The 57,406-nt window shown below is 38.8% G+C and carries 68 protein-coding genes, 2 pseudogenes and 2 other annotated features (2 of these 72 only partly in view); of the genes and pseudogenes, 2 read left to right on the forward strand and 68 right to left on the reverse strand.

Annotated features, from left to right (window positions below; genetic code table 11):
• Window positions 1-216, forward strand: the 3' portion of a protein-coding gene (gerD, locus tag NYE73_RS23395; protein ID WP_004233763.1) for a spore germination lipoprotein GerD. It extends 393 nt beyond the left edge of the window; 216 of the gene's 609 nt are visible here — the last part of the coding sequence; the start codon falls outside the window, past its left edge; its stop codon occupies window positions 214-216.
• 55 nt (window positions 217-271) lie between these two features.
• Here the strand turns inward: gerD and NYE73_RS23400 are convergent, their stop codons facing one another.
• The 3 genes and pseudogenes from NYE73_RS23400 to NYE73_RS23410 form a co-directional block, all read right to left on the reverse strand.
• Window positions 272-1,327 carry a P-loop NTPase gene (locus NYE73_RS23400; RefSeq protein WP_004233758.1) on the reverse strand — a complete coding sequence of 352 codons (1,056 nt, stop codon included), beginning with the start codon at window positions 1,325-1,327 and terminating at the stop codon, window positions 272-274.
• Between the two features lie 72 nt (window positions 1,328-1,399).
• Complete coding sequence (locus NYE73_RS23405) at window positions 1,400-2,113, reverse strand: N-acetylmuramoyl-L-alanine amidase (RefSeq protein ID WP_004233756.1); 714 nt, start codon at window positions 2,111-2,113, stop codon at window positions 1,400-1,402.
• Window positions 2,114-2,240: 127 nt separating this feature from the next.
• Window positions 2,241-3,068, reverse strand: a pseudogene (locus tag NYE73_RS23410) (DUF4822 domain-containing protein); the annotation flags it as partial.
• A 585-nt stretch (window positions 3,069-3,653) separates the two neighbouring features.
• Here NYE73_RS23410 and NYE73_RS23415 point away from each other — a divergent pair.
• Window positions 3,654-4,259 carry an ankyrin repeat domain-containing protein gene (locus NYE73_RS23415; RefSeq protein ID WP_259950973.1) on the forward strand — a complete coding sequence of 202 codons (606 nt, stop codon included), beginning with the start codon at window positions 3,654-3,656 and terminating at the stop codon, window positions 4,257-4,259.
• Window positions 4,260-4,517: 258 nt separating this feature from the next.
• On the opposite strand, the gene NYE73_RS23420 is transcribed toward NYE73_RS23415, so the two are convergent.
• From NYE73_RS23420 to epsC, 65 genes and pseudogenes are all read right to left on the reverse strand, one after another.
• Window positions 4,518-7,574, reverse strand: a complete 3,057-nt coding sequence (locus NYE73_RS23420; protein WP_259950972.1) for an ATP-binding protein — start codon at window positions 7,572-7,574, stop codon at window positions 4,518-4,520.
• Window positions 7,575-7,811: 237 nt separating this feature from the next.
• Window positions 7,812-8,204, reverse strand: coding sequence for a 30S ribosomal protein S9 (rpsI, locus tag NYE73_RS23425; protein WP_004233744.1), 393 nt, complete (start codon window positions 8,202-8,204; stop codon window positions 7,812-7,814).
• 25 nt (window positions 8,205-8,229) lie between these two features.
• Entirely contained in the window at window positions 8,230-8,667 is a 438-nt protein-coding gene (gene rplM / locus NYE73_RS23430; protein ID WP_004233742.1) for a 50S ribosomal protein L13, read from the reverse strand.
• A gap of 178 nt (window positions 8,668-8,845) precedes the next feature.
• The gene (gene truA / locus NYE73_RS23435; RefSeq protein WP_066038306.1) at window positions 8,846-9,586 is read right to left on the reverse strand and encodes a tRNA pseudouridine(38-40) synthase TruA; all 741 of its coding nucleotides are present in this window, start codon (window positions 9,584-9,586) and stop codon (window positions 8,846-8,848) included.
• 13 nt (window positions 9,587-9,599) lie between these two features.
• Window positions 9,600-10,397 (reverse strand): energy-coupling factor transporter transmembrane component T family protein, encoded by a 798-nt coding sequence (locus NYE73_RS23440; protein ID WP_004233739.1) that lies wholly within the window; start codon window positions 10,395-10,397, stop codon window positions 9,600-9,602.
• A complete protein-coding gene (locus NYE73_RS23445) occupies window positions 10,394-11,266 on the reverse strand; it encodes an energy-coupling factor ABC transporter ATP-binding protein (protein ID WP_259950971.1) in 873 nt (290 codons plus the stop codon). The genes NYE73_RS23440 and NYE73_RS23445 overlap by 4 nt, the downstream gene beginning before the upstream one ends.
• On the reverse strand, window positions 11,242-12,087 hold the full coding sequence (locus tag NYE73_RS23450) for an energy-coupling factor ABC transporter ATP-binding protein (RefSeq protein ID WP_115673256.1): 846 nt from the start codon (window positions 12,085-12,087) through the stop codon (window positions 11,242-11,244). The genes NYE73_RS23445 and NYE73_RS23450 overlap by 25 nt, the downstream gene beginning before the upstream one ends.
• A 426-nt stretch (window positions 12,088-12,513) precedes the next feature.
• Complete coding sequence (gene rplQ / locus NYE73_RS23455; protein WP_008181938.1) at window positions 12,514-12,894, reverse strand: 50S ribosomal protein L17; 381 nt, start codon at window positions 12,892-12,894, stop codon at window positions 12,514-12,516.
• A gap of 57 nt (window positions 12,895-12,951) precedes the next feature.
• Window positions 12,952-13,896, reverse strand: a complete 945-nt coding sequence (locus NYE73_RS23460) for a DNA-directed RNA polymerase subunit alpha (RefSeq protein WP_004233733.1) — start codon at window positions 13,894-13,896, stop codon at window positions 12,952-12,954.
• Window positions 13,897-14,035: 139 nt separating this feature from the next.
• A complete protein-coding gene (gene rpsK / locus NYE73_RS23465; RefSeq protein ID WP_004233731.1) occupies window positions 14,036-14,425 on the reverse strand; it encodes a 30S ribosomal protein S11 in 390 nt (129 codons plus the stop codon).
• Between the two features lie 25 nt (window positions 14,426-14,450).
• Window positions 14,451-14,816, reverse strand: coding sequence for a 30S ribosomal protein S13 (gene rpsM / locus NYE73_RS23470; protein WP_004233729.1), 366 nt, complete (start codon window positions 14,814-14,816; stop codon window positions 14,451-14,453).
• Window positions 14,817-14,840: 24 nt separating this feature from the next.
• Window positions 14,841-14,954: a 50S ribosomal protein L36 gene (rpmJ, locus tag NYE73_RS23475; protein WP_000868344.1), complete on the reverse strand. Its 114-nt coding sequence runs from the start codon at window positions 14,952-14,954 to the stop codon at window positions 14,841-14,843.
• A 37-nt stretch (window positions 14,955-14,991) separates the two neighbouring features.
• Window positions 14,992-15,210 (reverse strand): translation initiation factor IF-1, encoded by a 219-nt coding sequence (gene infA, locus NYE73_RS23480; protein WP_004233690.1) that lies wholly within the window; start codon window positions 15,208-15,210, stop codon window positions 14,992-14,994.
• 86 nt (window positions 15,211-15,296) lie between these two features.
• A pseudogene (locus NYE73_RS23485) lies at window positions 15,297-15,374 on the reverse strand (type I methionyl aminopeptidase); the annotation flags it as partial.
• Between the two features lie 249 nt (window positions 15,375-15,623).
• A complete protein-coding gene (locus tag NYE73_RS23490; protein WP_004233689.1) occupies window positions 15,624-16,277 on the reverse strand; it encodes an adenylate kinase in 654 nt (217 codons plus the stop codon).
• Between the two features lie 70 nt (window positions 16,278-16,347).
• Entirely contained in the window at window positions 16,348-17,643 is a 1,296-nt protein-coding gene (secY, locus tag NYE73_RS23495; RefSeq protein ID WP_004233672.1) for a preprotein translocase subunit SecY, read from the reverse strand.
• Window positions 17,643-18,083: a 50S ribosomal protein L15 gene (rplO, locus tag NYE73_RS23500; RefSeq protein ID WP_004233670.1), complete on the reverse strand. Its 441-nt coding sequence runs from the start codon at window positions 18,081-18,083 to the stop codon at window positions 17,643-17,645. Before rplO ends, secY begins: the two co-directional genes overlap by 1 nt.
• 34 nt (window positions 18,084-18,117) lie before the next feature.
• On the reverse strand, window positions 18,118-18,300 hold the full coding sequence (rpmD, locus tag NYE73_RS23505) for a 50S ribosomal protein L30 (protein ID WP_004233668.1): 183 nt from the start codon (window positions 18,298-18,300) through the stop codon (window positions 18,118-18,120).
• 13 nt (window positions 18,301-18,313) lie between these two features.
• Window positions 18,314-18,817: a 30S ribosomal protein S5 gene (rpsE, locus tag NYE73_RS23510; protein ID WP_004233664.1), complete on the reverse strand. Its 504-nt coding sequence runs from the start codon at window positions 18,815-18,817 to the stop codon at window positions 18,314-18,316.
• A 21-nt stretch (window positions 18,818-18,838) separates the two neighbouring features.
• Complete coding sequence (gene rplR, locus NYE73_RS23515) at window positions 18,839-19,198, reverse strand: 50S ribosomal protein L18 (protein ID WP_004233662.1); 360 nt, start codon at window positions 19,196-19,198, stop codon at window positions 18,839-18,841.
• Window positions 19,199-19,230: 32 nt separating this feature from the next.
• Window positions 19,231-19,770, reverse strand: coding sequence for a 50S ribosomal protein L6 (gene rplF, locus NYE73_RS23520; protein WP_048395570.1), 540 nt, complete (start codon window positions 19,768-19,770; stop codon window positions 19,231-19,233).
• 30 nt (window positions 19,771-19,800) lie between these two features.
• On the reverse strand, window positions 19,801-20,199 hold the full coding sequence (gene rpsH / locus NYE73_RS23525; protein WP_008181717.1) for a 30S ribosomal protein S8: 399 nt from the start codon (window positions 20,197-20,199) through the stop codon (window positions 19,801-19,803).
• A gap of 29 nt (window positions 20,200-20,228) precedes the next feature.
• Entirely contained in the window at window positions 20,229-20,414 is a 186-nt protein-coding gene (locus NYE73_RS23530) for a type Z 30S ribosomal protein S14 (protein ID WP_004233656.1), read from the reverse strand.
• Window positions 20,415-20,435: 21 nt separating this feature from the next.
• Complete coding sequence (rplE, locus tag NYE73_RS23535) at window positions 20,436-20,975, reverse strand: 50S ribosomal protein L5 (protein ID WP_004233654.1); 540 nt, start codon at window positions 20,973-20,975, stop codon at window positions 20,436-20,438.
• Window positions 20,976-21,003: 28 nt separating this feature from the next.
• Window positions 21,004-21,312, reverse strand: coding sequence for a 50S ribosomal protein L24 (rplX, locus tag NYE73_RS23540; protein ID WP_004233652.1), 309 nt, complete (start codon window positions 21,310-21,312; stop codon window positions 21,004-21,006).
• A 35-nt stretch (window positions 21,313-21,347) separates the two neighbouring features.
• Window positions 21,348-21,716: a 50S ribosomal protein L14 gene (rplN, locus tag NYE73_RS23545; RefSeq protein WP_004233650.1), complete on the reverse strand. Its 369-nt coding sequence runs from the start codon at window positions 21,714-21,716 to the stop codon at window positions 21,348-21,350.
• 43 nt (window positions 21,717-21,759) lie between these two features.
• Window positions 21,760-22,023 carry a 30S ribosomal protein S17 gene (gene rpsQ / locus NYE73_RS23550; protein WP_004233648.1) on the reverse strand — a complete coding sequence of 88 codons (264 nt, stop codon included), beginning with the start codon at window positions 22,021-22,023 and terminating at the stop codon, window positions 21,760-21,762.
• Between the two features lie 18 nt (window positions 22,024-22,041).
• A complete protein-coding gene (gene rpmC / locus NYE73_RS23555) occupies window positions 22,042-22,242 on the reverse strand; it encodes a 50S ribosomal protein L29 (protein WP_004233646.1) in 201 nt (66 codons plus the stop codon).
• Window positions 22,232-22,666 (reverse strand): 50S ribosomal protein L16, encoded by a 435-nt coding sequence (gene rplP, locus NYE73_RS23560; RefSeq protein ID WP_004233644.1) that lies wholly within the window; start codon window positions 22,664-22,666, stop codon window positions 22,232-22,234. Before rplP ends, rpmC begins: the two co-directional genes overlap by 11 nt.
• 1 nt (window position 22,667) lies before the next feature.
• Entirely contained in the window at window positions 22,668-23,321 is a 654-nt protein-coding gene (gene rpsC / locus NYE73_RS23565) for a 30S ribosomal protein S3 (RefSeq protein WP_004233642.1), read from the reverse strand.
• 3 nt (window positions 23,322-23,324) lie between these two features.
• Window positions 23,325-23,669 (reverse strand): 50S ribosomal protein L22, encoded by a 345-nt coding sequence (gene rplV, locus NYE73_RS23570; protein WP_004233639.1) that lies wholly within the window; start codon window positions 23,667-23,669, stop codon window positions 23,325-23,327.
• A gap of 22 nt (window positions 23,670-23,691) precedes the next feature.
• Window positions 23,692-23,970, reverse strand: a complete 279-nt coding sequence (gene rpsS, locus NYE73_RS23575) for a 30S ribosomal protein S19 (RefSeq protein WP_004233637.1) — start codon at window positions 23,968-23,970, stop codon at window positions 23,692-23,694.
• Window positions 23,971-24,030: 60 nt separating this feature from the next.
• Window positions 24,031-24,861, reverse strand: a complete 831-nt coding sequence (gene rplB / locus NYE73_RS23580; RefSeq protein WP_009373990.1) for a 50S ribosomal protein L2 — start codon at window positions 24,859-24,861, stop codon at window positions 24,031-24,033.
• A gap of 47 nt (window positions 24,862-24,908) precedes the next feature.
• The gene (gene rplW / locus NYE73_RS23585; protein WP_004233628.1) at window positions 24,909-25,193 is read right to left on the reverse strand and encodes a 50S ribosomal protein L23; all 285 of its coding nucleotides are present in this window, start codon (window positions 25,191-25,193) and stop codon (window positions 24,909-24,911) included.
• Window positions 25,193-25,816, reverse strand: coding sequence for a 50S ribosomal protein L4 (gene rplD / locus NYE73_RS23590; protein WP_004233626.1), 624 nt, complete (start codon window positions 25,814-25,816; stop codon window positions 25,193-25,195). Before rplD ends, rplW begins: the two co-directional genes overlap by 1 nt.
• Window positions 25,817-25,842: 26 nt before the next feature.
• Window positions 25,843-26,472, reverse strand: a complete 630-nt coding sequence (gene rplC / locus NYE73_RS23595) for a 50S ribosomal protein L3 (protein ID WP_004233625.1) — start codon at window positions 26,470-26,472, stop codon at window positions 25,843-25,845.
• Window positions 26,473-26,517: 45 nt separating this feature from the next.
• Window positions 26,518-26,826 (reverse strand): 30S ribosomal protein S10, encoded by a 309-nt coding sequence (gene rpsJ, locus NYE73_RS23600; protein WP_004233624.1) that lies wholly within the window; start codon window positions 26,824-26,826, stop codon window positions 26,518-26,520.
• A gap of 357 nt (window positions 26,827-27,183) precedes the next feature.
• Window positions 27,184-28,494, reverse strand: a complete 1,311-nt coding sequence (locus tag NYE73_RS23605) for a Na+/H+ antiporter family protein (RefSeq protein ID WP_259420055.1) — start codon at window positions 28,492-28,494, stop codon at window positions 27,184-27,186.
• 159 nt (window positions 28,495-28,653) lie between these two features.
• On the reverse strand, window positions 28,654-30,633 hold the full coding sequence (locus NYE73_RS23610; protein ID WP_259950970.1) for an FtsX-like permease family protein: 1,980 nt from the start codon (window positions 30,631-30,633) through the stop codon (window positions 28,654-28,656).
• Window positions 30,623-31,384: an ABC transporter ATP-binding protein gene (locus NYE73_RS23615; protein ID WP_048395566.1), complete on the reverse strand. Its 762-nt coding sequence runs from the start codon at window positions 31,382-31,384 to the stop codon at window positions 30,623-30,625. Before NYE73_RS23615 ends, NYE73_RS23610 begins: the two co-directional genes overlap by 11 nt.
• Window positions 31,385-31,480: 96 nt before the next feature.
• Entirely contained in the window at window positions 31,481-32,497 is a 1,017-nt protein-coding gene (locus NYE73_RS23620; RefSeq protein ID WP_054548960.1) for a sensor histidine kinase, read from the reverse strand.
• Between the two features lie 15 nt (window positions 32,498-32,512).
• Entirely contained in the window at window positions 32,513-33,193 is a 681-nt protein-coding gene (locus NYE73_RS23625) for a response regulator transcription factor (protein ID WP_081010943.1), read from the reverse strand.
• Window positions 33,194-33,351: 158 nt separating this feature from the next.
• Complete coding sequence (gene tuf, locus NYE73_RS23630) at window positions 33,352-34,539, reverse strand: elongation factor Tu (protein ID WP_004233614.1); 1,188 nt, start codon at window positions 34,537-34,539, stop codon at window positions 33,352-33,354.
• 136 nt (window positions 34,540-34,675) lie between these two features.
• Window positions 34,676-36,754, reverse strand: coding sequence for an elongation factor G (gene fusA, locus NYE73_RS23635; protein ID WP_048395562.1), 2,079 nt, complete (start codon window positions 36,752-36,754; stop codon window positions 34,676-34,678).
• Between the two features lie 42 nt (window positions 36,755-36,796).
• Window positions 36,797-37,267, reverse strand: coding sequence for a 30S ribosomal protein S7 (gene rpsG, locus NYE73_RS23640; protein WP_004233610.1), 471 nt, complete (start codon window positions 37,265-37,267; stop codon window positions 36,797-36,799).
• Between the two features lie 44 nt (window positions 37,268-37,311).
• Window positions 37,312-37,731: a 30S ribosomal protein S12 gene (rpsL, locus tag NYE73_RS23645; RefSeq protein WP_004233609.1), complete on the reverse strand. Its 420-nt coding sequence runs from the start codon at window positions 37,729-37,731 to the stop codon at window positions 37,312-37,314.
• 99 nt (window positions 37,732-37,830) lie between these two features.
• Entirely contained in the window at window positions 37,831-38,079 is a 249-nt protein-coding gene (locus NYE73_RS23650) for a ribosomal L7Ae/L30e/S12e/Gadd45 family protein (protein ID WP_004233607.1), read from the reverse strand.
• A 138-nt stretch (window positions 38,080-38,217) separates the two neighbouring features.
• Window positions 38,218-41,901, reverse strand: coding sequence for a DNA-directed RNA polymerase subunit beta' (gene rpoC / locus NYE73_RS23655; protein WP_048395560.1), 3,684 nt, complete (start codon window positions 41,899-41,901; stop codon window positions 38,218-38,220).
• A 202-nt stretch (window positions 41,902-42,103) separates the two neighbouring features.
• Complete coding sequence (rpoB, locus tag NYE73_RS23660) at window positions 42,104-45,679, reverse strand: DNA-directed RNA polymerase subunit beta (protein WP_175400790.1); 3,576 nt, start codon at window positions 45,677-45,679, stop codon at window positions 42,104-42,106.
• A gap of 242 nt (window positions 45,680-45,921) precedes the next feature.
• Window positions 45,922-46,524, reverse strand: a complete 603-nt coding sequence (locus NYE73_RS23665; RefSeq protein ID WP_036077767.1) for a class I SAM-dependent methyltransferase — start codon at window positions 46,522-46,524, stop codon at window positions 45,922-45,924.
• A 76-nt stretch (window positions 46,525-46,600) separates the two neighbouring features.
• Complete coding sequence (rplL, locus tag NYE73_RS23670) at window positions 46,601-46,960, reverse strand: 50S ribosomal protein L7/L12 (protein ID WP_004233598.1); 360 nt, start codon at window positions 46,958-46,960, stop codon at window positions 46,601-46,603.
• A gap of 73 nt (window positions 46,961-47,033) precedes the next feature.
• A complete protein-coding gene (rplJ, locus tag NYE73_RS23675; RefSeq protein ID WP_004233596.1) occupies window positions 47,034-47,534 on the reverse strand; it encodes a 50S ribosomal protein L10 in 501 nt (166 codons plus the stop codon).
• Window positions 47,535-47,566: 32 nt separating this feature from the next.
• Window positions 47,567-47,712 (reverse strand) — a sequence feature (ribosomal protein L10 leader region).
• A gap of 53 nt (window positions 47,713-47,765) precedes the next feature.
• Window positions 47,766-48,464, reverse strand: a complete 699-nt coding sequence (gene rplA / locus NYE73_RS23680) for a 50S ribosomal protein L1 (RefSeq protein WP_004233594.1) — start codon at window positions 48,462-48,464, stop codon at window positions 47,766-47,768.
• A gap of 116 nt (window positions 48,465-48,580) precedes the next feature.
• Window positions 48,581-49,006 (reverse strand): 50S ribosomal protein L11, encoded by a 426-nt coding sequence (gene rplK / locus NYE73_RS23685; RefSeq protein ID WP_004233593.1) that lies wholly within the window; start codon window positions 49,004-49,006, stop codon window positions 48,581-48,583.
• Between the two features lie 229 nt (window positions 49,007-49,235).
• Window positions 49,236-49,769, reverse strand: a complete 534-nt coding sequence (nusG, locus tag NYE73_RS23690) for a transcription termination/antitermination protein NusG (protein ID WP_004233590.1) — start codon at window positions 49,767-49,769, stop codon at window positions 49,236-49,238.
• Window positions 49,770-50,127: 358 nt separating this feature from the next.
• A complete protein-coding gene (gene secE / locus NYE73_RS23695) occupies window positions 50,128-50,313 on the reverse strand; it encodes a preprotein translocase subunit SecE (protein ID WP_004233589.1) in 186 nt (61 codons plus the stop codon).
• A gap of 48 nt (window positions 50,314-50,361) precedes the next feature.
• Window positions 50,362-50,508 carry a 50S ribosomal protein L33 gene (gene rpmG, locus NYE73_RS23700; protein WP_004233588.1) on the reverse strand — a complete coding sequence of 49 codons (147 nt, stop codon included), beginning with the start codon at window positions 50,506-50,508 and terminating at the stop codon, window positions 50,362-50,364.
• A gap of 77 nt (window positions 50,509-50,585) precedes the next feature.
• Window positions 50,586-51,233 (reverse strand): RNA polymerase sporulation sigma factor SigH, encoded by a 648-nt coding sequence (sigH, locus tag NYE73_RS23705; protein ID WP_004233587.1) that lies wholly within the window; start codon window positions 51,231-51,233, stop codon window positions 50,586-50,588.
• A 68-nt stretch (window positions 51,234-51,301) separates the two neighbouring features.
• Complete coding sequence (locus NYE73_RS23710; RefSeq protein WP_054548958.1) at window positions 51,302-51,814, reverse strand: NYN domain-containing protein; 513 nt, start codon at window positions 51,812-51,814, stop codon at window positions 51,302-51,304.
• Window positions 51,815-51,816: 2 nt separating this feature from the next.
• The gene (gene rlmB, locus NYE73_RS23715) at window positions 51,817-52,569 is read right to left on the reverse strand and encodes a 23S rRNA (guanosine(2251)-2'-O)-methyltransferase RlmB (protein WP_259950969.1); all 753 of its coding nucleotides are present in this window, start codon (window positions 52,567-52,569) and stop codon (window positions 51,817-51,819) included.
• Complete coding sequence (locus NYE73_RS23720) at window positions 52,569-53,009, reverse strand: Mini-ribonuclease 3 (protein WP_175400791.1); 441 nt, start codon at window positions 53,007-53,009, stop codon at window positions 52,569-52,571. The genes rlmB and NYE73_RS23720 overlap by 1 nt, the downstream gene beginning before the upstream one ends.
• Window positions 52,994-54,394 carry a cysteine--tRNA ligase gene (gene cysS, locus NYE73_RS23725; RefSeq protein WP_048395551.1) on the reverse strand — a complete coding sequence of 467 codons (1,401 nt, stop codon included), beginning with the start codon at window positions 54,392-54,394 and terminating at the stop codon, window positions 52,994-52,996. Before cysS ends, NYE73_RS23720 begins: the two co-directional genes overlap by 16 nt.
• Before the next feature lie 61 nt (window positions 54,395-54,455).
• Window positions 54,456-54,674 (reverse strand) — a binding site (T-box leader).
• Between the two features lie 50 nt (window positions 54,675-54,724).
• Window positions 54,725-56,185 carry a glutamate--tRNA ligase gene (gltX, locus tag NYE73_RS23730; RefSeq protein ID WP_066038313.1) on the reverse strand — a complete coding sequence of 487 codons (1,461 nt, stop codon included), beginning with the start codon at window positions 56,183-56,185 and terminating at the stop codon, window positions 54,725-54,727.
• Window positions 56,186-56,275: 90 nt separating this feature from the next.
• Window positions 56,276-56,752 carry a 2-C-methyl-D-erythritol 2,4-cyclodiphosphate synthase gene (gene ispF / locus NYE73_RS23735; RefSeq protein ID WP_004233581.1) on the reverse strand — a complete coding sequence of 159 codons (477 nt, stop codon included), beginning with the start codon at window positions 56,750-56,752 and terminating at the stop codon, window positions 56,276-56,278.
• Window positions 56,753-56,893: 141 nt separating this feature from the next.
• Window positions 56,894-57,406, reverse strand: partial view of a serine O-acetyltransferase EpsC gene (epsC, locus tag NYE73_RS23740; RefSeq protein WP_004233580.1) — the 3' portion only. 429 nt of this gene lie beyond the right edge of the window; only the last 513 of its 942 coding nucleotides appear in the window; its start codon lies off the right edge, out of view; its stop codon occupies window positions 56,894-56,896.

Consider the following 57,406-nt stretch of genomic DNA (forward strand, 5'->3'; position numbering starts at 1 on the left):
CAAAAGCAGTTGGAGACTATCCTTAAATCATCCAATATGCGCAAGCAAATGGAGGAAGTTGTAAAGGAAACGATCGAAAGCCCTTTAATGCAATCTAAATGGCAGGAACTTATTAAGAAAAGTGGCGAAACAGGTTCATCAGGAAGTGGCGATAAGAAAGAAGCGAGTGGCGATAGTGGTGGCGGATCGGATAAGGGACAAAAAAGTACCGAGTAACCTTGGTAATGTAAAAACGGATTTCCCCATAAAACTGGTGGAAATCCGTTTTTTATTATTTATTTAATTTATCGATGATTTTCGTCGCGATGTCTAAATAAATTTGTCCTGTTGTATGTTTTTCAGCGTATACAGAAGGAGCAAAATCTTCATCTGTCCAATCTGGTTGCCCAAGCGGGATTTGTCCAAGCAACTCTGTACGTAGTTCGTCAGCTAGCTTTGGTCCTCCTCCTTGCCCAAAGACAAATTCTCGGTCACCTGATTTAGATTCAAACCAAGCCATGTTTTCGATAACTCCTAAAATTTCATGGTCTGTTTGAAGCGCCATTGCCCCTGCACGAGCTGCAACAAATGCTGCTGTTGGGTGTGGAGTTGTTACAACAATTTCTTTTGATGATGGCAACATTTGATGGATATCTAATGCAACGTCACCTGTGCCAGGAGGTAAATCTAATAATAGATAATCTAATTCACCCCACTCAACATCACGGAAGAATTGATCTAATACTTTACCAAGCATTGGTCCGCGCCATACGATCGGTGCGTTATTTTCTACAAAGAAGCCCATTGAAATCATTTTTACCCCAAAGCGATCTACTGGGAAAATACGATTATCGACTACCTTAGGCATATCCGTTACACCCATCATATCAGGTACACTAAATCCATAAATATCTGCGTCAATTAAGCCGACTTTCTTTCCTAGACGAGCTAAAGCAACAGCTAAGTTTACTGATACTGTCGATTTACCAACTCCACCTTTACCAGAAGCAATTGAAATTACTTGGACTGTGCTTAATGGAGATAAAATATCTTGTGCTTCCGACTCTGTTGCTGTGCCACGGAAGCTTTGCAATTTTTCTGTTGATAGTTCTTCAAAACGAATACCAACAGTGTTTACACCTGCTTCTTTCAACACCTCAACAACTTTCATTTGTAGTTGTAATTGTTCCGGTGTATTCAGTTTAGCAATGGCAATTTTTACACTGACATGATTTTTTTCTTCTTTTATTGCTACGTTCGTAATACCATCTGTTTCTGCAAGCGATTTATGTAAAAATGGATCTTGTAGTTGTCCCAGTATTTCTCGTACTTGTTGTTCAGTAATCACGACGAACACTCCCCTTATATTGTCTCAATATTAGTATATCATAATGATTTGATTTACGTTGTAGATGTTGCTCTACTCAATTTTGGCTAATAAATAGTCTTCTATACCTTCAACTATGGCATCTGCCATTTTTTCTTGATAGTTTTTGTCCACTAATAATGCTCGTTCCTCATCATTACTAATAAAACCAGTCTCCACTAAAGCTGCAGGTACTTCCGCTTTCTTCAATAAATAGATTTGCTTAATAGACAATGCTTCACGGTCTGTATTTTTTAAATTAGTGCGAATGGATTGTTGAATACTCTTGGCAAGAATCTCTCCATCAGCATGTCCTTCCTTATGGTAAAATACCTGTGCGCCACGCCATTTTGTTTCAGGAATGGCATTTGCATGAATAGTTATAAATACATCAGGCTTTTCCTTTTCCACGATATCCTTTCTTAGGAAGATATCTTGCTTTTTCCGTTCTCTCATTGTTCCATATTTTTCCGATGGCGCATGCTCATCGATTACATCACCATTTTTTGTTCGTGTCATTATAACCGTTGCGCCTTTTTTCTTTAATTGCTTCTCTACATGCTGAGCAATTGCAAGTGTAATATCCTTTTCAATCACTTCGCCCTTTGAAGCTCCTCCGTCCTCACCACCATGCCCTGCATCAATGACAATTTTTATGCCACCAAGTGGGTCCGGTAAGAAGAAGTTACGGTCCGAAGCATTTGTTTCATATGCCACGACCACTATACTCATAAGCATAATTACTCCTAGTGCAAGCCAGCGCTTCACCCATATACACCACCCTTTTACATTTAGTGTACGAAATTAGTAGATGAACTATGCCAGAAAGTAAAAAAAACTCCCAAGTCACAAACTTGAGAGTTTTAATTTCTTCTACATTAAGGGAGGAAGAATTTTATTGGTTTGTAAAAGTAGGTTTGAATTCACCTGTATATGGCTCATGCTCTACAAATACAGTTATATCATTGCCATCTTTGTCTTTACCTGTTCGTTTATACGTGAACTTCTTATCGTTGATTTCTGTAATTTCAAGAGCTACACCATACTTATTATCACCGACAGAAACATGCGCTCTTATTTTATTATCATGAATGACATTAAAGTAACCATAGTCTCCACGACTTTCACCTGTTTCAGGATTAAAGAACTCATATTTATTTGTATTTGCATCATACTTTGCAATGCTAATGAAATTTGAATTGAATTCTGTTACATCATTACCCGCTTCATCTAACACAACTGTTCCATGCCATAGTGTATTAGCGAGAATTTTATCTCCGTCAACGTCTGTAACAATTTGACCTGTAGAAGCATCTAACGTTTTATCGGAATCAGTAAATGCCAGTTCTTTTTCTTTATATGGAATATGTTCCACGAATATTTCTACATCATTGCCCGCAGCATCTTTACCCATTCTCTTATAAGTAAAGATACTATCGTTTAGCTCAGTGATCTCGACAACTGCTTGGTAGTTTTTTGATTCGGAAATTAATATTCTTTGTTTCCCATCATTTGTGATAAAGAATGTCCCTTTATCCTCACGGCTTTTACCTGTAGCCGCGTCAAAGAATTCATAATGACCTGTCTGGGCATCATATTTTGCTAAGCCAATGAAGTTTGCGTTCTCCGCTGTTAAATCATTGTGATCTTGATCATAAACCTTTGTACCTTGCCAATTTGTACCACTTAGAACATTAGCCATTTCTTGTCCCTTTGTTAATTGCTCTTTGGCAGTATTTTCTGTTACTGTACTTTCTGTTTTAACTTCCTCACTATTTGTCTTATTACCTTTTGCAGGCTCCTTATCTTGACATGCTGCCAGTAATGCAATAGCAGCAACAGATACTATTAATATTTTTTTCATACCTACTTACCTCCATTGGTTAGTTTATATTTTGAGTTACATCAAACCCATAATGACAATTTTTAAAAATGAAAGGTTTGTTGTACCTTCTAAAAACTATATTAAAGTGGAATGTTAAACTCCCCCTAAATAATTTCTTAAAAAAACATAAACTTATACGAAAATATTTTTAATATATATTAAATCTGTACACTAATAGTGAGGTTTATGTAAAAAGCTATTTATTTTTTTCTACATATACTTAATTTATGGGTGATCGACATTTCTCACAAACGAGTACTTCAACATTATTTATTATAGGAAAAAGCTAAGCCTAGCATATCTTTTTAATATTACTCGTATAATTCGCAACATGTTACCATATTTTTATAAACGGAAAAGTAGGCTACAGTGATATACCATTAGTCATTTGGCTGTTTTAACCAAAGAAAAGAGGGTGGAAAAATGAATGATCAATTAATACTTTCAGCAGCGAACGGTGATACTGATAAAGTATTAGCACTTCTGCAAAAAGGCATCAATATTAATACAAAGGATCAGAATGGAAGAACCCCTGTCTTAGCTGCCACTTATAATAACCAGGTGGATACTGTGAAGGTGCTCATTCAACATGGTGCTGATATTAATATTAGAGATAATAACCTTGAGAACGTACTTTTACATGCAGGGGCATCAGGCTATTTAGAAATCGTTAAACTTGCCATATCTGCAGGGGCAGATACAAAGCTAACTAATCGCTTTGGTGGAATTGCCATCATCCCTGCATCCGAACGTGGACATGTTGAGGTGGTCCGAGAGCTACTTAATCACTCGGACATTCATGTCAATCACATTAATAATTTGCATTGGACAGCTCTATTGGAGGCAGTCATATTAGGCAATGGTGGGGAGAAACATCAAGAAATTGTGCAATTATTGGTGGATCATGGTGCTGATATAACTATTGGAGATCAAGATGGTGTCACACCATTGCAGCATGCAAAAAAACTAGGCTTTTATGAGATTGAGCAAATTTTAAAAGAAGCTGTACCCGAACGAAATAACAGTTAACACTATAGGAGATATTTTCATATACTTTTCTAGATGGCCTCACTTCGGAATTAGCTTACCTGTTGCATCAATTTCACCTGCAATTTCAAAAGAAATAACGTTAAGCAATCTTTGGGTTACTTCACAGATTGCTTTTTATGATGGAATGACAAAAAGACTCTTTCCTCGAAAGTAGAAAGAGTCTTAGGATAGATGTTTCGTCTGCCTCTGACTCCGTAAAGACCAAATCATCTTTAAACGGTACGCCATTTGTAAAGGTTACGAATTCTCTTCTGGTAATAGAATAATAACAGTAGTTCCTTTTCCTTCTTCACTATATATACGAAAACTGGCATTTCTCATAAGCTTAAATTTTTTCAAAGGATTCGTAAATCCAATACGTGAGTTTTCTTCATTTACTAATCGTTGCAACTTTTCTTCTGAGATACCGACCCCATTATCATAAATTTTAATACGTATAAATTGACCTTCTCGTTGCACACTCACCTCAATAGTACCACCTTCTTTTTTCTTCGAAATCCCGTGAAAAACTGCATTTTCAACTATAGGCTGAATTGATAATGCTGGAATCAAAGATTGAATGGACTCATCAATATCATACGCAACTGTAAGACGATCACCAAAGCGCATTTTTTCAATATAGAGATATGCTTTTACAAGATCTATTTCATCTTCTATTGAAACCATGCTGTTACGATAATGGACATTCAGCTTGGCACGGAAATAGGTGGCTAAACTGTATAACGCCTCTCGTGTATTTTCTATATTTGTATAGCTTAAGCCGATAATAGTATTAAGTGTATTGTAGACAAAATGAGGAGTTACTTGCGCATATAAATAATTCATTTCATCTTCAATCGCATCAATGGAAGATTGTCGAACTGCTAGAAATGATTGAATACGCACTAGTAATTCATCCATCGCAATCGGTTTTTGCAGATAATCATTTGCCCCAACTTGTAAAGATAACACTAAATCCGAATGCTGCATAATTGCTGTTAAAACTATAATCGGTAATTCCAACATATCGTATTGCTTTCGTACTTGTTTGCATAATTCATAGCCTGACATACCATTCATCATTAAATCTACTAACATACAATCTACTTTATGTTTCTTTATATAATCTATCGCATCAAACCCATTATCTACTCCAATAACGGTATAGCCTTTTTGAATTAATGCGTCCACTAGTACTTTTATATTCACATGATCATCATCAACAATGAGTATGGCTTTGTCATTACCTTTATGCAGTAATGGTAAATCTAGCTGTAGTATAGTATTATCTGCTCGATTGCCTATCTGTTGTTGTGTTTCAATATCTAGTTTTTCGAGTGTGGCAAGTGGCACCGTAAAAGTAAAAATTGTTCCAACACCTAATGTACTTGTTACATGAATTTCCCCATTTAACTGTTCTACTATATTTTTTGAGATACTTAATCCTAACCCAAGTCCCCCACTTTTTTTACCTTTCTTTACTTGATAAAAGGAATTAAAAATTCGATCTAAGTCTTGTGATGGTATACCAATTCCAGTATCGCTTACTTGTATTTCCATATAATCATTACGTACACTAGCTAAGACTGTAATTTGCCCATGTTTTGTATGTTGCAGAGCATTATAGAGTAAATTATAAAGCACTTGTTTCAATCGTAATTCATCTGTATACATATGGGGTAAATTAGAATCTACTGCACTCATTAACCTTATGGATGTATCACTCGACATTAAACTACGAATTTCCTCAATTACTTCATCAATTACGCTTATCGGAACAACACGAGGGATAACACGAACTTCTCCGGTCATATGATTCGAAGAAATCAATAAATCCTCTACTAAATAACCTAAACGTTGCGCGACATTATGTATTAAAATGACATTTTCTTGTTGCTCACGCTTTAAAGGTCCTTGTACACCTTCCATTAATGATTTGGATATATTTAAAATACCATTTAAAGGCGTACGTAATTCATGAGACGTTTTCAATAAAAACTCATCCTTCATTTGATTATGCATCAAAAGCTCTTCCGATAACGCTTGAACTTCCTTAAAAGAAGTATTTGCTCGGAAGCTAAGCAGAGATGCAAAACTATAGAGTGTAAAAATAAACAATAATTGTTCACTATAAACCATAGGTATATCAAAAATGTAATACATTACCATTAAAAAAGTATAACAAGTAAGAGATACTAAAAGAATTAGAATATAACGTGAGCCATCTACACCTTTCATAAGCACACGTAATAGCACAAACACATTATAAAGCCCAACTGGAATAAAAATTACTGCAAAGATTATTTGGGAAAGAACTAGATTTTCTATTGGTATAATCATACTATTTTTTGTCATCGGGTTGTAAATCCCATAGATAAAAAAAAGTAAACCTAACAAAATACTAATAATATAAATCGCTTTTTTCCTCATAAACTCCGGATACAAATAATAGAGAAATAATGCTAAACAAACATCAACAAGTGGTAAAATCCCTAATTGTAAACGTACTTGTTCATTTATAGTTAAATGTGGAAAAATAAGGAAAAATATTTTTTCATTTGTAAACGACATGTACAGTCCGAATAATATAGTGAATAACCCCAAAAACAATTCTTCTTTACGCTTCCGATTTTGACTATACGATATAATATAAATTGCACCGAATACAATATAACCAATACATACAAACGATTCTGCTAAAATTTTCATGCTAAAATCTCTTTGAATAGCTTCCTTTGTTCCAAACTCAATAGGAAAAGTAATACCAGCTTTTGGATAATTATAATTCCCCACATGAATTACTATATCAAGCATTAGATTCTCACTTGGTGCAAACACCGTATATTTATCATCATTTTCGAACTTAAAGTCCTTTAAGGTTTCACTCGGATTCCCCTTACTACCTACATCTTTTCCATTTATGAAAACACGGTTAGATTGACGAATTGAACGAATGTATAATCCATATTCCCCTTCAACTGGTACATTTATCTTAACATGATACGTTCCTACAGTAAGCCCTTCCTCATTTGGTTCTACAAAGCTATTCCAAGTAGCTGGTACCTCAATTGGTATTTTCTCGCTCTCGTACGCGTCGAATGAATCGCTTGATGCTATTAAGATATTTGGATAGAAAGACCATTCTCCATCTAGTTTTAAAATAGTCTTTTCTTGTAGTTCTTTTTCTTCAATCGTAACGATCCCATTCTGCGCAATCGGCTGACTACTACTAACAAAATACTCTCCATTGCCAATAAAGTATACGATAATAAATAGCATGATAATGGCCAAAGTAATGCTAATATTTTTTTTCACTATCACCCCTCCCCTACTTGAACACAATTATATATAACATCAAACTATCAGTTAGTTAGAATGAAATCCATTATGCAATATGACTTTCACCTGTATTTCATTAGTCCTCTTAGGCATCCTATCATAGGGCTGTTAAACAAATTCTGAACAAATCATATTGTTTTTGTTATCGACGTAAAAAAAGCTCCTCTCAGGTAAACCTGAGAAGAGCTTGAAATCGTTGATATAACAACGATATTAACGTTTTGAGAACTGAGGTGCACGACGAGCGCCGCGTAGACCTGGTTTTTTACGTTCTTTCATGCGTGAATCACGAGTAAGTAATCCAGCTGATTTTAATGCAGCACGGAAATCTGGGTCTACTTGAAGTAGAGCACGAGCGATACCGTGACGAACAGCACCAGCTTGACCAGTGTATCCACCACCGTTAACGTTTACGTGGATATCATAGCTTCCTGTAGTTTCAGTAGCTACTAATGGTTGTTTAATTACTTCGCGTAATGCAGCGAATGGTACGTATTCTTCGATTTCACGTTTGTTGATAACAATTTTACCTGTACCTGGTACTAAACGTACGCGAGCTACAGAGCTTTTACGGCGACCAGTGCCGATGTATTGAACTTGTGCCAAAGTAATATCCTCCTCTTAATTTATATTATCCGCGAAGCTCGTATGCTTCTGGTTTTTGTGCAGCATGTGGATGCTCTGTTCCAGTGTAAACATTAAGTTTAGTGAACATTTTGCGACCTAAAGAGTTTTTAGGAAGCATTCCTTTAACTGCTAATTCGATCATTCTTGTTGGGTACTTATCTAGCATTTCACCAGCAGTACGTGTTTTTAAACCACCCGCAAATTGAGTGTGGTGACGGTATAATTTACCCTCTAATTTGTTACCAGTTAAATGGATTTTGTCAGCGTTGATGATGATTACGTGATCACCTGTGTCAACGTTTGGTGTGAATGTTGGTTTATGTTTACCACGTAAGATTGCAGCTACTTCAGAAGCTAAACGTCCAAGAGTTTGGCCTTCTGCATCAACTACTAACCATTTACGGTCTACTTCGTGACCTTTAGCCATGAATGTTGTACGCATGTATATATCCTCCTAATCGATTCGATTACCGTTATTTTTCATTAGACTACACTATAAGTTTCGGGGCTTATTTGTGGTGGTAATGAAAATACCATCTGTTATCATATAATGAATGACTTTTAAAGTCAAGCAATTTCATTAAACACCTGGTGAAGTTGTTCAGAATTGTAGAACGCCACTAATAGAACACTTTTTCTAAGTATAGCCCTTGTGGTGGAGCGGTTTTCCCCGCCTTATCACGATTACCTGAAGCAACTACATGGGACACATTGTCAATCTTACGTCGACCTATCCCAACCTCCCAAAGAGTACCTGCAATAATACGTACCATATTATATAAGAAGCCATTCCCTTCAATCACCATATGTAGCTCTTCACCATGCCATTCAAATTGTAACAATGTTACTGTGCGTACTTTATCTTTCACGCTTGTATTCGCCGCGCAAAAACAAGAAAAGTCATGTGTACCAATAATAGCCTTAGCTGCCTCTTGCATCGCCTCTACGTTAGGTTTGACCCCATTTGTCTCCACAGTATAATATCTGCGGAATGGACTTTGGATAGGCTCACAAGACCAAATATAGCGATATCTTTTTCCAGCCACATCGTAACGCGCATGAAAGTCATGTGCCACTTCCTCAACCGATAATACACGAATATCTCTTGGCAGTTGCACATTCAAAGCCTTACTATATTTTTCTGCTGGAATGGCAAGTGGTGTGTCGAAATGCAATGTTTGCCCTGTCGCATGTACTTTAGCATCTGTACGACCACTTGCGGTTACCTTAACCTGTTCTCCCTTATGCATAATAGCTAGAACACGCTCAAGCTCAGCCTGCACTGTGCGTTCACCTGGCTGTACCTGATAGCCCGAAAAAAGTGTGCCATCATAGCTTATAATTACTTTTAATCGTCGCATATAGCCTACTCCTTTAACTTCTATAGAAGAATAGCAATACGCCTATTGCTACTAATAACACAATCGCAAATGTGTCCCCCATATCCCATTTTAACCTACGGTACCTAGTGCGTCCTTCACCACCGCGATAGCCTCTTACTTCCATCGCTGTTGCTAAATCCTCAGCCCGTTTAAATGCACTGACAAAGAGAGGCACAAGCAATGGTACCACTGCCTTTATACGGTCCTTAATTGGCCCAGATGATAAATCAGAGCCTCTTGCCATTTGTGCCTTCATAATTTTATCCGTCTCATCCATTAAGGTTGGAATAAAGCGTAATGAGATGGACATCATTAAAGCCAATTCATGTACGGGTACTTTTATTGCTTTTAAGGGATTCAATAGAACCTCGATACCATCTGTAATGGAAATCGGTGATGTAGTTAACGTTAAGATTGACGTCATAAATACTAATACTAGAAAACGAATTGAGATAAATATTCCCCGCCTAATCCCTTCGTCATAAATTGTAATGAATTTTGATTCAAACACAGGGACGCCTTCCTTCGTCATGAAAATATGGAGAAGGAATGTGAAGGCCATCAAAAAGAGTACTGGTTTGAGTCCATTTATTAAAAAGTATAGACGAATGCGCGATACTAATACAATCAGTAGCGTGAATGCGAGTAACATAGCATATGTCACGGTATTATTGGCTAAAAACACAATAATAATAAAGGCGAACACAAAGATCAGCTTTGACCGTGGATCAAGTTTGTGTACAGGTGAATCACCAGGTAAGAAGCGACCAAAGATCATTTTTTCCATCATGACTCTGCACGCTCCTCTCTAAGGGCTTGAGCAATTTCAGTAGCAAGCTCTTCCTCTGTTAAGCAAACCTTAGACAAGGAATGCCCCATCATGTGCTCAATCTTTTGCTGAAAGCGGACAATACGTGGTGGCTCTAAACGGAATTCCTTTAATGTTGCAACATCTTTAAAAATAACTCGTGGTGATCCACTTAAGACATTCTTCCCTTCATGCATAATCACAATATTATCTGCATATCGAGCTGCATCCTCCATACTATGGGTTACTAGAATGGTTGTGAGATGACGTTCTTGATGGAGCTGATAAAACATATCCATAATTTCCTTTTGACCACGTGGATCAAGACCTGCTGTTGGTTCATCTAAGACAATAACCTCAGGGTCCATCGCCAAAACGCCTGCAATCGCTACTCGACGCATTTGACCACCTGATAAATCAAACGGTGATTTATCCAAAACGTTATCTGGCAAACCGACTAAGCTGACAAGTTCTCTTGCACGAGCTTCAGCCTCCTCCTCTGATATACCAAAGTTCATTGGGCCAAACATAATGTCCTTCAACACGGTTTCTTCAAATAGTTGATGCTCTGGAAATTGAAAGACAATGCCGACCTTTTGTCTTACAGCTTTTAAATCCTTTGCTTTTTTCCCAGCTACAATAAGACGATCCCCTATATGTACTTCTCCTGAAGTAGGTCTTAGAAGTGCGTTAAAATGCTGCAAAATCGTTGATTTCCCAGAACCGGTATGGCCAATTATCGCTTGATAAGTATGAGATGGAATGTCAAAATCCACATCGAATAATGCCCGTTTTTCAAAGGGCGTTCCTTGTGCATAGGCATAGCTTACTTGTTGAAGTTTGATGTCCATAAATCATTCACCAACTCTTCTTCTGTCATATGTTGCCCCATTAATGGAACACCTTCCTTTTGCAATAGCTTTGATAACTTCAAGGCAAATGGCAAATCTAGTCCAAATTCAACTAGCTTGTCCCCAAGTGCAAAGATTTCAGCAGGTGTACCTTCTGCAAATTTCTTACCATCATTCATAAAAAGAACACGATCCGCTAACATTGCCTCTTCTAAATCATGGGTAATAGATAAAACTGTTAATCCTGTTTCTGCACGTAATGTTTGAACCGTTTGTAACACCTCTGCACGCCCCTGAGGATCTAACATGGATGTAGCCTCATCTAAAATTAAAAGCTTCGGCTTTAATGCAAGTGCCCCAGCAATGGCTACACGCTGTTTTTGTCCACCAGATAAATGATGTGGCTCATGGTCTAAAAACTGACTCATTTTTACCTGTTCGAGTGCCGCATGTACACGTTTTACCATTTCTTCAAAGGGGATACCGTTGTTTTCCAAGGCAAATGCTACATCATCCTGTACCGTTGCTCCAACGAATTGATTGTCAGGGTTTTGAAAGACCATTCCCATTAAAGAGCGAGATTCCCAAAGATTTTCTTCATTCAAGGGTTCTCGCAATATTCGTACATCTCCCTGTTGAGGAAACAATAAACCATTCATCAGCTTGGCAATAGTGGACTTACCAGAACCATTATGTCCTACTATAGCAATCCACTCACCTTCTTCCACAGCAAAGCTAACATTTTCAACAGCATTACGACTATTTGGATTTTCTGGTGTATATGAAAAAGTTACATTATTTAAAGATAAAATTTCAGGCATATCTAGAACTCCTCTCCCTACGCTCAGCTCTACTAATTAACTTACACTTTTTTATGTATGAATTCTACTACAATCCGTATGTCGATAAAAGAAAAATACTACAATAACAACTCAAATTGATATTGGTTTAATAAATAACAAAATAACACCCATATATTAAAAAAAGCACCACAAATTGGCGCCATCTAATCTAATAAAAAAGCGCGCACCTCATTCGATAGAAATGCGCTAGTCGTTACATTTACAAGAAATATGGGTGCTCAAGCCCTTATTTCTCCTGAATGAGGTGCGGAGAGCTAAACGAGACGCCACACTAATAAGTGTCCGCTCATCATAACGCTCAGCTTAATTATTTGTCGTATAAATCATTTATAAAGAAAGAGGGTGGTGATTCCCACCCTCTTCACCACAAGTTTTCTCTTATGATTAAACTAGTTCAATCACAACAACAGGTGCACCGTCGCCACGACGAGGACCTACTTTAAGAATACGAGTGTAACCACCTTGACGCTCAGCATAACGTGGTGCAACATCATCAAATAACTTTTGAAGTGCAAATGATGTTGATTCGTTACCTTCTGCATCAGTCGTTGTTACTAGTTCACGACGGATAAATGCAGCAGCTTGACGGCGTGCATGTAAATCTCCGCGTTTACCTAAAGTAATCATTTTTTCAACAGCTTTACGTACTTCTTTAGCGCGAGCCTCAGTAGTTTCGATACGCTCGTTGATGATTAAATCAGTAGCTAAGTCACGTAACATCGCTTTACGTTGAGAACTTGTACGACCAAGTTTTCTGTAACCCATGGATGTTTCCCTCCTTTATAGAAAAAAATCTGATCTTGTTAGTTGTGTTTAAATCGCTTAGTCTTCTTTGCGTAATCCTAAACCAAGCTCTTCTAACTTCGCTTTTACTTCTTCTAATGACTTGCGTCCAAGGTTACGAACTTTCATCATGTCGTCTTCTGATTTATTCGCAAGTTCTAGTACTGTATTAATACCAGCGCGTTTTAAACAGTTATAAGAACGAACAGAAAGATCAAGCTCTTCGATAGTCATCTCTAAAACTTTTTCTTTTTGATCTTCTTCTTTTTCGACCATGATTTCAGCAGTTTGTGCCTCATCTGTCATGCCAACGAAGATGTTAAGATGCTCGGTTAAAATTTTTGCTCCGAGCGAAATCGCCTCTTTCGGACCGATGCTGCCATCTGTCCACACATCAAGAGAAAGTTTGTCGTAGTCAGAAGACTGACCAACACGAGTATTTTCCACTTGGAAATTGACGCGTGATACTGGAGTGTAAATAGAGTCGATCGGGATCACGCCGATAGGAAGATCCTCACGTTTGTTTTGATCAGCAGGAGTGTAACCACGGCCGCGTTGTGCATACATACGCATACGTAAATGACCGTTTTTAGCGATTGTTGCAATATATAGATCTGGGTTTAAAATTTCTACGTCACTGTCATGTGTAATGTCAGCAGCCGTAACTGTACCATCGCCTTTAACATCAATCTCAATAACTTTTTCTTCGTCAGAGTAGATTTTAAGAGCTAGTTTTTTCACGTTCAAAATGATTGAAGCTACATCTTCTACTACGCCTTCTACAGTTGAGAATTCGTGAAGAACACCATCAATTTGAATTGAAGTGACAGCAGCTCCTGGTAATGAAGACAGAAGGATACGACGTAAAGAATTACCCAAAGTGTTTCCATATCCGCGTTCAAGCGGTTCTACAACAAACTTTCCATATTTGGAATCTTCGCTGATCTCCACCGTTTCAATCTTTGGTTTTTCAATTTCGATCATTTTATTTACCCTCCTTCAAAACATCGAATGTATAGGTTCTTTCCATCATAGATTCGATCGTCAATGACGTATCGTTTATTATCTGCACAAGACAGTCTGTACAAAAAATGATGTTCTCATACAATATGAGACGCACCCATTACACGCGACGACGTTTTGGCGGACGGCAACCATTATGAGGAACTGGAGTAACGTCTTTAATAGCAGTTACTTCTAAACCAGCAGCTTGAAGTGCACGAATAGCAGCTTCACGACCAGCACCAGGACCTTTAACAGTTACTTCCAACGTTTTCAGACCATGTTCAAGGGATGTTTTAGCAGCAGTTTCTGCAGCCATTTGAGCAGCGAATGGTGTAGATTTACGTGAACCACGGAAACCAAGAGCACCAGCACTTGACCAAGATACAGCGTTACCTTGCATATCTGTAATCGTTACGATTGTATTGTTAAATGTAGAACGAATGTGTGCGATACCAGATTCGATATTCTTTTTCACACGACGTTTACGAGTTTGTTGTTTACGAGCCATGTTAAGAAGGAACCTCCTTTACCAATTATTTTTTCTTGTTCGCAACTGTTTTACGAGGACCTTTACGCGTACGCGCATTGTTCTTCGTATTTTGACCACGAACAGGTAAGCCACGACGGTGACGGATACCACGGAATGAACCGATTTCCATCAGACGTTTAATATTTAATGAAGTTTCGCGACGTAAGTCACCTTCAAGTTTGTATGAATCTAATTGTTCACGGATTTTGTTTAACTCATCTTCAGTTAAGTCGCGTACGCGTGTATCTTCTGAAATACCTGCATCAGCTAGTACTTTCTGAGCTGTAGTTTTACCAATACCGAAAATGTACGTTAATGAAATTACCACGCGTTTGTCGCGAGGAATATCAACACCAGCAATACGTGCCATGTACGTTGTGCACCTCCTTTAGAATTAACCTTGTTTTTGTTTATGTTTAGGATTTTCACAGATTACCATTACTTTACCGCGTCGGCGAATTACTTTACATTTTTCGCAGATCGGTTTCACAGATGGTCTCACTTTCATCTAACCTAACCTCCTTAGTAGTCCGGAGCGCAAAAGATTATTTAAAACGGTATGTGATACGACCGCGAGTTAAATCATAAGGAGATAACTCAATAGTAACCTTATCTCCAGGTAGAATACGGATAAAGTGCATACGAATCTTACCAGATACGTGTGCTAGAATCACATGTCCATTTTCTAATTCTACCTTAAACATCGCGTTTGGCAAAGTCTCAACAACTGTCCCTTCGACTTCAATTACATCATCTTTCGCCATCTACTCTGTCTCCTCTCTATATGCAAATTAAAGTTCTCATCGTTACATCAAACGGATATCTGCTGCAACTTTAGAAGCAACCTCGTTTCAACATATGTTTGGATTGTATGAGAGATGTTTGAAAGACGCTCGTCTGGTTTCGCTTCACACAATCCACGGAATATACAGAACCAGTAAGGGCACTGAATCTCCCATGTTTACACGAATACCGGAATGTCTTGGATGAGATATTCATACCCGTTACACAGATGCTTCCACGAAACCCATTATACTCCTCCAAAAGGTATGTTGCACTTTTAAGAAGAAATATATACCGGGCACAATATGCTTTTGCAACTCTCAAAAAAATTATGTTTCGTTGTTGCTCCCGCATGCCTCCCGCGGAAGCAGTACTCTGCGCCCGGAGCCGGGTATCAGCTGCGGCTGCTCTGTAATAGAGCATCAAGATCAGCAAACACTTTGTTAATATCTTGCTGTCCATCTATATTAGTTAACACGCCTTTAGCTTGATAGAAATCAAGTAGAGGTTGTGCTTGTTTCATATTTACTTCCAGACGGTTCGCAACCGTTTCAGGATTATCATCTGCACGTGTATAAAGCTCGCCACCATCTTTATCACATTTCCCTTCCTCAGCAGGAGGATTGAAAATTAAATGATAGGATGTACCACAAGTTTTACAAATACGTCTACCTGAAAGACGAGCAATTAACTCATCCTTTTCAACTTGAATGTTTAATGTATGCTCAATAGCTTTACCTAGGTCAGCAAGAATGCTATCTAAGGCTTCAGCTTGAGGAACAGTACGTGGGAAACCATCTAATAAGAATCCTTTTTCACAATCAGGTTTAGCCAGTCGCTCACGAACAATACCAATCGTTACTTCATCAGGTACAAGTGCACCTTGATCCATAAACGACTTAGCTTGTAAGCCTAGTTCAGTACCTTCTTTAATTGCAGCACGGAACATATCGCCTGTAGAAATATGAGGAATTGCGTACTTCTCAACAATTTTATCTGCCTGCGTACCTTTACCAGCACCTGGCAGACCCATTAAAACGATATTCATTAGGAAATATTCCTCCCACAAAAGGTTTGCTGATTAAAGGAAACGATGGAACGTTCCCTAAAAACCAACATTATTTCATAAAGCCTTTGTAGTGACGTTTAACAAGTTGAGATTCTAGCTGCTTCATCGTTTCGAGCGCTACGCCGACTACGATAATAATACTAGTACCACCGATCTGCACTGAGGCAGGTAGATTCATAAAGTTTATGAATATAACCGGCATTACTGAAATAACAGTTAAGAAAATCGCGCCGACAAATGTCAGACGATATAACACGCTTGTTAAATACGTTTGAGTGTTTTCACCAGGACGAATACCTGGAATATAAGCACCTTGCTTTTTCAAGTTATCTGCCACATTTTCTGGATTCACTTGTACGAATGCATAGAAATATGTGAATGCGATGATTAATGCCACATAAATAATCATTCCAACAGGTTTTGTATGATCAAACGTGTTATTAATGAAAGTAGTAACATTATTTTCACCGAAGAACGGAACTAACGTACGAGGTGTCATCAGAAACGCTGAAGCAAAGATTACAGGAATAACCCCTGCAGCATTTACTTTTAACGGTAAATGAGTTTGTTGACCACCAGTTTGTTGATTTCGCCCAGTAACTCGTTTTGCATATTGAATTGGAATTTTACGTAGTGCTTGTTGCACGTAGATAACTCCAATAACAACCGCAAGCAAGATTAAAACAAGTAGACCAAGGATAATTAGGTTGATAAATAGCTTATCACCCGCACCCTCTATTTGTTGTGCATAGATTTGGTTGATACCTGTAGGTAATGCCGCAACGATACCTGCGAAGATTACAACAGAAATACCATTACCAACGCCATGCGCAGTAATTTGATCAGCAAGCCATACTAGGAATGCTGTACCCGCTGTTAATACAATAGAGATTATAACATATGTTAAAACTCCTTCTTCCTTAATCAATGACCCGCCATACATTCTATTAAAACCAAATGACATCGCGAATGATTGAATAAAAGCAAGAATAATAGTAAAGTAGCGTGTAAATTGCGCAAGTTTACGTCTTCCGACTTCACCTTGCTTTGCCCACTCAGCAAACTTCGGTACTACGTCCATTTGCAATAACTGAACAATAATTGAGGCTGTGATGTAAGGCATAATCCCCATTGCAAAGATGGAGAAGTTCTTTAAAGCACCACCGCCAAAAGTATTCAGGAAACCAACGAGGTTAAACTCATCAGTTGCCTTTAATACATTAGCGTCAACGTTAGGTACTGGAATGAAAGTTCCAATACGAAAAACGATTAACATTAAAAGTGTGAAAATGATTTTATTTCTTATATCTCGAACACGCATAAAGTTAGAGATTGTCTGAAACATTAAATCACCTCAGTAGTTCCGCCGGCATTCTCGATTGCTTCTTTCGCTGAAGCTGAGAATTTATGAGCTTTGACAGTAAGCTTTTTATTAAGAGTTCCGTTGCCTAGAACTTTAATTCCAGCTTTTTCATTGCTCACTAGACCAGTTTCAAGTAATAATGCAGCAGTTACCTCTGCACCGTCTTCGAAACGGTTTAAAGCATCAAGGTTAACGATCGCGTATTCTTTACGGTTAATGTTCGTAAAGCCACGTTTTGGTAAACGACGGAATAATGGGTTCTGACCGCCTTCAAAGCCTGGGCGTACACCGCCACCAGAACGAGCGTTTTGACCTTTATGACCTTTACCTGCTGTTTTACCGTTACCAGAACCGATACCACGACCAACGCGGTTGCGTTGCTTACGAGAACCTTCTGCTGGTTTTAACTCATGCAGTTTCATAGTGGGTGGCACCTCCTTGTTCAATAATTGGAAATTAAATTTCTTTTACAGTAACTAAGTGAGCTACTTTATCAAGCATACCGCGAGTAGCTGCGTTATCAGCTTTCTCTACAGTTTGGTGTAATTTACGTAAACCTAAAGCTTCAACAGTTTTGCGTTGTGCAGGTTTAGTACCAATCACAGATTTAGTAAGGGTGATTTCTAATTTGTTAGCCATTATCTTTCCCCCCTTATCCTAATAGTTCTTCCACTGATTTACCACGTAATTTAGCTACGTCCTCTACGCGTTTTAATTCAGTTAAACCTTGAATTGTTGCACGCACCATGTTGATTGGTGTGTTAGATCCAAGTGATTTTGAAAGAATATCAGTAATACCAGCAAGTTCTAGTACAGCACGTACTGGACCACCAGCGATAACCCCTGTACCAGGAGCAGCAGGTTTGATTAGGATTTCTCCTGCACCAAAGCGACCTTGCACTAAGTGTGGAGTTGTTCCACCTACGCGTGGCACTTCGATTAAGTTTTTCTTCGCATCTTCAACAGCTTTGCGGATAGCATCTGGCACCTCTTGAGCTTTACCAGTACCGAAACCTACATGACCGTTTCTATCGCCAACTACAACTAATGCTGTGAAGCGGAAGCGACGTCCACCTTTAACAACTTTAGCAACGCGGTTAATAGTAACTACGCGTTCTTCAAGTTCTCCAAGTTTGTTTGCGTCAATACGACTCATGAAATGTGTCCCTCCTTCTTATTAAAATTCTAAACCGTTCTCACGTGCAGCTTCAGCTAAAGCTTTAACACGTCCATGATATAAGTAACCACCACGGTCAAATACTACAGCAGTAATATTTTTTTCCGCAGCGCGTTTTGCGATTGTTTCACCGACTTTAGTTGCTGCGTCAACATTGCTACCAGCACCTTCGAAACCATTTTCTTGAGAAGATGCGCTAACAATTGTTACGCCTGCTACGTCATCGATAAGTTGCGCGTAAATGTTCTTGTTAGAACGGAATACGTTTAAGCGTGGACGCTGAGCAGTACCCGAAATTTTAGAACGAACGCGAGCATGACGTTTTTTACGAACCTGATTTTTATCTTGTTTCGTAATCACAAGGGTCACTCCTTTCTAATGCTTAAGCTGCATTATTTACCTGTTTTACCTTCTTTACGACGAACATATTCGCCTTCATAACGAATACCTTTACCTTTATAAGGCTCTGGTGGACGAACGTCACGGATGTTAGATGCAAGAGCACCAACGCGTTCTTTGCTGATACCTTTAACGATGATCTTTGTGTTTGAAGGAACTTCAATTTGTAGACCATCTTCAGGTGTGAACTCTACTGGATGAGAGTAACCTACGTTAAGTACAAGTTTATTACCTTGTAATTGCGCACGGTAACCAACACCGATAAGTTCTAAAGCTTTTTCGAAACCTGCAGAAACACCAGTAACCATGTTCGCAAGAAGCGCACGAGTAGTACCGTGGTTTGTGCGGTGTTCTTTTGAATCAGAAGGACGTACTACAGTGATTACGTTACCCTCTTGCTCAATTTTCATATCTTGGTGGAAAGAACGAACAAGTTCGCCTTTAGGACCTTTAACAGTAACAGTGTTGTCAGCTGCAACAGTAACAGTTACGTTAGCTGGTACCTCGATAATTTTTTTACCTACACGAGACATTTAGTTGCACCTCCATTCATTTATTGCTAATTACCAAACGTATGCTAGAACTTCGCCGCCAACTTGTTTAGCGCGAGCTTCTTTATCTGTTAATAAACCTTGTGAAGTTGACACTAAAGCGATACCAAGACCGTTCAATACTTTAGGTACTTCATTTGTTTTAGCATATACACGTAAACCAGGTTTAGAAATACGTTTTAAGCCAGTGATAACGCGCTCGTTATCTTTTCCATATTTTAAGAAAATACGGATGATACCTTGTTTGTTGTCTTCCACGTATTCTACGTCACGTACGAAACCTTCACGCTTTAAAATTTCAGCGATTTCTTTTTTCACGTTGGAAGCTGGTACTTCTAACTTCTCGTGACGAACCATGTTCGCATTACGAATGCGAGTAAGCATATCTGCAATCGGATCAGTCATTGTCATTACATTTACCTCCTTCCCAAATTAGGGGATTACCAGCTGGCTTTTTTCACGCCAGGAATTTGTCCCTTATATGCAAGTTCTCGGAAACAAATACGGCAAAGTTTGAATTTGCGATATACTGAATGTGGACGACCACAGCGTTCACAACGTGTATACTCTTGCACTTTAAACTTTTGCTTACGTTGTTGTTTAACGATCATAGATTTTTTAGCCACGTTTTCGCCCTCCTTGTTTGATTACTTTTGGAACGGCATACCGAATTGTGTCAATAACTCGCGAGCTTCTTCGTCAGAGTTCGCTGTCGTTACGATCACGATGTCCATACCGCGTACTTTTGAAACTTTATCGTAATCGATTTCTGGGAAAATTAATTGTTCTTTAACACCTAGAGTGTAGTTACCGCGACCATCGAATGCTTTCTTAGAAACACCACGGAAGTCACGTACACGAGGTAGTGAGATAGAAATTAATTTGTCCAAGAATTCATACATACGCTCACCGCGTAATGTAACTTTAGCACCGATAGGCATACCTTCACGAAGACGGAAACCTGCGATCGATTTTTTAGCTTTAGTTACTACTGGTTTTTGACCAGTGATAATTGTTAATTCTTCAACAGCTGCATCTAACGCTTTAGAGTTTTGAACTGCATCACCAACACCCATGTTGATAACGATTTTCTCAACTTTCGGTAGTTGCATAACTGATTTATATCCAAATTTGCTCATAAGAGCTGGAGAAACTTCATTTAAATATTTTTCTTTTAGGCGGCTCATGTGTGTACCTCCCTTCTATTTATACTAATTAGTCGATTACTGCACCTGATTTTTTTGCTACACGAACTTTTTTACCGTTTTCGATTTTATAACCTACACGAGTCGGCTCGCCAGATTTAGGATCGATTAGCATTACGTTCGAAACGTGAATTGCAGCCTCTTGGCTAACAATACCACCTTGTGGATTCAATTGGTTAGGTTTAACGTGTTTTTTCACGATGTTCACACCTTCAACAAGAACGCGATCTTGTTTTGGGAAAGCAGCAAGGATTACGCCTTCTTTGCCTTTATCCTTACCAGTGATTACCTTAACCTTGTCACCTTTTTTTACATGCATGCTGTCGCACCTCCTTGATTGGCACTGTCATGAAATTAAAGAACTTCTGGAGCTAGAGAAACGATTTTCATGAAGTTGCTGTCACGTAGTTCACGTGCAACAGGTCCGAAAATACGAGTTCCGCGTGGTGATTTATCATCACGAATAATTACACAAGCATTTTCATCAAATTTGATGTACGTGCCGTCTTTACGACGAACGCCTGATTTAGTACGAACGATAACAGCTTTAACAACGTCACCCTTCTTGACAACGCCACCTGGTGTTGCTTTCTTAACTGTACAAACAACGATATCACCGATGTTAGCAGTTTTACGGCCAGAGCCACCAAGCACTTTAATTGTAAGAACTTCACGTGCACCTGAGTTGTCAGCAACTTTCATACGACTTTCTTGTTGGATCACTTAGGTTACCTCCCTTCGGAAATTGGTTGTTCCGAAATAGTTATTAAATAATAACCGCTTTTTCTACAACTTCTACTAGACGGAAACGTTTAGTAGCTGATAGCGGGCGAGTTTCCATGATACGTACGATATCACCGATTTTCGCTGTGTTTAACTCATCATGAGCTTTAAACTTTTTAGAGTATTTTACACGCTTACCATAAAGCTTGTGCTTTTTGTAAGTTTCAACTAAAACAGTAACAGTTTTGTCCATTTTATCTGAAACAACGCGGCCCGTGTAAACTTTGCGTTGATTGCGCTCAGTCATACTTGAAAACCTCCTTTATCAGTTATTTGCACTGATTTCTCTTTCACGAATAACAGTTTTCATACGCGCGATTGCTTTACGCACTTCACGAATACGAGCTGTGTTTTCTAATTGACCAGTCGCCAATTGGAAGCGAAGGTTGAAAAGCTCTTCTTTCAGTGATTTCACTTTTAATTCTATTTCAGAAGTAGCAAGGTCACGGATTTCATTAGCTTTCATTAGATTCACCACCAGTTTCTTGACGTTTTACGATCTTACATTTAACAGGAAGTTTGTGTGATGCTAAACGAAGTGCTTCACGTGCAACTTCTTCAGATACGCCAGCAATTTCGAACATTACTTTTCCTGGTTTAACTACTGCTACCCAACCTTCAGGAGAACCTTTACCAGAACCCATGCGGACTTCTAGAGGTTTTTTAGTGTAAGGTTTATGTGGGAAGATTTTAATCCAAACTTTACCGCCACGTTTCATGTAACGAGTCATCGCGATACGAGCAGATTCGATTTGACGGTTAGTAATCCAGCTAGCAGTTTGAGCTTGTAAGCCCCATTCGCCGAAAGTTACTTCTTTACCGCCTTTCGCTTCGCCACGCATGTTGCCGCGGTGTTCACGACGGTATTTAACGCGTTTAGGCAATAACATATTATTTGCCTCCTTCCACAGATTTCTTCGTAGGAAGAACTTCACCACGGTAGATCCATACTTTAACGCCTAATTTACCGTAAGTAGTATCAGCTTCTGCGTGTGCATAATCGATGTCAGCACGTAGAGTATGAAGTGGAACAGTTCCTTCACTATAGTGTTCAGCACGCGCGATATCAGCGCCACCTAAACGACCAGATACTTGTGTTTTAATTCCTTTTGCACCAGCGCGGATTGTGCGTTGGATCGCTTGCTTTTGCGCACGACGGAATGATACACGATTTTCTAATTGACGAGCGATGTTTTCAGCTACTAGACGAGCGTCAAGATCTGCACGTTTGATTTCAATGATGTTGATGTGTACACGTTTACCAGTTAAATCGCTAAGGTATTTACGAAGATTTTCAACTTCAGTACCACCTTTACCGATTACCATACCTGGTTTCGCAGTGTGAATTGTAATGTTTACACGGTTTGCAGCACGTTCGATTTCTACTTTAGAAACTGAAGCGTCTTTAAGAGCCGTTTCAATATATTTACGCACTTTGATGTCTTCGTGAAGTAGAGTTGCATAGTCTTTTTCAGCGTACCATTTTGACTCCCAGTCACGAATAATACCAACGCGTAGTCCTATTGGATGTACTTTTTGACCCACGGATTAACCCTCCTTCTTCTCAGATACCACTAGAGTAATGTGGCTTGTGCGTTTGTTAATTGCGCTTGCACGTCCTTGTGCACGTGGACGGAAACGTTTTAAAGTTGGACCTTCGTCAACGAATACTTCAGAAACTACTAAAGAGTTGATGTCAAGATCGTAGTTGTGCTCAGCGTTAGCAACTGCAGATTTTAATACTTTCTCAACGACTGGAGACGCCGCTTTTGGAGTATGACGTAAAATTGCAACTGCTTCACCAACTTGCTTACCTCGGATTAAGTCTACAACTAGACGTACTTTGCGAGGAGCAATGCGTACTGTACGAGCGATAGCTTTAGCTTGTGTCATTAGGATTTACCTCCTCTCAAAATTAGCGTCTTGTTTTCTTGTCGTCTGCACCGTGACCTTTATAAGTACGTGTCGGTGCGAACTCACCAAGTTTATGGCCTACCATATCTTCTGTTACGTATACAGGAACATGTTTACGTCCATCATATACAGCAATCGTTAAACCGATGAAGTTCGGGAAGATTGTAGAACGGCGTGACCAAGTTTTGATAACTTGTTTTTTCTCAGAAGCCTCTTGCGCTTCCACTTTTTTCATTAAGTGGTCATCGACAAAAGGTCCTTTTTTCAAGCTGCGACCCATGTAGGAACCTCCCTCCGTGATTCCACCACGGCTCTCACATAGAACCGTAGTTTAACCACTTTATTTTTTACGACTACGGATGATAAATTTATCCGATTTGTTTTTCTTCTTGCGAGTTTTGTAACCAAGTGCTGGTTTACCCCAAGGAGTCATTGGTGATTTACGTCCGATTGGAGAACGTCCTTCACCACCACCGTGTGGGTGATCGTTAGGGTTCATTACAGAACCACGAACTTCTGGGCGTTTACCTAACCAACGGCTACGACCTGCTTTACCGATGTGTACAAGTTCGTGTTGTTCGTTACCAACTTGACCGATTGTAGCGCGGCAAGTAGCTAAAACTAAACGTACTTCACCAGATTGTAAACGAACGATAACGTACTTATCTTCACGACCAAGTACTTGCGCAGAAGTACCAGCTGAACGTACTAATTGTCCGCCTTTACCAGGTTTTAACTCGATGTTATGGATTGTAGTACCCATTGGAATGTTTGCTAATGGTAAAGTGTTACCTACTTTAATATCAGCATCTGGACCAGAAACGATTGTTTGACCAACCTCTAGACCTTTTGGTGCTAAGATGTAAGCTTTTGCTCCATCAGCGTAGTTGATTAATGCGATATTCGCAGAACGGTTTGGATCATATTCAATAGTAGCAACTTTTGCCGGAATGCCATCTTTAACACGTTTGAAATCGATAACACGGTATTGCTTCTTATGACCACCACCATGATGACGAACAGTGATTTTACCTTGGTTGTTACGACCAGCTTTGCGTTTAGTTGGTTCAAGCAATGATTTCTCAGGCTTGTTAGTTGTAATTTCCGCAAAGTCTAATGACGTCATGTTACGACGACCATTAGAGGTAGGTTTATACTTTTTAATCGCCATTGTGTTTTCCCTCCTTCTTGAGTGTTCAAATCATAAATCCGTTAGGATTACATTTCGAATAATTCAATTTCTTTGCTATCAGCAGTTAGTTTAACGATCGCTTTACGACGTTTGTTAGTGTAACCACCGTAACGGCCTACGCGTTTGAATTTACCTTTGTAGTTAAGAACGTTTACTTTCTCAACTTTTACGCCAAAGATTTCTTCTACAGCGTCTTTTACTTGAGTTTTGTTAGCGCGAGTGTCTACTTCGAAAGTATACTTTTTCTCTGCCATAAGTTCTGAAGAACGCTCAGTAATGACCGGACGTTTTAAAATATCACGTGCTTCCATTATCCAAGCACCTCCTCAACTTTTTCTACTGCAGACTTAGTGAATACAACTTTATCATGACCTAATAGATCAAGAACGTTGATTCCGTTTGCAGTTAAAACTGTTACACCTGGGATGTTACGAGCAGATAATGCTACGTTTTCATCTAGGTCAGCAGTTACGAATAAAGATTTTTTCTCTAAAGAAAGATCTTTAAGGATTTTTGTGAATTCTTTTGTTTTTGGTGCTGCTAGAGTTAGAGCATCAAGAACTAAGAAGTTTTGTTCTACTACTTTAGCTGATAAAGCAGATTTAAGAGCTAAACGACGAACTTTTTTAGGTAATTTATAAGAATAGCTACGTGGAGTAGGACCGAATACGATACCACCGCCGCGCCATTGTGGAGAACGGATAGAACCTTGACGAGCACGACCAGTTCCTTTTTGACGCCATGGTTTACGACCACCACCAGCAACTTCAGAACGGTTTTTAACCTTGTGATTACCTTGACGAAGAGAAGCGCGTTGAGCAACTACTGCGTCGAATAATACTGCTTCATTTGGCTCGATTCCGAAGATCGCATCGTTTAATTCGATTTCACCAACTGAAGCACCTGTTTGACTAAGTACAGATACTTTTGTCATTCCTGTTTCCTCCTTTCCTTAAGTGATTACTTAGCTTTAATTGCAGTTTTTACTGTAACTAGAGCTTTTTTAGAACCAGGAACATTACCTTTAACAAGTAGTAAGTTACGATCTGTGTCAACTTTCACGATTTCTAAGTTTTGGATTGTAACTACATTGCCACCCATTTGACCAGGTAATTTCTTTTGTTTGAATACGCGGTTCGGAGCAACTGGACCCATTGAACCAGGACGACGGTGGTAACGAGAACCGTGGGCCATAGGACCACGAGATTGTCCGTGGCGTTTGATAACACCTTGGAAACCTTTACCTTTAGTAACTCCTGTTACATCGATTACATCGCCTTCTGCGAAAATTTCTACTTTGACTTCTTGACCAACTTCGTATTCTTCCACGTTCACGTTGCGGAATTCACGAATGAAGCGCTTAGGAGCAGTGTTCGCTTTTGCTACGTGACCTTGTTCTGGTTTGTTAGAAAGCTTAACGCGCTTGTCTTCGAAACCAACTTGAATTGCTTCGTAGCCGTCTGTTTCAACAGTTTTCTTTTGAAGAACTACGTTTGGAGTAGCTTCGATAACTGTTACCGGGATTAAATCGCCGTTTTCAGCGAAAACTTGTGTCATACCAATTTTTCTACCTAAGATTCCTTTAGCCATTTGTCACACCTCCTGTAAGTTTTAAAAGTTATATTGTTTTTACCATTAAAGTTTGATTTCGATATCAACGCCAGATGGTAAATCAAGTTTCATTAACGCGTCAACAGTTTGTGGTGTTGGGTTAACGATATCGATCAGACGTTTATGCGTACGCATTTCGAATTGTTCACGAGAATCTTTGTACTTGTGAACCGCACGAAGAATTGTGTACACAGACTTCTCAGTTGGAAGTGGAATCGGACCTGATACACTTGCACCTGAACGTTTTGCAGTTTCCACAATTTTCTCAGCAGATTGATCTAAAATACGGTGATCATACGCTTTTAAACGAATACGAATCTTTTGTTTTGCCATTATTTTCCCTCCTTCTCGCCTATTTTCTAGACATTCTCCACGAAAATTTTCCCACACACCGCCATGGCAAAGCGGCCGGGTGTGTCGGCAACCTCTCGCTTCATCGCAGTCAAAGACCAACATTCAACATTATATACAATAAAAAAAGAATAAGCAAGTCTTTTCGCTAAATTCTTTTAAATGTTGCAGATATTCTTAGTACTACTATTTCTTCGCTTTATTAAGCCGTTTATTAGTATATAAAATTTCTATACATATTGCAACACTTAAGGTTGTCATATCAACATTTTCGCACATTTCAAATAACTCAAAAAAGAAAAAAGTAGTTTCTATATAATTATAGAAACTACCTCCTTATTATAGAAAGAACACACAAGCAATCCAACCAAACAGGATTAGTGGTATGTTAATGAAAATAAACGTAGGAACACAGGTATCCCAAATATGATGATGCTGGCCATCAACATTAAGGCCTGCTGTTGGCCCTAATGTAGAATCGGATGCTGGAGAACCTGCGTCTCCTAAAGCACCAGCTGTACCGATTAAGCATAATATCGCTAAAGGACTCATATCTAAACCTTGTGCTAGCGGAACAAATAGTGTCGCGATTATAGGCACTGTAGCGAAGGACGAACCAATCCCCATCGTCACAACTAATCCTATGACTAACATGATGAAGACAGCAAGACTTCTATTTCCTTCTAATACAGTGAGTGAATTTGTAATTAAGCTGTCCACATCACCTGTTGCATTGATTACCGCCGCAAAACCATTTGCCGCAATCATAACAAAGCCAATAAAGGCCATCATCTTCATTCCTTCAGAAAGAATATCATCTGCTTCTCTCCATTTAAGAGCACCTGTAAAATACATAATCATAATACCTGCAAACGAGCCTACAATCATTGAGTCTGTTAACACTTGAGCGCATAGTGATATTACTAGTGCCAGAGCTGTAGAAAACATAATGAATTTGCTGACGTTTACATTTAAAGATTCCGTCTCCACTTCACTATGCTTATAATGTCTTGGTTTGCGGTATACAGCGAAGGCAATTATCAATCCGATTAGCATTCCTAATACGGGAATACCCATTGCTGCAGGGACATCACGTGAAGAAACAGCCATTCCTGCCTCTGACACTTGTGTAGCAACGATATCTTGAAAGATTGCTCCAAAACCAGCAGGTACAAAACTATAAGTACCAATTAAGCCTACTGCAATCAACGTTGCAATTATACGTCGATCGACTTCTAGCATATTTAAAATCTTTAAAATAGGAGGTATTAATAATGGAATGAAGGCAATATGAATAGGAATAACATTTTGAGATAAAATAGACATCACAAAAATAAGGAAGAAAATTAATACCTTCACAAGTCCTTTTCTATTACTTTCACCCTTTAATATTTTTAACATCCCGGCTATCATTAATTCGGGTATTCCTGTTTTGGCAATGGCGATTGCAAAACCACCAAGTAAGCCATAACTTAATGCAATGGTTGCTCCTGCTCCTAATCCCTCTGTAAATGATTGGACTGTTGACTCAATGCCCATCCCACTAGTTAGACCACCTACAAATGCTCCTAGAACTAACGAGAGAACTACATTGATGCGAAGCAAGCTTAATATTAACATAACGGCAACAGCCGCAATTACTGCATTCATTGTTACACTCTACTTTCATACACTAAATTACTAACATGTTAAACTTTATTATTCTGATAATTGAAAGTCAAGGTTTTTTGTAACTTCTATATTTTTTGCACTAAAAAAACAGTGTAATGATAGCCACCACACTGTTTCCGAGTTTCCTCTTATTTAATATTACAACGACTGACGTACAACCTTTTTATAGTAGCCTACCGATAGAATAGCAAAAATCGTATATAAAGCTATATAACAGCACATTGCAATCCACAAGGGAGCTGTTAACTCTGTCCCAAATAAAAACCATCCTGACTTAACAGCAAAGTAGCTATGCAATAACCCAATAACTAATGGAACACCGAAATTAAAGGCCTGTTTCATATAAATACCCTTCATGATATCTTTTTCAGCAAAACCAATCTTTCGTAGGATTGTATAGGAATCACGTTCTTCCTCCGCCTCAGACATTTGTTTAAAGTATAGAATACTACCTGTGGTCATTAAAAACGCTAACCCTAAAAATGCTGTTGTAAAGATGGTAAGACCCAATGATTCAATATTGTCTTTACGTTTTCCTTCATAGGATGATTGTGTATATTGCTTTGTCTGCCCCTTATCATCTACAGCCGTAATAATACCTGCATTTGATTGAATATATAATTTTTCTGCTGTTGCAATATCTTCGTTAGATTTTAAAGTAATTGTTGTTTGATGATGCCAAGGATAAAGAGCTGCCTGTGTAGTTAAACTTTTAAACATATCATCTGTCACAACAAAGATAGGTCCACCACCCCCAGCCGTTACAATACCACTTATCACGCTTTTATCGTGGATATCAACGACATGAAAAGTTTCTTCAAGTTCTCCTGCAGATACTACTAAATCATGATCTTTCTCTAACGGGAACATTTCAGCCATATAACCACCATAGTTTGTTAAGATAACCTCATTCCCTGAAAGCTTAGCTTCTGGAACACTCTGCTGGTAATCTGAAAGCGGAATGGTATAAATTGTGCCTTCTATTGTATATAAAGGGTTATCCTGCTGTTTTTTAGACATCAATTGACCTACAGCAGCGGTTACTCCCTGAAGACGGTAGTCAATTTTATCATAAGCAATATTATTTTCCTCTAACTTCTCTAAAAATCCCTCCCCTTGCTCTTCAAGCAATATGAAATCACCAGGTACTTGGCTATATGCAGATGCTTCCGAGGAGTAGTAGGCGATATAGGAAAGAGTCGTCACGCCTAGAGAAACGCCTGTTAACACGGTGATTAGCGTTAATGACTTTGCATTGCTCTTCATGCGATGCATGATGGGCGTTAATGCTAATACATCCTTTATGGATAAATGCCCTTTTTTCTTTAGGCGAATAGTATTCATAATAAATGCTACAGAGAAACGAAAAACAAGGAATGTTCCACCAATTGTAGTAGCTAAAATAATTATCATATTGATAAATAAATTACCAGCAGATTCGATATCGAACAACTTTGTCGATGCATAGTAGCCATAAACAATCAGTATAAGACCCAAAAAGCCAATAACCATCTGGAACGCACTAAAGCGTCTCACACGCTCATCTGCTTGTTTTGCTGCACTAAATAATGATAACAATGACACATGATGAATCATCCAAGCCATCTGTATAAGAACAATGATCAATAAGATAGTAAAAACAATCATCGACTGCATTAATGCTTGTGTACTAAAAGTCATGGTTACAAGAGCTTCTTTTTCAAGCACTCGAAGCAAAATCATTGCAAAGACACGAGAACTAAAGAAGCCTGCCAACATACCTATAATAACGGCTCCAACAAATAAGAGAATGTTTTCAACCGCTAATAAACGCACGATTAGCCCCTTAGTCATACCGATCAGTTGATACAAACCTATTTCCTTACTACGACGCTTCATAAATAAATGGTTTGCATACAGAACGAAGAACAAAACGATAAAATAAAGAATATAAGTTGCTGCCTTAAATCCGGCCGTAGCTGTTCCACTCATTTGAACAGCAGCCCACACCTCCGTATTATTTTGCAAGGTGACAAACGAAAAGTATAAGGTAACACTAAAAATAAGTGCAAAGAAATATAGATAGTAGTGCTTCATATTTTTCTTCATACTTCGAAGTACTAACTTACTAAGACTCATACCCGTCACCGCCTAGCACACTTTGTGTATGCATGATTTCTTTGAAAAAGGCCTGCCTTGTTTTATCGCCCTTATAAAGTTCACTATAGATAAGGCCATCCTTTAGAAATAACACACGTGTACAGAAACTTGCAGCTACAGCATCGTGTGTAACCATCATAATTGTCGCTTCTTTTGTTTCATTTATATTTTGTAGATTTTGAAGCAGGGCTGTAGCTGATTTAGAATCTAGTGCACCAGTGGGCTCGTCTGCAAATACCAATGACGGATTGGTAATAAGTGCACGTGCAGCAGAGGTACGCTGTTTTTGTCCACCTGATATTTCGTTGGGGTATTTATTTAAAATTTCCGTGATTCCCAACAAAGAAGTGAGTTCCTTCACTCGACTTTCGGCAACAGCTTTTGGTAACTTACTGATGGCTAACGGTAGAAGAATATTTTCTTTTACTGTCAAGGTATCTAATAAATTATAGTCTTGAAATATAAATCCCAGCTGCTCTCTTCGGAAGTTTGCTAAAGCCTTTTCTTTCATACCACGTAAACTATGACCGTTTATCTCAATAACACCTTCTGTCGCAAAGTCAATTGAGCATAAGACATTTAAAAGCGTTGTTTTACCAGAGCCAGAAGGTCCCATAATACCTACAAATTCTCCTCTATTCACTTCTACATCAATACCCTTTAATACTTCCTGAGCCGTTGATTTTTTTCCATACACTTTCTTTATTTTACGTCCTATTAAAACTGTCACTTCATAACGCCCCTTTCTATAGTTCAAGTGTACCCTGTCAAACCTAATCATTCGTGCGTTTTACATGACAATATAAAAAGGTAGGTGACATTTTCGTCATCTACCTGTTAGTTTCGCATATTCATTTTGTAAGGGGAAACGTAGTGTAAATAGCGAGCCTTCACCAACTTTAGATTGAACATTAATACGAATACCAATTTTATGGGCTACATTAGATGCTAAATAGAGACCCATACCTGTAGATTGAGAGGATTCCCTTCCCGCTGTTCCTGTATAAGATTTTTGAAAAATCCTAGGTAAATCGTCTAAAGGTATACCCCTACCTATATCTTTAATATGTAGTAATGTTGCACCTGTAGAATCATGTTCTGTAAAGATTGTTATCTCAGAATTTACTGGGCTATACTTGATGGCATTCGAAAGAATTTGTCGAATAATAAAAGCTAGCCACTTGCCATCTGTCATAACCATCTCTGTCAGTTCACCAATTTCAAAGCCAATGCCTTTTTCAAGACACCAAGCTTGCATAGCTCGGATTTCTTTATAAATAATGGGCTTCAGTTCAATCTCATTTAAATAATTATCTTTTTCAATAGCGTATAATCTTGTTTGATGCAGTTGTTGATCAACCAAAAGATGTAGTCTTAGCCATTCATTCTCTAATTTTCGACGTAGCTGTAAATCCTCAATATGTTCAAACATTAAATTAATGGCAGTTAAAGGTGCTTTTACTTCATGGACCCAAGCTAATAGTTCATCAGAATGTTCTTGTATCTGCACTTTGGCTTGATTTAACTCTAAATTCTTTTCAAAAAATGCATCCTCCATTTTTCGAAAGTATACTTCTTGAAAAGGAGATAAAGCTAAACTATTTCTATGTGCATCATCAAGGTGGCTATCCATATTTCCCAGGAAATCTTTTAATTTCCCAACTTCGATGACATAGCGACACCAAAAAAAGAGTATAAAACATACAAGTAAACTAACGTTTACATACCAAATAGAAACCCCATTTAAACCAACATCTAAAGAAAACAGCACATTTAGAATTATCAGAGTAAAAATAAAAAATCCTATCCAAGCAAAGCGTTCTCTAATAAATAATAATAACAATTCCCCTCACATCCCTCAGCATACTGCCATATAACCAAGTCCCTTTTTTGTTAGTATTACCTCATGTAAACCAATATCCTCTAGCTTTGTACGTAACCGATTAACGTTTACAGACAAAGTATTATCGTTTACGAAACGTTCGTCATCCCATAGTTTTCTCATTAGCTCGTCTCTTGAAACGATATGATTAGCCTGCTCCACTAATATTCTTAAAATAAAAAGTTCATTTTTTGTTAAAGAAGCAATGGTACCATTATACATAATTTCACTTCTCGCATAATCAATTATGGCATCGTTAAAACGTGTAACATCCATTTTTTCTTCAACGTAATCATAGGTTCTACGTAAAATAGCCTGTGCTTTTGCGAGTAAAACTTCCATATGAAAAGGCTTTTGAATAAAATCATCAGCTCCCATTTGCATAGCCATCACCATATCCATCGGGTGATCTCGGGAAGAAAGAAAAAGGATTGGCACTTTGGATAAATGACGAATTTCACGACACCAATGAAAGCCGTCATAGGCAGGCAATTGAATATCAATTAGCACGAGATGGGGCTTCTCCTCTATAAAGTCATCCATCACCTTCTGAAAATTTTTAGGTCCAACCACGTTTAGTGACCACTGCTCAAAACGTTCTTGAATCATGCTAAAAATAGAAGGATCATCTTCAATCAGCAAAATTTTCATGTCCATACTCAGTTCCCCTTTCCCTTTAATTATTTACGCTAGAGGACATGCTTGTGGTTATGTACACATACACTAATTAAAACTCTAATTTTTCTTTATTTTAACACAAAAAACCAATCTGTAGGCGTCCCTACAGATTGGTTTGGAATTAGCAAGAGCTAAAATTATTTTTGGATAGAAGCAACTACGCCAGCGCCTACAGTACGGCCACCCTCACGGATAGAGAATTTAGTACCTTCTTCAAGAGCGATTGGAGCGATAAGTTCAACTGTCATTTCGATGTTATCACCAGGCATTACCATTTCAACGCCTTCTGGTAAGTTACAGATACCTGTTACGTCAGTTGTACGGAAGTAGAACTGAGGACGGTAGTTAGAGAAGAATGGAGTATGACGGCCACCCTCTTCTTTTGATAAAACGTAAACTTCAGCTTTGAAGTTAGTGTGTGGAGTAATTGAACCTGGTTTAGCTAATACTTGACCACGTTGGATTTCTTCACGAGCAACACCACGTAGTAAAGCACCGATGTTGTCACCAGCTTCAGCATAGTCTAATAATTTACGGAACATTTCTACACCAGTTACAGTAGTAGATTTAGCTTCTTCAGCGATACCGATGATTTCAACTACGTCACCAACTTTAACTTGACCACGTTCAACACGGCCAGTTGCAACTGTACCACGACCAGTAATAGAGAATACGTCCTCTACTGGCATCATGAATGGTTTGTCAGTTTGACGTTCTGGAGTTGGGATGTAAGAATCTACAGCGTCCATTAATTCAACGATTTTTTCTTCCCATTCTGGTTCACCTTCAAGAGCTTTAAGAGCAGAACCTTTGATTACAGGAATATCGTCACCTGGGAAGTCATATTCAGATAGTAGGTCACGGATTTCCATTTCTACTAATTCTAATAATTCTTCGTCGTCAACCATATCACATTTGTTCATGAATACTACTAAGTATGGAACACCTACTTGACGAGATAAAAGGATGTGTTCACGAGTTTGTGGCATTGGGCCGTCAGCAGCAGATACTACTAAGATACCGCCGTCCATTTGAGCAGCACCAGTGATCATGTTTTTAACATAGTCAGCGTGTCCTGGGCAGTCAACGTGTGCATAGTGACGAGTTTCAGTTTCGTATTCTACGTGAGAAGTATTGATTGTGATACCACGTTCTTTTTCTTCTGGAGCGTTATCGATATCAGCGTAAGATTTAGCTGTACCACCCATTTTTTTAGAAAGAACTGTAGCGATTGCAGCAGTTAAAGTAGTTTTACCATGGTCAACGTGTCCGATTGTACCAATGTTAGCATGCGTTTTAGAACGGTCAAATTTTTCTTTAGCCATTAGAGATTGCCTCCTCAAAATTGTATGTTTTAGATTTAAAATTTATAGAATGAATGCTGATAGAGAACGGGCCCATCCCCTATCCTGCAATCATAGCTTACAAATTAGTTATACTTTATGCAAGATGAAATTTCAATTATTCACCTTTATTTTTTTTGATGATATCTTCAGAGATTGATTTTGGTACTTCTTCATAATGATCGAATACCATTGAGAATACACCGCGACCTTGCGTTGCAGAACGTAAAGTTGTTGCATATCCAAACATTTCTGAAAGTGGAACCATCGCACGAACAACTTGAGCGTTACCGCGAGCTTCCATACCTTCTACGCGACCACGGCGAGAAGTGATGTTACCCATGATATCACCAAGATATTCTTCAGGAATTACAACTTCAACTTTCATCATAGGCTCTAAAAGAACTGGACTACATTTTGATGCAGCAGCTTTAAGTGCCATTGATGCAGCGATTTTAAATGCCATTTCGTTTGAGTCAACATCATGGTATGAACCATCGAATAATTTCGCTTTGATGTCGATTAATGGGTAACCAGCGATTACACCGCGGTCAAGCGAGTCACGAAGACCTGCTTCTACAGCTGGAATATATTCACGTGGTACTACACCACCAACGATAGCATTTTCGAATTCAAAGCCTTTACCCTCTTCATTTGGAGAGAACTCGATCCATACGTCACCGTATTGACCACGACCACCTGATTGACGAGTGAATTTACCTTGAACTTGAGCAGAGCCACGGAATGTTTCACGGTAAGATACCATTGGAGCACCTACGTTAGCTTCTACTTTAAATTCACGGCGCATACGATCAACTAAGATATCAAGGTGAAGCTCACCCATACCTGAGATAATTGTTTGACCAGTTTCTTGGTCTGTATGTGCACGGAATGTTGGATCTTCTTCTTGTAGTTTTTGTAAAGCTTGACCCATTTTATCTTGGTCAGCTTTTGATTTTGGTTCTACAGAAAGAGAGATAACTGGTTCTGGGAACTCCATAGACTCAAGGATAACAAGGTTTTTCTCTTCACAAAGAGTGTCACCAGTTGTTGTATCTTTAAGACCTACAGCAGCTGCGATATCACCAGCAAATACTTTTGAAATCTCTTCACGGCTGTTAGCGTGCATTTGTAGGATACGACCTACACGTTCACGTTTACCTTTTGAAGAGTTTTGTACGTATGAACCTGATTCAAGAACACCAGAGTACACACGGAAGAACGTTAATTTACCTACGAATGGGTCAGTCATAACTTTAAATGCTAAAGCTGAGAATGGCGCTTCGTCTGATGATGGACGTTCAGTTTCATCACCATCTGGAGTTGTACCTTTAATAGCTGGTACATCAACCGGTGATGGTAAGTAATCGATAACTGCGTCAAGCATTTTACGAACACCTTTGTGTTTGAATGCTGTACCACAGATTACTGGGTAGAATTCTACAGCGATTGTCGCTTTACGGATAGCCGCTTTAAGCTCTTCTTTTGTAATTTCTTCACCAGCAAAGTATTTTTCCATGATTTCTTCGTTAACTTCAGCGATTGCTTCGATTAACTTCTCACGGTATTCTTCAGCTTGCGCTTGGAATTCTTCAGGAATTGGTTGACCTTCACGTAATGCTGTACCTTCTTCGTTATCGTAGTAAGTTACATCCATTTCAACTAGGTCAATAATTGCTTTGAACTCATCTTCCGCACCAATTGGTAATTGGATTGGATGAGCATTTGCTTGTAAACGCTCGTGTAAAGTACCTACAGAATATAGGAAATCTGCACCCATTTTATCCATTTTGTTAATGAATACGATACGTGGTACACCGTAAGTTGTAGCTTGACGCCATACAGTTTCTGTTTGAGGTTCAACACCAGATTGAGCATCAAGTACAGTTACTGCGCCGTCAAGTACACGTAAAGAACGTTCTACTTCTACAGTGAAGTCTACGTGTCCAGGAGTATCGATGATGTTTACGCGGTTGCCTTTCCATTGAGCTGTTGTCGCAGCAGAAGTGATTGTGATACCACGTTCTTGCTCTTGCTCCATCCAGTCCATTTGAGAAGCGCCTTCATGAGTTTCACCGATTTTGTGAATCTTACCTGTGTAATAAAGGATACGCTCAGTTGTTGTTGTTTTACCAGCATCAATGTGAGCCATGATCCCAATATTACGAGTATTCTCTAGTGAGAATTCGCGTTTCATTAGGTATTTCTCCTTCCATATTGGGCTTATGCTATGTTTAGATTACCAACGGTAGTGAGCGAATGCTTTGTTCGCTTCTGCCATTTTGTGCATATCTTCACGTTTCTTAACTGATGCACCAGTGTTGTTAGAAGCATCAAGGATTTCGTTAGCTAAACGCTCTTCCATAGTTTTTTCACCACGAAGACGAGAATAGTTAACTAGGTAACGAAGACCTAAAGTTGTACGACGTTCTGGGCGTACTTCAACTGGTACTTGGTAGTTAGAACCACCAACACGGCGAGCACGTACTTCAAGAACTGGCATTACGTTATTTAGAGCAGCTTCGAATACTTCGATTGGATCTTGACCAGAACGTTCTTTAACTAGTTCGAACGCACCGTATAAAATCTTTTGAGAAGTACCTCTTTTACCATCAATCATCATTTTATTGATTAAACGAGTTACTAGTTTTGAATTATAAATTGGATCTGGTAACACGTCACGTTTGGAAACAGGACCTTTACGAGGCATGTGTTTTCCTCCTTTCATTGAGTAAATATATAGTGGGATTTAAATTATTTTTTTTCTTTAGGGCGTTTTGTACCGTATAAAGAACGTGATTGCATACGACCGTTTACACCAGCAGTATCAAGAGCACCACGAACGATATGGTAACGAACACCCGGTAAGTCTTTTACACGACCGCCACGGATAAGAACAACACTGTGCTCTTGTAAGTTGTGGCCTTCACCAGGAATGTACGCTGTAACCTCGATTTGGTTAGTTAAACGTACACGAGCGTATTTACGTAACGCTGAGTTTGGTTTTTTAGGCGTCATTGTACCTACACGAGTACAAACACCACGTTTTTGTGGAGATTTAACATCAGTTAAAGATTTTTTAAATGAGTTATATCCTTTGTTTAACGCTGGTGAATTTGATTTCGTGATTTTAGATTTACGAGGCTTACGTACCAATTGGTTAATTGTAGGCATCGATTTTTCCTCCCTTCATTCCTTCTTTTTTTAATACCACACATCCAGGTGGTTCATTTTTTGGGTAAAAACAAAGTCTTTGTGCATTTTACACAAAAACTACTCTACAGTAATCGCAACTACCGCAGCTCCAACATGGATTCCACAGGCTTTGCCCAGTTCCTTTTTGGACTCAACAAGAATAACTGGTATACCGATTTCTCTCGCGAAAGATATGGCCGAATCGGTTACCCAATTGTCTGCATCAAGTGCCACAAAAAGTTCTTTCACTGAACCAGCTCGCATTGCTTTTACTGCTTGCTTTGTACCTATGATTGTTTGACTAGCCCTTACTTTATCATAAGACATTTACATATCCTCCGAAGTACAGACAGTTAACTATCAACCTTCAATATATTATCATTACTCATTTACACTGTCAACTAATATCTTGAAAAAGTCCGAAGAGATGATGAAAATATGCATCTCTTCGGCCTAATTTAATGTTTATTCAGCAGAAACGACTTCTGTGTCAAGCTCATCTTTTTCGATGCGGATTTGACGATAACGTTGCATACCAGTACCTGCAGGAACAAGTTTACCGATAATTACGTTCTCTTTTAATCCAAGAAGTTCGTCACGTTTACCCTTAATTGCTGCATCTGTTAACACACGTGTTGTTTCTTGGAACGATGCTGCAGATAAGAATGATTCTGTTTCAAGAGAAGCTTTTGTAATACCAAGGATAACAGGGCGACAAGTTGCAGGGTTTTTGCCATTCATAACAGCGTCTACGTTTGCCTCTGAGAATTGGTGGATATCTAGTAATGAGCCAGGTAGTAATTCTGTATCTCCAGCTTCAATTACACGCACTTTACGAAGCATTTGGCGAACCATTACCTCAATGTGTTTATCCCCAATTTCTACCCCTTGCATACGGTATACTTTTTGAACTTCTTTTAATAAATATTCTTGAACAGTTGAAACGTCTTTGACTTTTAGCAATTGTTTTGGATCGATAGAACCTTCTGTTAAAACTTGACCACGTTCTACATTATCACCTTCGATAACTTTCAAACGTGCGTTATAAGGTGCTTGATACTTACGAGTTTCTACGTCACCTTGAATTGTAATTTCTTTTAAGCCTTCACGAATTTCTGTGATATCTGAAACCGTACCAGCAATTTCTGAAATAACAGATTGACCTTTTGGATTACGTGCTTCAAAGATCTCTTGGATACGTGGAAGACCTTGTGTAATATCATCACCGGCAACCCCACCTGTATGGAATGTACGCATTGTTAACTGTGTACCTGGTTCACCGATTGATTGAGCCGCAATAATACCAACTGCTTCCCCAACTTCAACCTTCTCACCTGTCGCCAAGTTCATGCCGTAACATTTTTTACAAACGCCGTGTTTTGTATTACATGTAAATGCTGAACGGATTGTCACTTCTTCAATACCAGCCTCAATAATTGCACGAGCGATATCTTGGTCGATTAAACCGTCTTTTGCAAGAATTACTTCACCAGTTTCAGGGTGGAAGATTGTTTTCTTCGTATGACGACCAACAATACGTTCATCTAGAGCTTCAATTAACTCTGTGCCTTCCATTAGTGCACCAATCGTTAAGCCACGGTCAGTACCACAGTCATCTTCACGAACGATAACATCTTGTGCAACGTCAACAAGACGACGCGTTAAGTAACCTGAATCGGCAGTTTTTAGGGCTGTATCGGCAAGACCTTTACGAGCACCGTGAGTTGAGATGAAGTACTCTAATACTGTTAAACCTTCACGGAATGAAGATTTGATTGGAAGTTCGATAATACGACCAGCCGGGTTGGCCATCAGACCACGCATACCAGCTAGCTGAGTAAAGTTAGATGCATTACCACGGGCACCTGAATCAGACATCATGAAAATTGGGTTTGTTTTCTCAAGTGACTTCATCAGCTTTGCTTGAATTTCATCTTTTGCAGCACTCCAGCTTGAAATAACGCGATCATAACGCTCATCCTCAGTAATGAAACCACGACGGAATTGCGCTTGAACTTTATCTACTTTCTCTTGAGCTTCTGCTAAAATTTCACCTTTATCAGGTAATACCACGATATCAGATACACCTACAGTAATACCTGCACGTGTTGAATATTTGAAACCTAGGTTTTTCATACGGTCAAGCATTTTAGATGTTTCCGTAATGTGGAAACGTTTAAATACTTCAGCAATGATATTTCCTAAGAATTTCTTACGGAATGGGTTTACAACAGGTACTGATGCAAAGTATTTACGCAATACAGCTGTACGTTGTGCATCAATTTTCCCTTTTTCATCTAAATTATTATAAGCACTATCTGATTCAAGCTCTTTAAGTGTTTCTTCATCAATTGTTAACTTAGCAAAGTATTTTTCTGGTGTTACTTGCTCTAAGTTGAAATCAGTTGGCTCATTAATATAAGGGAATGATTCCGGTAAGATTTCATTAAAGATTACTTTACCGACAGTTGTTAATAAGAACATATTATTTTGTTCTTCAGTGAATGTCGGATTATTTAATGAACTTGCTTTAATTGCGATACGTGTATGCAAGTGTACATGACCTGTATCATAGGCAATTAAAACTTCATTTGGACCATAGAAAACAGTACCTTCACCACGTGCGCCTTCACGTTCAAGTGTTAAGTAGTAGTTTCCTAATACCATATCTTGAGAAGGTGTTACAACAGGTTTACCGTCTTTTGGATTCAGGATGTTTTGTGCAGCAAGCATTAGAAGACGAGCTTCAGCTTGAGCTTCAGCTGATAATGGTACGTGAACCGCCATTTGGTCACCATCGAAGTCAGCATTATAGGCTGTACATACTAATGGGTGAAGACGAATAGCACGACCTTCAACTAGTGTTGGTTCAAATGCTTGAATTCCAAGACGGTGAAGCGTTGGTGCACGGTTTAGTAATACTGGATGCTCACGGATAACATCTTCTAAAACATCCCATACGTCGTTATTTAAACGTTCGATTTTACGTTTAGCAGATTTAATGTTATGAGCAAGACCACGCTCTACTAATTCTTTCATAACGAATGGCTTGAATAATTCGATAGCCATTTCTTTTGGTAAGCCACATTGGTACATTTTTAAGTTTGGACCTACTACGATAACCGAACGACCAGAGTAGTCAACACGTTTACCAAGTAGATTTTGACGGAAACGACCTTGTTTACCTTTCAACATATGTGAAAGTGATTTTAACGGGCGGTTACCAGGACCTGTTACAGGACGTCCACGACGACCATTATCGATTAATGCATCAACAGCTTCTTGTAACATACGTTTTTCATTTTGTACGATGATGCTCGGAGCACCTAAATCTAATAAACGTTTTAAACGGTTATTACGATTAATTACACGACGGTATAAATCGTTTAAATCTGAAGTCGCGAAACGACCACCATCTAATTGCACCATTGGACGAAGCTCTGGTGGAATAACAGGTAGTACATCTAGAATCATCCATTCAGGTGAGTTTCCTGAGTTACGGAAAGATTCAACAACTTCTAGACGTTTAATGGCACGAGTACGTCTTTGACCTTGAGCAGATTTTAACTCCTCTTTTAAAGATTGTGTTTCATCTTCTAGGTCGATTTTACCTAATAATTTTTTGATTGCTTCTGCACCCATTGATGCTTCGAATGTATTACCGAATTTTTCACGGTATGCACGATACTCTTTTTCAGATAGTAATTGTTTACTTTCTAAATTAGTAGCACCTGCATCGATCACAACGTATGAAGCGAAATAGATAACTTCTTCAAGAGCACGAGGTGACATATCTAAAATTAGACCCATACGGCTAGGAATACCTTTGAAGTACCAGATATGAGAAACTGGTGCTGCTAATTCGATATGTCCCATACGTTCACGACGAACTTTAGCACGTGTTACTTCAACGCCACAACGATCACAAACTACGCCTTTATAGCGTACACGTTTATATTTCCCACAGTGACACTCCCAGTCCTTAGTTGGACCAAAAATACGCTCACAGAATAAACCATCTTTTTCTGGTTTTAGTGTACGGTAGTTAATTGTTTCAGGTTTTTTAACCTCTCCATATGACCAAGAACGAATCTTGTCAGGTGATGCTAAACCAATTTTCATATATTCAAATTCATTAACGTCTATCAAGGAGCCTACCTCCCTCTAGTATAGGTCTTTATAAAGACTCTTTTACGCAGCTCGATAATCGTTTGCAAAGATTGCCTCTTTGGCAAAGGATTAGAAATAGAATGATTTATTAAAAGAAAAAGCCAGGCAGGGCGTTAAATCCTGCCCGGCTAATTTGAAAAATAAGTTTGACCATATTCACATTTGTGAATTTGGTTTTCCATTATTCAAAAGACTCTACTGGCTCTTCTTCTGTATCTGGCTGTGGTGCAATGTTAAGTGCATCAGCTGGCTGAAGATCGTCTTCTTCGTCTAAATCGCGAAGCTCTACTTCTTCATCATTAACTGTTAACATCTTAACATCCATACCAAGAGATTGAAGTTCTTTAATCAATACTTTGAATGACTCAGGAACACCTGGCTCTGGTACACTTTCACCTTTAACGATGGCTTCATATGTTTTCACACGACCAACAACGTCATCAGATTTAACCGTTAAGATTTCTTGAAGTGTATACGCAGCACCATAAGCTTCAAGTGCCCATACCTCCATTTCACCAAAACGTTGTCCACCAAATTGCGCTTTACCACCAAGTGGTTGTTGCGTAACAAGTGAGTAAGGACCAGTTGAACGTGCATGAAGTTTATCATCAACCATGTGAGCAAGTTTGATCATATACATGATACCTACTGATACACGGTTATCGAATGGTTCACCAGAACGTCCATCATACAGGATTGTTTTACCGTCACGGTTCATCCCAGCTTCTTCCATTGTTTCCCAAACGTCTTCTTCATTAGCACCATCAAATACTGGTGTTGCCATGTGAACGCCTAGATAACGAGAAGCCATACCTAAGTGTAACTCTAAAACTTGTCCGATATTCATACGGGAAGGTACACCAAGTGGATTTAACATGATATCAACAGGCGTGCCATCTGGCATGAATGGCATATCTTCTTCTGGTAAGATACGAGAGATAACCCCTTTGTTACCATGACGTCCGGCCATTTTGTCCCCAACACGAATTTTACGTTTTTGAACAATATAAGCACGAACTAATTGGTTAACACCTGGTGGTAATTCATCGCCATCTTCACGGTTAAATACTTTAACATCAAGAATGATACCGCCAGCACCGTGTGGTACACGTAATGAAGTATCACGAACCTCACGAGCCTTTTCACCGAAGATTGCATGTAATAAACGCTCTTCAGCAGTTAATTCTGTAACCCCTTTAGGCGTTACTTTCCCAACAAGAATGTCACCGTCACGTACTTCCGCACCAATACGGATAATACCACGTTCGTCTAGGTTACGAAGTGCATCTTCTCCGACGTTTGGAATATCACGAGTGATTTCTTCTGGTCCAAGCTTTGTATCACGAGATTCTGATTCATATTCTTCGATATGAACAGATGTATAGACATCGTCTTTTACAAGGCGCTCACTCATAATAACAGCATCCTCATAGTTAAAGCCGTTCCAAGTCATGAATGCAACCAGTACGTTACGTCCAAGAGCTAGTTCGCCTTTTTCCATTGATGGACCATCTGCTAAAATGTCACGAGGTTTCACACGTTCGCCTACTTTTACAAGTGGACGTTGGTTATATGAAGTACCTTGGTTAGAACGAATGAACTTCTGTAATTTATATTTTGTTAAATCGCCTTTAACCTCTTTGCCGTCTACAACTTCAATGCGGCGTACATGGATAGAGCGAGCTTCAACGTGCTCAACAATACCATCATACTTCGCTACTACAGCTGCACCTGAATCACGCGCATCAACATGTTCCATACCAGTACCAACGAATGGTGCTTCTGGGTTAAGTAGTGGAACTGCTTGACGTTGCATGTTGGCACCCATAAGTGCACGGTTCGAGTCATCGTTTTCTAAGAACGGTATACATGCAGTCGCTGCAGAGACAACTTGTTTAGGAGATACATCCATGTAGTCCATTTGCGCTTTATTGAATACCGTGTTATCACCACGGAAACGACCTACTACTTCATCATTTACAAAAGTACCATCTGGATTTAACGGTGAATTTGCTTGTGCTACATAGTAGTTATCTTCTTCATCAGCTGTTAAATAATCAATTTGCTCCGTTACTCGACCTGTTTCGTGGTCAATACGACGATAAGGTGTTTCAATGAAGCCAAATTTATTAACTTTGGCAAATGAAGATAATGAGTTGATTAACCCAATGTTTGGACCCTCTGGTGTCTCGATCGGACACATACGACCATAGTGAGAGTAGTGAACGTCACGTACTTCGAAGCCAGCACGCTCACGCGTTAAACCACCAGGACCTAATGCAGATAGACGACGTTTATGCGTTAACTCTGCTAATGGGTTTGTTTGGTCCATGAATTGTGATAATTGAGAGCTTCCGAAGAACTCTTTAATGGACGCAATCACTGGACGGATATTGATTAATTGTTGTGGTACGATCGCAGCTGTGTCATTAATTGACATACGCTCACGTACTACACGTTCCATACGAGACAAACCGATACGGAATTGATTTTGTAGTAACTCACCAACAGAACGTAGGCGACGGTTACCTAAATGGTCAATATCATCTGTTGCACCTACTTGGTAAAGTAAGTTAAAGAAATAGCTTACTGAAGATAAAACATCAGCAGGTGTAATATTCTTCACTTCTTCATCAATGTACGCATTACCAATGATATTAATTTCTTTTTGAGCTTCATCCTTTGGAGCATAAATCTTAATAGATTGGATGGTTACATCATCTTCAAGCACTCCACCGACTTGTGATAAAGTGCGGTAACCAATACCTTTTGATGAATCTTCTAGGTAAGGTAGAATTTTATCTAAAGTACGACGATCTAGTACTGTACCTTTTTCTACTAAAATTTCGCCTGTTTCTGGATCTACAAGCGTTTCAGCAATCGTTTGGTTGAATAAACGATTTTTAATGTGAAGCTTTTTATTCATTTTGTAGCGACCAACATTCGCTAAATCATAACGTTTAGCATCGAAGAAACGAGAGTATAATAAACTCTTCGCACTTTCTACTGTTGGTGGCTCACCTGGACGTAAACGTTCGTAGATTTCTAAAAGCGCTTTTTCTGTACTTTCAGAGTTATCTTTTTCTAACGTATTACGCAAATACTCGTTATCACCGATAATATCGATAATTTCTTGATCTGAACCGAAACCTAATGCACGTAGTAACACTGTTACTGGTAGCTTACGAGTACGATCAATTCGCACATAAACTACGTCTTTCGCATCAGTTTCATACTCTAACCAAGCACCACGGTTTGGAATAACTGTAGCTCCAAAGCCTTTTTTACCGTTTTTATCAGTTTTATCATGGAAATACACACTTGGTGAACGAACTAATTGTGAAACGATAACACGTTCAGCACCGTTGATAATGAACGTACCTGTTTCTGTCATTAACGGGAAATCACCCATGAAGACATCTTGTTCTTTCACTTCGTCTGTTTCTTTGTTGTAAAGACGTACTTTCACACGTAATGGAGCTGCGTAAGTAACATCTCGCTCTTTACACTCATCAACATCATATTTAGGCTCACCTAATGAATAATCGATGAATTCTAATGAAAGATTACCTGTAAAGTCCTCGATCGGCGAAATGTCACGGAACATTTCACGTAAACCTTCTTCAAGGAACCACTCGTAAGACGCCGTTTGAATCTCAATCAGATTTGGAAGCTCAAGCACCTCTTTAATACGCGCAAAGCTTCTACGCTGGCGGTGTTGTCCGTACTGAACTAGTTGACCTGTCAACTCATTCACCCCTCAATAAAGCGATATTAGGTCTTTGCAAAATCATACAAATAGTGTATGATTTCGAAAGACAAAAAGAAAACGAGTCTTCAAAAAGATCTCATTTTCGGTTAACTAAACTTATCTTGGCAAGTATACCCATATTAAAACAATTCTATACAAAAAGGGCATACGACCTCAAAATAATATTTTTGCATTGTATCATATTATCATAGCCGATTTGTCAAGTCAATAAATTATACATATTTCATTCATTTTTTTGCGCGTACTATCCAGTACCCTTTTTTCTTTTCTACTACATCGACTTCTGAAAACTTTTCTTCTAAGTAACTTACTGTCGATGGCGCTCCTTGTTTCTTCTGAATGACTACCCAGAGTTCACCCGAAGACACTAGCCGATCGTAAGCTCCATCGTAAAAGCGGAAAATCGTTTCCTTCCCCGCACGAATTGGTGGATTCGTTAAGATAGCTGCTGCATCTACATCTTTATCAACCATCGATAGGCCGTCACTCACAAATATTCGCACATTTTGAACACCGTTCACTTGCGCATTTTTTTGCGAAAGCGCAACTGCACGTTCATTAATATCCATCATAAAAACGGTACGGTCTGGATTAGTTTTGGCAATCGATAACCCTATCGGCCCGTATCCACAACCTACATCAAAAATCGCACCATCAATATCAGGCATTTGAAAAGCGTCTATTAAAACACGGGATCCAAAATCTACTTCGCTTTTACTAAATACACCTGCATCCGTTTCGAATGAAAACGTATGCCCTAGTAACTTGAATGTCCAGTGACGTGGTTTACTTTCAGTTTGAGGCTTACTTGTATAATAGTGATCTGACATTTTCACGCCTCCTCAGAATGAAGAAAAAAGCTCGCCAAAATGACGAGCTTTCCTTTTGTTAAAAAGTAACGCGAGATTACTTAACTTCTACAGATGCGCCAACTTCTTCAAGTTTAGCTTTGATTTCTTCAGCTTCATCTTTAGAAACGCCTTCTTTAAGAGCTTTAGGAGCGTTATCTACTACTTCTTTAGCTTCTTTAAGACCTAAACCAGTGATTTCACGAACCACTTTGATTACTTTGATTTTTTCTGCACCAGCAGATGCTAATACTACGTCAAATTCTGTTTTTTCTTCAGCTGCAGCAGCACCACCAGCAACTACTGCTACTGGAGCAGCAGCTGTTACACCGAATTCTTCTTCGATAGCTTTTACTAAATCGTTTAATTCAAGAACTGTCATAGCTTTGATAGCTTCTAAGATTTGCTCTTTATTCATTATAATTTCCTCCTAATTGGATAATGTTTTATTTTTTTGCGATCAGGCCGCAGAAGTATTAGTGCGTACTAAATTACGCGCCTTGTTCTTCTTTTTGTTCTGCAACAGCTTTTGTTGCAAGTGCGAAGTTACGCACTGGAGCTTGAAGTACAGATAAAAGCATAGAAAGTAGACCTTCGCGTGATGGAAGTTCTGCAAGTGCTTTAACATCTTCAACAGAAGAAATAGTACCTTCAATAATACCAGCTTTAATTTCTAAAGCTTCATTTTTCTTAGCGAACTCGTTGATGATTTTAGCAGGCGCTACAACATCTTCATTTGAGAACGCAATTGCGTTAGGACCAACTAATACGTCGTTGATTCCTTCAAGGCCAGCAGCTTCAGCAGCACGACGAGTTAAAGTGTTTTTGTAAACTTTGAACTCAACGCCAGCTTCACGAAGTTGTTTACGAAGCTCTGTTACTTGTGCAACATTAAGACCACGGTAATCCACAACTACTACAGAAGCAGCGCCTTGGAATTTTTCAGTAATCTCTTGAACTTGTACTTGTTTGTTTTCGATTGCTTTGCTCATGATGACACCTCCTATTAGAATGGGTCATTTATACCGACAAAAGAAAAGCCTCCGAGTCAAATAGACACAGAGGCTGAAAGTCATCATCTTTAAATAAGAATCTGAATTCCGATGTCCTCGGTAGGAACATTAAGTGACAAGTCACTCCTACTGTCTACGGTACAAATGGATAATTCACAACAGCAACTATAGTATCACGTATAGCCACTATCGTCAATACATATATATAAATTATTTTACTACTACGTTAGAAGCGTCAATTTTAACCGCTGGACCCATTGTAGTTGTAACATTTACAGATTTCATGTAAGTACCTTTAGCTGCAGCAGGTTTTGCTTTTTGAACTACATCAAAAACAGCTAAGAAGTTTTCTACTAATTTTTCTGCTGAGAAAGAAACTTTACCGATAGGAGCGTGGATAATACCAGCTTTATCAGCACGGTATTCTACTTTACCAGCTTTGATTTCTTCGATAGCTTTTGTTACATCAAAAGTAACTGTACCAGTTTTAGGGTTTGGCATTAAACCTTTAGGCCCTAATACACGACCAAGTTTACCAACTTCACCCATCATGTCAGGAGTTGCTACGATTACATCGAAGTCAAACCAACCTTGTTGGATTTTTTGGATGTATTCTGCATCGCCTACATAGTCAGCACCAGCTGCTTCAGCTTCTTTAAGCTTTTCACCTTTTGCAAATACTAATACGCGTTGAGTTTTACCAGTACCGTTTGGTAGTACTACTGCACCACGGATTTGTTGGTCGTTCTTACGAGTATCAATACCTAAGCGGAAAGCAACTTCTACAGTAGCGTCGAAGTTTACTGTGCTAGTTTTTTGAGCAAGTTCGATTGCTTCTTGTGCAGTGTAAAGTGCGTTACGATCAATTAATTTTGCTGCATCTTGCAGTTTTTTACCTTTTTTAGCCATTATATATTTCCTCCTTGATTGTGGTTATAGCGGATTTTACCTCCCACGAATAAAGGTTGCGTGTTCACAAAGAAACTTCGCAACCTTCCAAAAAACAAAACATCAAGTAAATGGGATTAGTCTTCGATAACAATACCCATGCTTCGTGCAGTACCTTCAACCATTAACATAGCAGCTTCTACTGAAGCAGCGTTAAGGTCTGGCATTTTAGTTTCAGCGATTTCGCGAACTTTATCACGTTTAACCGTTGCCACTTTTTTACGGTTTGGTTCACCAGATCCAGATTGGATACCAGCTGCTACTTTAAGTAGAACTGCTGCAGGTGGAGTTTTTGTAATGAAAGTGAAAGAACGATCCTCGAATACTGAAATTTCAACTGGGATAATAAGACCAGCTTGATCAGCAGTACGCGCATTAAATTCTTTACAGAATCCCATGATGTTCACACCCGCTTGACCTAATGCAGGACCAACCGGTGGAGCTGGGTTAGCTTTACCAGCAGGGATTTGAAGTTTAACAACTTTAATAACTTTTTTAGCCACGAGACACACCTCCTTAAGTCCGTGATGTGGTAATTGGGTTGCCCCTCCCACTCAATATCTGTCTGTCAGCTAAGTGCCGATAACATTAAAATTATCATTACAGACGTCAAACAAAAGTATGACAGTCTGACCTATGAAATGATACCACTTTTAATTTTTTTAAGCAAGTAGTAATTAACAAAATCTGCGAAACATCTACCAATTAGCATGTAATGTTCTAATGTTAGAACTATAATTTTTGAACTTGTTCGAAATCTAGCTCCATAATCGTTTCGCGACCAAACATATCAACCGTCACTTTAATTTTACCTTTTTCTGTGTCAATTTCTTCAACACGTCCTTGGAAATGAGCAAACGGCCCTTCTAATACTTCCACTGCTTCACCAACAGTAATGTCCACTTCTACAACTTTATCAGTCATACCCATTTGTTGTAGTAAACGATCTGCTTCTTCAGGTAATAACGGTGTTGGTTTTGCTCCTCCACCAGATGAACCGATAAAGCCCGTAACACCAGGCGTATTTCGAACTACATACCAAGAATCATCTGTCATGATTAACTCTACTAACACATAACCAGGGAAAACTTTACGCATCATTGTACGTTTTTTTCCATCTTTCATTTCTGTTTCTTCATGCTCAGGAACAATCACACGGAAGATTTTATCTTGCATTCCCATTGTTTCTACACGTTTCTCTAGGTTTGCTTTTACACGGTTTTCATACCCTGAATACGTATGAACAACATACCAATTTTTCTCCATAACTACTAGGACTCCTCGTCCGTCCCTCCCTTACAAATAAAAGTGAAAATGAATCGCGATACGCTCAATGCATTTTTACTCTTTTCACAAACATCTCATTAGAAAAATATAGCTTTCGCTAATTACTTGCGAAAGCTCGATGATATATACCGAAACTAGCATAGTCATCTATCGCTACTATCATACTCTCCTAGTAGTATTTATCATAATGAGGAGATTTTACTGCTTTGCGCTTCACTTCACCCATCCCACCGATCCCATTAGATGGGGTTTTCTGCTGAATGAATGAAGATAAAACAAACGAAAAAACCCGTTATTGCAATGGACGGGCTATTTCAAAAATATGCTATTTACTAAATTATAAATCTAAGTACCAGCGGAATAATGATGAAATACCTAAGTCAACTAACACAAAAAATAAAGCCATAATGACAACAGTTGAAATTACAACGACTGTATATTTCGTCAGTTCTTTACTTTTCGGCCAGCTTGTTTTGCGCATTTCTGACATTACATCGCTGAAAAAGCTTTTGATCTTGCCCATTCTAGCTTAACCTCCGAATCAATCAAATCTGTCTATTTACATATCATTTTATAGCGTTTGTTTATGCATTGTATGTTCATTGCAATGCGAGCAAAATTTCTTTAATTCGAGACGTACAGTTGAACCTTCTTTAGCTGGGAACGTGTAATTTCTCGAACCACATTTCTCACAATTTAGCACGACTTTTTTTGCCATATAATCACCTTTTTCGGCACTTTGTCTTTTTAAGACTAACACCTATATTTGTCAATGTCAATAAAGGCCTAAATGGGCTAAGACATTTCCTCAAGGACTAAATGACGTTCTAATTTACGTTTTACCCGCTGCAATGCATTATCGATAGATTTCACATGACGATTTAATTTGGCGGAAATTTCATGATAAGACTGACCGTCTAGATATAAGGCTAAAACTTGTAGCTCTAATTCACTTAAAATCTCACTCATCTTTTCTTCTAAATATCCAAACTCTTCTCTATGAATCATCAATTCTTCTGGATCATCCATAATAGCACCCGTTAGTACATCCATAAGCGTTCGGTCTGACTCTTCGTCGAATATAGGCTTGTCCAAAGAGATATAGGAATTTAGAGGTATATGCTTTTGCCTAGTTGCTGTTTTAATAGCAGTGATAATCTGTCTTGTAATACATAACTCTGCAAAAGCTCTGAATGATGCAAGCTTATCTCCTTTAAAATCACGAATCGCTTTATATAAGCCTATCATGCCCTCTTGTACAATGTCTTCCTTATCTGCTCCGATTAAAAAATAGGATCTTGCCTTCGCTCTTACTAACAAACGGTATTTTGTAATTAAATAATCCAACGCATCTGTATTACCTTGATGCACCATTTCAATAAGCTCTTCATCATTGAATCGTTCAAAATCTTGTGTCACTTGTACAATGCTATTTTTAAACATGGTATCACCTCAGCCACAACAGATAATTAGAAACAGTATAACGGAATTGGAAAATATGCGTCAATCAATCATTTCAACCCTCGTCGCCATTTTTCAAAGGCGAGCGCAACATCTGGCTTTAATTCTATACGGGAAGGCGGCTTACTTTCTTGCTTCCGCTTCACATCATGAGTAATTTTATGTTGGATAATACTTGTATCAATTTCTAGCTCTCTAGCCGACTTCCTTAAGGCACCATTCCCAAATATAACACTTTGCTCTGCCATATCTGAAGTTGCTACATGAATTTGTACATTTCTAGCCTTTAATTCATGTGTCATTTTTTCAATACGTTCATCTGCTGTTTCATTTTTTCGTGTATAAATGACTTCTACATCATTTTCTATATAAGATTGCTCTACTCCTGGTACAAGATGGGCGTCAAAAACAATAATTACGCGCCAACCCATTGCTGCTTTATATTCAGCCATGAGTTCTATCAACCTTCTTCGCGCATCCTCAAAATTCGTATCACGCAATGGCCGCAGCTCTTTCCAAGATCCAATCATATTATAGCCATCAACAAGCAAAATGTTTTTCATTGTTATTCAATCGCTTCTTGACGTTTACGATACACTTCGTACATTAATAAAGCCGCTGCTACTGATGCGTTCAGTGATGTGACATGCCCAACCATCGGTAAGTGATATAAAAAATCGCATTTTTCTTTTAATAAACGCCCCATCCCTTTGCCCTCACTACCGATAATGATGGCTAATGGTAATGTTGCATCCATTTTTCGATAATCTGCAGATCCCTTTGCATCTGTCCCTGCAATCCATACACCGCGTTCTTTTAATTCATCTATAGTTTGAGCAAGATTGTTTACACGTACAACTGGAACGTGTTCAATCGCTCCTGTAGATGCCTTTGCCACTACTGCTGTTAGACTCACTGATCGGCGCTTAGGAATAATAATACCATGTGCTCCTATAGCATCAGCCGTTCTCATAATAGACCCTAGATTATGAGGATCCTCTAACTCATCTAAGATTAAGAAAAAAGGATCTTCCTGTTTATTAGCTGCGGCTGCAAATAAATCTTCTATTTCAGCATACTTATAAGCGGCAACAGAAGCAACGATACCTTGATGATTAGCACTTGATAATTGATCAACTTTCTTTTTTGGGACAAATTGAACTATGACACCACGTTCACGGGCTAAATCTAGCAGTTCATTGACGCCAGATTTTTTTACTCCTTCTGCAATCCATACTTTATTCATCTCGCGGCCTGAACGAAGTGCTTCTAACACTGGGTTTTTACCGGCAATAATTTCACCATTCTGTTCTGCCATTATTTAGACACTCCTTTTGATTCCTCGATTATTTGAATAGCATATGCAATGATTTCGTAGACGCGTTCTAGTTCATTCAATAAATATAAACTACCAAGCACCGCCTCAAAGCCTGAGCTATTACGATAGGTTTGGACATCCGTATTTTTTGGTACAGAGCCGGATTTGGCATTGCGTCCACGGCGGAACACAGCCAATTCCTCCTCTGTTAAATAATTTTCATCCATCATGCGATGAACGATCATCGATTGCGCTTTTGCTGAGACGTAGCGAGTTGCCTCTCGATGTAGTGTGTTTGGTTTAACACGACCAGAGCGTAGCAAATATTCTCGGACCTTTTGTTCCAATACGGCATCACCCATATAGGCTAACGCCAGCGCTTTTAATTGTTTAACATCTTCATTGCGAAGTTTATCCAACTTAATTACCCTCGTTTCCATCTAGTTCCTTGTCGTGTATCTTCTAAAATGATACCTTGGGCTTGCAAATGGTCACGGATCTCATCAGAGCGAGCAAAATCACGATTTTTACGTGCCTCGACGCGCTCTTGTAGTAATGCTTCAATTTCTTCGTCTAATAGTTCTTCTTCTTTTGCAAATTCAATACCTAAGACGTCACCTAGTACTTCAAAGGTTTCAATAAAGGTTTCTAATACCTTCTTGCAAGTATTGGCTTCATTTAAGTAAATATTAGCAATACGAGCTACTTCAAATAATACAGAAATAGCGTTGGCTGTATTAAAATCATCATCCATTGCCTCTTCAAAATGCGCTTTCTGTTCCGCAATTTTGTTCAGCCATTCTTCTGAATGATCACCTAAGCTTACAGTAGTCGTAAGGCGATGCTTCACATTGTTGTATGCTGTACGAATGCGCTCTAAACCTGACGCAGCAGCTTCTACTAGGTCCTTCGCAAAGTTAATTGGATGACGATAATGGACAGATAGCATGAAGAAACGCAATATCTGCGGGTCAATTTGTTTACGGATATCATTCACAAGAATAAAATTCCCAAGAGATTTGGACATCTTTTCATTATCAATATTAATATACCCGTTATGCATCCAATAACGCGCAAATGTTTTATCATTGTGTGCCTCTGATTGAGCAATTTCATTTTCGTGGTGAGGGAAAGTTAAATCCTGCCCACCAGCATGAATATCAATAGTATCTCCTAAATGTTCACGAGCCATTACAGAACACTCAATATGCCACCCTGGACGGCCATCTCCCCATGGGCTTTCCCAGAATATCTCACCTGGCTTAGCAGCTTTCCATAAAGCAAAATCTAGCGCATCATCTTTTTTCTCGCCCGCTTCAATACGAGCACCGATTTTTAAATCGTCAACTGATTGGTGTGATAATTTACCGTAGCCATCAAATTTACGAGTACGGTAATACACATCTCCTGCAGACTCATAAGCGTAGCCCTTTTCAATTAGCACTTGAATAAATTGAATGATATCGTCCATATGCTCTGTCACACGTGGATGAACATCTGCCTTTTTGCATCCCAGTGCTGTAACATCTTCAAAATAGGCTGCAATAAAACGCTCTGTTAATTCGTGTACTTCTTCACCAAGCTCATTTGCTGCTTTAATAATTTTATCGTCTACATCCGTAAAATTGGAAACAAACTTTACATCATAGCCTTTATACTGAAAATAACGACGTACTGTATCATAAACAATTACAGGACGTGAATTCCCAATATGGATATAGTTATAAACCGTAGGACCGCAGACATACATTTTTACCTTGCCCTCTTCTAGCGGTACAAAGGTTTCCTTTTGTCGTGTTAATGAGTTAAAAATTTGAATACCCATTGTATTTCACTCTCCTTTTCTGTTGAATAAAAAAAGCGCCTCTATCACTCCTAAAAGGAATGACAGAGACGCTCGATTTGCGTGGTTCCACTCTGATTGAAGACAAAAGGTCTTCCACTTTGGACATCCATTAACGGGGATGACTCGATAAAGCCTACTCTCGTTCAGCTTTATGCTCAAAGGTGCATTTCAGTTTTGCCTAGGCTCAGACCACTTTCAGCCGATGATGGTCCTCTCTTAAGAGCATGCGCCACTTACTTCTCCTTATCAACGCTTTTTCAATGTAAATACATTTTACAACGAAAGAATGAATTGTCAATAAATTTATCTTTATTGTGCGAATTTTTCTACACGGTCAATTGCTTTCTCTTTACCAATTAAACAAATGGCGTTCGGCAACTCTGGTCCATGTGTTTCACCTGTTGTCACAACACGGATTGGCATGAACAGATTTTTACCTTTATGACCAGTTGTCTTTTGTACAGCTTTAATCGCAGCTTTTACCGCATCTGGTGTAAACTCTTCTAGCTCTTCCAATTGTGCTTTAAATGCCGCCATTACTTCAGGTACTTGCTCTCCTGCTAAAACCTCTTTTGCTTCTTCATCATATTCAATATGGTCGTTAAAGAATAGGCTAGATAATTCGACAATTTCTGCACCAAAGCTCATTTGGTCATGATAAAGTGCGATTAAATCCGTCGCCCAAGCATGTTGCTCTGCAGTAAGTTCTTCAGGTAATAAGCCTGCTTTTTGTAGATGTGGTAAAGATAAAGCTACAACTTCTTCCAAAGACAACTTTTTAATATATTGATTATTCATCCATGTTAGCTTTTGTTTATCGAACATAGATGGTGATTTTGAAAGACGTTTTTCATCAAAAATTTTGATAAATTCTTCTTTTGAGAAAATCTCTTCTTCTCCCTCTGGAGACCAACCAAGTAGCGCAAAGAAGTTAAACATCGCTTCAGGAAGATAACCTAAATCTTTATATTGCGTAACAAATTGAATAATCGATTCATCACGCTTAGATAGTTTTTTACGGTTTTCGTTAATAATTAATGTCATATGTCCAAAGCGTGGATATTCCCAACCAAATGCATCAAAAATCATCATTTGCTTTGGTGTATTCGATAAATGCTCCTCACCGCGGAAAACGTGAGAGATTTCCATAAAGTGATCATCTAAAACAACTGCATAGTTATATGTTGGAATACCATTTGCTTTTACAAGCACCCAATCACCAATATCTTTAGACTCAAAGGTAACTTGTCCACGAACTAAATCTTCAAATTCGTATGTTACATTTTCAGGTACACGCATACGGATTGTGTATGGCTCACCTGCCGCTTCTTTAGCAGCGATTTCATCTGCTGATAAGTGGCGACATGTACCATCATAAGTAGGAGCAGCTACACCTCTTGCTTTTTGTTCTTCACGAGATGCTTCAAGCTTTTCAGAAGAACAGAAACACTTGTAGGCTACACCTTGTTCTAATAGTTTTTCAGCGTGCTCTTTATAAATATCAAGACGTTCCATTTGACGATAAGGCGCATAAGGTCCACCAATATCAATGGACTCATCATATTCAATACCTAACCATTTTAGGTTATCTAGCTGAGATGCTTCTCCGCCCTCTACATTACGTTCAATATCCGTATCTTCAATACGTACAATGAATTTACCGTTATGATGTTTTGCATATAAATAATTGAATAATGCTGTACGCGCTCCACCGATATGTAAATAACCTGTTGGAGATGGCGCGTAACGAACGCGAACTTCTTTCGTCATAATTAAAAGCCTCCTAAATTTTCGATCAAAAATTGACTTTGTTCATTTTACCACTCTGTTACAGGAAATAAAAGCGGGGTTCATCCACATTTATTTCTTGATCAATAGAATTGTTGCCATTGCCGCAATACCTTCCTCGCGACCTGTAAAACCTAATCGTTCAGTTGTAGTTGCTTTAACATTTACCTGTGAAGGCTCTGCGTGTAATAATTCAGCGATACGTTGTTGCATCTGTCCAATATAGGGGGCCATTTTAGGACGCTGTGCCATAATGGTACAATCGACATTACCTAGAGAATAACCCTTATCCTCAACGATCTTCCAAATGTACTCTAATAATTTTGCTGAGTCCGCGTCCTTAAATGCAGGGTCTGTATCTGGAAAATGACGGCCAATATCCCCTTCTCCAATTGCTCCTAGAGCCGCATCTGTGACAGTGTGTAAGAGAACATCCGCATCTGAATGTCCTACTAGTCCTTTTTCATGCGGAATGGTAATGCCACCAATAATTAATGGACGACCTTCTTCAAATGCATGTACGTCAAAACCTTGTCCAATTCGAAACATATTCATCTTCCTTTAATTAATATTTATCATTATCATATCAAAATTTACCCTAGGTTGTTTGAAAAGCGCTTTAATAATTATCCTCCTATAGCAGTAATGGGCAGTTTAGAAAGCTACACTCTCTAGACTGCCCCACATTCTTTAAATATGATACTCTATATTTTTCATTTGACTGTTGCTAATATTCGGAGATGGCTGTGAATTATAAACACGTGAATAAGGGGGAACAGAGTGTGTTAGCCAAATATTACTTCCTAAAACGGAATCGTGCCCAATCGTCGTCTCGCCCCCTAAGATAGTAGCACCAGCATAAATGACAACATTGTCGGCAATATTCGGATGACGTTTAATGCCCTTAATTGGATTACCATTTTCATCTAATGGGAAGCTTAGTGCACCTAATGTTACACCTTGATAAATTTTTACATTCTTACCGATAGTACAAGTTTCACCGATAACTACACCTGTTCCGTGGTCAATAAAGAATGATTCTCCTATTGTAGCCCCTGGATGAATATCGATACCCGTTAATCGGTGCGCATATTCTGACATAATTCGAGGCACAATTTGTACACCCATTTCGTATAACTCATGTGCGATGCGGTGAATATAAACAGCCACAATAGATGGATAGCTTAGCAAAATTTCCTCTGT

This window comes from Lysinibacillus sp. FSL K6-0102 (genome assembly GCF_038003545.1).
Lineage (GTDB): Bacteria > Bacillota > Bacilli > Bacillales_A > Planococcaceae > Lysinibacillus > Lysinibacillus capsici.

What these genes read in the sequence shown, in the direction of transcription:
- NYE73_RS23415 (WP_259950973.1), top strand. Translation starts at nt 3,654, where the DNA reads ATGAATGATCAATTAATACTTTCAGCAGCGAACGGTGATACTGATAAA.
- rplM (WP_004233742.1), bottom strand. Translation starts at nt 8,667, where the DNA reads ATGCGTACAACATTCATGGCTAAAGGTCACGAAGTAGACCGTAAATGG.
- truA (WP_066038306.1), bottom strand. Translation starts at nt 9,586, where the DNA reads ATGCGACGATTAAAAGTAATTATAAGCTATGATGGCACACTTTTTTCG.
- NYE73_RS23440 (WP_004233739.1), bottom strand. Translation starts at nt 10,397, where the DNA reads ATGATGGAAAAAATGATCTTTGGTCGCTTCTTACCTGGTGATTCACCT.
- NYE73_RS23445 (WP_259950971.1), bottom strand. Translation starts at nt 11,266, where the DNA reads ATGGACATCAAACTTCAACAAGTAAGCTATGCCTATGCACAAGGAACG.
- NYE73_RS23450 (WP_115673256.1), bottom strand. Translation starts at nt 12,087, where the DNA reads ATGCCTGAAATTTTATCTTTAAATAATGTAACTTTTTCATATACACCA.
- rplQ (WP_008181938.1), bottom strand. Translation starts at nt 12,894, where the DNA reads ATGGGTTACAGAAAACTTGGTCGTACAAGTTCTCAACGTAAAGCGATG.
- NYE73_RS23460 (WP_004233733.1), bottom strand. Translation starts at nt 13,896, where the DNA reads ATGATCGAAATTGAAAAACCAAAGATTGAAACGGTGGAGATCAGCGAA.
- rpsK (WP_004233731.1), bottom strand. Translation starts at nt 14,425, where the DNA reads ATGGCTCGTAAACAACAAACTCGTAAACGTCGTGTGAAAAAGAATATC.
- rpsM (WP_004233729.1), bottom strand. Translation starts at nt 14,816, where the DNA reads ATGGCACGTATTGCTGGTGTTGATATTCCTCGCGACAAACGCGTGGTA.
- rpmJ (WP_000868344.1), bottom strand. Translation starts at nt 14,954, where the DNA reads ATGAAAGTGAGACCATCTGTGAAACCGATCTGCGAAAAATGTAAAGTA.
- infA (WP_004233690.1), bottom strand. Translation starts at nt 15,210, where the DNA reads ATGGCGAAAGATGATGTAATTGAAGTCGAAGGGACAGTTGTTGAGACT.
- NYE73_RS23490 (WP_004233689.1), bottom strand. Translation starts at nt 16,277, where the DNA reads ATGAATATCGTTTTAATGGGTCTGCCAGGTGCTGGTAAAGGTACGCAG.
- secY (WP_004233672.1), bottom strand. Translation starts at nt 17,643, where the DNA reads ATGTTTCAGACAATCTCTAACTTTATGCGTGTTCGAGATATAAGAAAT.
- rplO (WP_004233670.1), bottom strand. Translation starts at nt 18,083, where the DNA reads ATGAAACTGCATGAGTTAAAACCAGCAGAAGGTTCTCGTAAGCAACGC.
- rpmD (WP_004233668.1), bottom strand. Translation starts at nt 18,300, where the DNA reads ATGGCTAACAAATTAGAAATCACCCTTACTAAATCTGTGATTGGTACT.
- rpsE (WP_004233664.1), bottom strand. Translation starts at nt 18,817, where the DNA reads ATGAGTCGTATTGACGCAAACAAACTTGGAGAACTTGAAGAACGCGTA.
- rplF (WP_048395570.1), bottom strand. Translation starts at nt 19,770, where the DNA reads ATGTCTCGTGTAGGTAAAAAAATTATCGAGGTACCAGCTAACGTAACT.
- rpsH (WP_008181717.1), bottom strand. Translation starts at nt 20,199, where the DNA reads ATGACAATGACTGATCCGATTGCAGATATGCTTACTCGCATTCGTAAT.
- rplE (WP_004233654.1), bottom strand. Translation starts at nt 20,975, where the DNA reads ATGAGCCGCCTAAAAGAAAAATATTTAAATGAAGTTTCTCCAGCTCTT.
- rplX (WP_004233652.1), bottom strand. Translation starts at nt 21,312, where the DNA reads ATGCATGTAAAAAAAGGTGACAAGGTTAAGGTAATCACTGGTAAGGAT.
- rpsQ (WP_004233648.1), bottom strand. Translation starts at nt 22,023, where the DNA reads ATGACTGAGCGCAATCAACGCAAAGTTTACACGGGCCGCGTTGTTTCA.
- rpmC (WP_004233646.1), bottom strand. Translation starts at nt 22,242, where the DNA reads ATGAAAGCTAATGAAATCCGTGACCTTGCTACTTCTGAAATAGAATTA.
- rplP (WP_004233644.1), bottom strand. Translation starts at nt 22,666, where the DNA reads ATGTTATTGCCTAAACGCGTTAAATACCGTCGTGAACACCGCGGCAAC.
- rplV (WP_004233639.1), bottom strand. Translation starts at nt 23,669, where the DNA reads ATGACACAAGCTAAAGCTATCGCTCGTACAGTACGCATTGCTCCTCGC.
- rpsS (WP_004233637.1), bottom strand. Translation starts at nt 23,970, where the DNA reads ATGGGTCGCAGCTTGAAAAAAGGACCTTTTGTCGATGACCACTTAATG.
- rplB (WP_009373990.1), bottom strand. Translation starts at nt 24,861, where the DNA reads ATGGCGATTAAAAAGTATAAACCTACCTCTAATGGTCGTCGTAACATG.
- rplW (WP_004233628.1), bottom strand. Translation starts at nt 25,193, where the DNA reads ATGGAAGCACGTGATATTTTAAAACGTCCGGTCATTACTGAGCGTTCT.
- rplD (WP_004233626.1), bottom strand. Translation starts at nt 25,816, where the DNA reads ATGACAAAAGTATCTGTACTTAGTCAAACAGGTGCTTCAGTTGGTGAA.
- rplC (WP_004233625.1), bottom strand. Translation starts at nt 26,472, where the DNA reads ATGGCTAAAGGAATCTTAGGTAGAAAAATTGGTATGACACAAGTTTTC.
- rpsJ (WP_004233624.1), bottom strand. Translation starts at nt 26,826, where the DNA reads ATGGCAAAACAAAAGATTCGTATTCGTTTAAAAGCGTATGATCACCGT.
- NYE73_RS23605 (WP_259420055.1), bottom strand. Translation starts at nt 28,494, where the DNA reads ATGAATGCAGTAATTGCGGCTGTTGCCGTTATGTTAATATTAAGCTTG.
- NYE73_RS23610 (WP_259950970.1), bottom strand. Translation starts at nt 30,633, where the DNA reads ATGAGTCTTAGTAAGTTAGTACTTCGAAGTATGAAGAAAAATATGAAG.
- NYE73_RS23625 (WP_081010943.1), bottom strand. Translation starts at nt 33,193, where the DNA reads ATGGACATGAAAATTTTGCTGATTGAAGATGATCCTTCTATTTTTAGC.
- tuf (WP_004233614.1), bottom strand. Translation starts at nt 34,539, where the DNA reads ATGGCTAAAGAAAAATTTGACCGTTCTAAAACGCATGCTAACATTGGT.
- fusA (WP_048395562.1), bottom strand. Translation starts at nt 36,754, where the DNA reads ATGAAACGCGAATTCTCACTAGAGAATACTCGTAATATTGGGATCATG.
- rpsG (WP_004233610.1), bottom strand. Translation starts at nt 37,267, where the DNA reads ATGCCTCGTAAAGGTCCTGTTTCCAAACGTGACGTGTTACCAGATCCA.
- rpsL (WP_004233609.1), bottom strand. Translation starts at nt 37,731, where the DNA reads ATGCCTACAATTAACCAATTGGTACGTAAGCCTCGTAAATCTAAAATC.
- NYE73_RS23650 (WP_004233607.1), bottom strand. Translation starts at nt 38,079, where the DNA reads ATGTCTTATGATAAAGTAAGGGCTAGTCAAACAATCATAGGTACAAAG.
- NYE73_RS23665 (WP_036077767.1), bottom strand. Translation starts at nt 46,524, where the DNA reads ATGTCAGATCACTATTATACAAGTAAGCCTCAAACTGAAAGTAAACCA.
- rplL (WP_004233598.1), bottom strand. Translation starts at nt 46,960, where the DNA reads ATGAATAAAGAGCAAATCTTAGAAGCTATCAAAGCTATGACAGTTCTT.
- rplJ (WP_004233596.1), bottom strand. Translation starts at nt 47,534, where the DNA reads ATGAGCAAAGCAATCGAAAACAAACAAGTACAAGTTCAAGAGATTACT.
- rplA (WP_004233594.1), bottom strand. Translation starts at nt 48,464, where the DNA reads ATGGCTAAAAAAGGTAAAAAACTGCAAGATGCAGCAAAATTAATTGAT.
- nusG (WP_004233590.1), bottom strand. Translation starts at nt 49,769, where the DNA reads ATGGAGAAAAATTGGTATGTTGTTCATACGTATTCAGGGTATGAAAAC.
- secE (WP_004233589.1), bottom strand. Translation starts at nt 50,313, where the DNA reads ATGGGCAAGATCAAAAGCTTTTTCAGCGATGTAATGTCAGAAATGCGC.
- rpmG (WP_004233588.1), bottom strand. Translation starts at nt 50,508, where the DNA reads ATGGCAAAAAAAGTCGTGCTAAATTGTGAGAAATGTGGTTCGAGAAAT.
- sigH (WP_004233587.1), bottom strand. Translation starts at nt 51,233, where the DNA reads ATGTTTAAAAATAGCATTGTACAAGTGACACAAGATTTTGAACGATTC.
- NYE73_RS23710 (WP_054548958.1), bottom strand. Translation starts at nt 51,814, where the DNA reads ATGAAAAACATTTTGCTTGTTGATGGCTATAATATGATTGGATCTTGG.
- rlmB (WP_259950969.1), bottom strand. Translation starts at nt 52,569, where the DNA reads ATGGCAGAACAGAATGGTGAAATTATTGCCGGTAAAAACCCAGTGTTA.
- NYE73_RS23720 (WP_175400791.1), bottom strand. Translation starts at nt 53,009, where the DNA reads ATGGAAACGAGGGTAATTAAGTTGGATAAACTTCGCAATGAAGATGTT.
- cysS (WP_048395551.1), bottom strand. Translation starts at nt 54,394, where the DNA reads ATGGGTATTCAAATTTTTAACTCATTAACACGACAAAAGGAAACCTTT.
- gltX (WP_066038313.1), bottom strand. Translation starts at nt 56,185, where the DNA reads ATGACGAAAGAAGTTCGCGTTCGTTACGCGCCATCTCCAACAGGTTAT.
- ispF (WP_004233581.1), bottom strand. Translation starts at nt 56,752, where the DNA reads ATGTTTCGAATTGGACAAGGTTTTGACGTACATGCATTTGAAGAAGGT.